53 protein-coding genes and 2 pseudogenes (1 of these 55 cut by a window edge) are annotated in these 56,506 nt (G+C 72.9%); 36 read left to right on the top strand and 19 right to left on the bottom strand.

Features of this window, described 5'->3' with window-relative positions; genetic code table 11:
• On the bottom strand, nucleotides 1-708 hold the 5' portion of the coding sequence (locus OTB19_RS25910) for a DUF2252 domain-containing protein (protein ID WP_267800873.1). It extends 618 nt beyond the left edge of the window; the window shows 708 of its 1,326 coding nt (coding positions 1-708); the start codon lies at nucleotides 706-708; its stop codon lies beyond the left edge, outside the window.
• A 169-nt stretch (nucleotides 709-877) separates the two neighbouring features.
• Between OTB19_RS25910 and dnaE the strand changes: the two genes are divergently transcribed.
• Nucleotides 878-4,420, top strand: a complete 3,543-nt coding sequence (dnaE, locus tag OTB19_RS25905) for a DNA polymerase III subunit alpha (RefSeq protein ID WP_267800872.1) — start codon at nucleotides 878-880, stop codon at nucleotides 4,418-4,420.
• A gap of 156 nt (nucleotides 4,421-4,576) precedes the next feature.
• On the opposite strand, the gene OTB19_RS25900 is transcribed toward dnaE, so the two are convergent.
• Nucleotides 4,577-4,744 (bottom strand): hypothetical protein, encoded by a 168-nt coding sequence (locus tag OTB19_RS25900; protein WP_267800870.1) that lies wholly within the window; start codon nucleotides 4,742-4,744, stop codon nucleotides 4,577-4,579.
• Between the two features lie 222 nt (nucleotides 4,745-4,966).
• Between OTB19_RS25900 and OTB19_RS25895 the strand changes: the two genes are divergently transcribed.
• Genes OTB19_RS25895 through OTB19_RS25880 form a run of 4 tightly spaced genes read left to right on the top strand, consistent with a single transcriptional unit; the run spans nucleotide 4,967 to nucleotide 8,776 of the window.
• A complete protein-coding gene (locus OTB19_RS25895; protein WP_420716908.1) occupies nucleotides 4,967-6,250 on the top strand; it encodes an NYN domain-containing protein in 1,284 nt (427 codons plus the stop codon).
• A gap of 27 nt (nucleotides 6,251-6,277) precedes the next feature.
• Nucleotides 6,278-7,318, top strand: coding sequence for an ABC transporter ATP-binding protein (locus tag OTB19_RS25890; protein WP_420716907.1), 1,041 nt, complete (start codon nucleotides 6,278-6,280; stop codon nucleotides 7,316-7,318).
• Nucleotides 7,294-8,085 (top strand): ABC transporter permease, encoded by a 792-nt coding sequence (locus OTB19_RS25885; protein ID WP_267828273.1) that lies wholly within the window; start codon nucleotides 7,294-7,296, stop codon nucleotides 8,083-8,085. The genes OTB19_RS25890 and OTB19_RS25885 overlap by 25 nt, the downstream gene beginning before the upstream one ends.
• A gap of 34 nt (nucleotides 8,086-8,119) precedes the next feature.
• Nucleotides 8,120-8,776: a hypothetical protein gene (locus OTB19_RS25880; RefSeq protein WP_267800862.1), complete on the top strand. Its 657-nt coding sequence runs from the start codon at nucleotides 8,120-8,122 to the stop codon at nucleotides 8,774-8,776.
• A 40-nt stretch (nucleotides 8,777-8,816) separates the two neighbouring features.
• On the opposite strand, the gene ybaK is transcribed toward OTB19_RS25880, so the two are convergent.
• From ybaK to OTB19_RS25865, 3 genes are read right to left on the bottom strand one after another with little or no spacing between them, the layout of a single operon-like run.
• On the bottom strand, nucleotides 8,817-9,308 hold the full coding sequence (ybaK, locus tag OTB19_RS25875; RefSeq protein ID WP_267800860.1) for a Cys-tRNA(Pro) deacylase: 492 nt from the start codon (nucleotides 9,306-9,308) through the stop codon (nucleotides 8,817-8,819).
• Nucleotides 9,308-10,045 carry an LON peptidase substrate-binding domain-containing protein gene (locus tag OTB19_RS25870; protein ID WP_267800858.1) on the bottom strand — a complete coding sequence of 246 codons (738 nt, stop codon included), beginning with the start codon at nucleotides 10,043-10,045 and terminating at the stop codon, nucleotides 9,308-9,310. Before OTB19_RS25870 ends, ybaK begins: the two co-directional genes overlap by 1 nt.
• A gap of 34 nt (nucleotides 10,046-10,079) precedes the next feature.
• The gene (locus OTB19_RS25865; protein ID WP_267800856.1) at nucleotides 10,080-11,678 is read right to left on the bottom strand and encodes an oxidoreductase; all 1,599 of its coding nucleotides are present in this window, start codon (nucleotides 11,676-11,678) and stop codon (nucleotides 10,080-10,082) included.
• A 126-nt stretch (nucleotides 11,679-11,804) separates the two neighbouring features.
• Between OTB19_RS25865 and hisD the strand changes: the two genes are divergently transcribed.
• The 9 genes from hisD to OTB19_RS25820 are packed head-to-tail and all read left to right on the top strand — an operon-like array spanning nucleotide 11,805 to nucleotide 18,771.
• A complete protein-coding gene (hisD, locus tag OTB19_RS25860; RefSeq protein ID WP_267800855.1) occupies nucleotides 11,805-13,145 on the top strand; it encodes a histidinol dehydrogenase in 1,341 nt (446 codons plus the stop codon).
• Entirely contained in the window at nucleotides 13,142-14,263 is a 1,122-nt protein-coding gene (locus tag OTB19_RS25855) for a histidinol-phosphate transaminase (RefSeq protein ID WP_267800853.1), read from the top strand. The genes hisD and OTB19_RS25855 overlap by 4 nt, the downstream gene beginning before the upstream one ends.
• Entirely contained in the window at nucleotides 14,260-14,853 is a 594-nt protein-coding gene (hisB, locus tag OTB19_RS25850) for an imidazoleglycerol-phosphate dehydratase HisB (protein WP_267800852.1), read from the top strand. The genes OTB19_RS25855 and hisB overlap by 4 nt, the downstream gene beginning before the upstream one ends.
• Nucleotides 14,854-14,855: 2 nt before the next feature.
• Nucleotides 14,856-15,023: a hypothetical protein gene (locus tag OTB19_RS25845; RefSeq protein WP_267800850.1), complete on the top strand. Its 168-nt coding sequence runs from the start codon at nucleotides 14,856-14,858 to the stop codon at nucleotides 15,021-15,023.
• The gene (gene hisH, locus OTB19_RS25840) at nucleotides 15,020-15,670 is read left to right on the top strand and encodes an imidazole glycerol phosphate synthase subunit HisH (RefSeq protein ID WP_267800849.1); all 651 of its coding nucleotides are present in this window, start codon (nucleotides 15,020-15,022) and stop codon (nucleotides 15,668-15,670) included. Before OTB19_RS25845 ends, hisH begins: the two co-directional genes overlap by 4 nt.
• Nucleotides 15,670-16,407, top strand: coding sequence for a bifunctional 1-(5-phosphoribosyl)-5-((5-phosphoribosylamino)methylideneamino)imidazole-4-carboxamide isomerase/phosphoribosylanthranilate isomerase PriA (gene priA / locus OTB19_RS25835; RefSeq protein WP_267800847.1), 738 nt, complete (start codon nucleotides 15,670-15,672; stop codon nucleotides 16,405-16,407). Before hisH ends, priA begins: the two co-directional genes overlap by 1 nt.
• Entirely contained in the window at nucleotides 16,404-16,799 is a 396-nt protein-coding gene (locus OTB19_RS25830; RefSeq protein ID WP_267800845.1) for a RidA family protein, read from the top strand. The genes priA and OTB19_RS25830 overlap by 4 nt, the downstream gene beginning before the upstream one ends.
• Nucleotides 16,796-17,551, top strand: a complete 756-nt coding sequence (gene hisF / locus OTB19_RS25825) for an imidazole glycerol phosphate synthase subunit HisF (protein ID WP_267800844.1) — start codon at nucleotides 16,796-16,798, stop codon at nucleotides 17,549-17,551. Before OTB19_RS25830 ends, hisF begins: the two co-directional genes overlap by 4 nt.
• A gap of 17 nt (nucleotides 17,552-17,568) precedes the next feature.
• Nucleotides 17,569-18,771, top strand: coding sequence for an MFS transporter (locus tag OTB19_RS25820; RefSeq protein WP_267800842.1), 1,203 nt, complete (start codon nucleotides 17,569-17,571; stop codon nucleotides 18,769-18,771).
• Nucleotides 18,772-18,823: 52 nt separating this feature from the next.
• Here OTB19_RS25820 and OTB19_RS25815 read toward each other — a convergent pair whose 3' ends face one another.
• Nucleotides 18,824-19,456, bottom strand: a complete 633-nt coding sequence (locus OTB19_RS25815) for a TIGR03085 family metal-binding protein (RefSeq protein WP_267800840.1) — start codon at nucleotides 19,454-19,456, stop codon at nucleotides 18,824-18,826.
• 92 nt (nucleotides 19,457-19,548) lie between these two features.
• Here OTB19_RS25815 and hisI point away from each other — a divergent pair, with 92 nt between their 5' ends.
• From hisI to lgt, 11 genes and pseudogenes are all read left to right on the top strand, one after another.
• Entirely contained in the window at nucleotides 19,549-19,905 is a 357-nt protein-coding gene (hisI, locus tag OTB19_RS25810; RefSeq protein WP_267800838.1) for a phosphoribosyl-AMP cyclohydrolase, read from the top strand.
• Between the two features lie 14 nt (nucleotides 19,906-19,919).
• A pseudogene (locus tag OTB19_RS25805) lies at nucleotides 19,920-21,406 on the top strand (anthranilate synthase component I).
• Nucleotides 21,407-21,420: 14 nt separating this feature from the next.
• Nucleotides 21,421-22,086 (top strand): TIGR02234 family membrane protein, encoded by a 666-nt coding sequence (locus tag OTB19_RS25800; RefSeq protein ID WP_385644061.1) that lies wholly within the window; start codon nucleotides 21,421-21,423, stop codon nucleotides 22,084-22,086.
• A 100-nt stretch (nucleotides 22,087-22,186) separates the two neighbouring features.
• Nucleotides 22,187-22,438, top strand: coding sequence for an HGxxPAAW family protein (locus tag OTB19_RS25795; RefSeq protein WP_267800883.1), 252 nt, complete (start codon nucleotides 22,187-22,189; stop codon nucleotides 22,436-22,438).
• 56 nt (nucleotides 22,439-22,494) lie between these two features.
• Complete coding sequence (locus OTB19_RS25790; protein WP_267800836.1) at nucleotides 22,495-23,001, top strand: DUF2752 domain-containing protein; 507 nt, start codon at nucleotides 22,495-22,497, stop codon at nucleotides 22,999-23,001.
• Between the two features lie 172 nt (nucleotides 23,002-23,173).
• A complete protein-coding gene (gene trpC / locus OTB19_RS25785) occupies nucleotides 23,174-23,983 on the top strand; it encodes an indole-3-glycerol phosphate synthase TrpC (protein WP_053682201.1) in 810 nt (269 codons plus the stop codon).
• Nucleotides 23,984-23,990: 7 nt separating this feature from the next.
• Nucleotides 23,991-24,200, top strand: coding sequence for a tryptophan biosynthesis modulator TrpM (trpM, locus tag OTB19_RS25780; protein ID WP_053682200.1), 210 nt, complete (start codon nucleotides 23,991-23,993; stop codon nucleotides 24,198-24,200).
• A gap of 192 nt (nucleotides 24,201-24,392) precedes the next feature.
• The gene (trpB, locus tag OTB19_RS25775; RefSeq protein ID WP_267800834.1) at nucleotides 24,393-25,667 is read left to right on the top strand and encodes a tryptophan synthase subunit beta; all 1,275 of its coding nucleotides are present in this window, start codon (nucleotides 24,393-24,395) and stop codon (nucleotides 25,665-25,667) included.
• Entirely contained in the window at nucleotides 25,664-26,503 is an 840-nt protein-coding gene (gene trpA, locus OTB19_RS25770; RefSeq protein WP_267800833.1) for a tryptophan synthase subunit alpha, read from the top strand. The genes trpB and trpA overlap by 4 nt, the downstream gene beginning before the upstream one ends.
• Nucleotides 26,504-26,598: 95 nt before the next feature.
• Nucleotides 26,599-27,390, top strand: a pseudogene (locus OTB19_RS25765) (DsbA family protein); the annotation flags it as partial.
• A 337-nt stretch (nucleotides 27,391-27,727) separates the two neighbouring features.
• Entirely contained in the window at nucleotides 27,728-28,765 is a 1,038-nt protein-coding gene (gene lgt, locus OTB19_RS25760) for a prolipoprotein diacylglyceryl transferase (RefSeq protein WP_267800830.1), read from the top strand.
• Nucleotides 28,766-28,852: 87 nt separating this feature from the next.
• Here the strand turns inward: lgt and OTB19_RS25755 are convergent, their stop codons facing one another.
• Genes OTB19_RS25755 through OTB19_RS25725 form a run of 7 tightly spaced genes read right to left on the bottom strand, consistent with a single transcriptional unit; the run spans nucleotide 28,853 to nucleotide 37,048 of the window.
• The gene (locus OTB19_RS25755; RefSeq protein WP_267800828.1) at nucleotides 28,853-29,668 is read right to left on the bottom strand and encodes an HpcH/HpaI aldolase/citrate lyase family protein; all 816 of its coding nucleotides are present in this window, start codon (nucleotides 29,666-29,668) and stop codon (nucleotides 28,853-28,855) included.
• The gene (locus OTB19_RS25750; RefSeq protein WP_267800827.1) at nucleotides 29,665-30,927 is read right to left on the bottom strand and encodes a CaiB/BaiF CoA transferase family protein; all 1,263 of its coding nucleotides are present in this window, start codon (nucleotides 30,925-30,927) and stop codon (nucleotides 29,665-29,667) included. Before OTB19_RS25750 ends, OTB19_RS25755 begins: the two co-directional genes overlap by 4 nt.
• Nucleotides 30,924-31,901, bottom strand: a complete 978-nt coding sequence (rbsK, locus tag OTB19_RS25745) for a ribokinase (protein ID WP_267800826.1) — start codon at nucleotides 31,899-31,901, stop codon at nucleotides 30,924-30,926. The genes OTB19_RS25750 and rbsK overlap by 4 nt, the downstream gene beginning before the upstream one ends.
• Entirely contained in the window at nucleotides 31,898-33,346 is a 1,449-nt protein-coding gene (locus tag OTB19_RS25740; RefSeq protein WP_267800824.1) for an ADP-ribosylglycohydrolase family protein, read from the bottom strand. Before OTB19_RS25740 ends, rbsK begins: the two co-directional genes overlap by 4 nt.
• Entirely contained in the window at nucleotides 33,343-34,497 is a 1,155-nt protein-coding gene (locus tag OTB19_RS25735) for an ADP-ribosylglycohydrolase family protein (RefSeq protein WP_267800822.1), read from the bottom strand. The genes OTB19_RS25740 and OTB19_RS25735 overlap by 4 nt, the downstream gene beginning before the upstream one ends.
• Nucleotides 34,494-36,065 (bottom strand): ADP-ribosylglycohydrolase family protein, encoded by a 1,572-nt coding sequence (locus OTB19_RS25730; protein ID WP_267800821.1) that lies wholly within the window; start codon nucleotides 36,063-36,065, stop codon nucleotides 34,494-34,496. Before OTB19_RS25730 ends, OTB19_RS25735 begins: the two co-directional genes overlap by 4 nt.
• Entirely contained in the window at nucleotides 36,062-37,048 is a 987-nt protein-coding gene (locus OTB19_RS25725) for an ADP-ribosylglycohydrolase family protein (protein WP_053680037.1), read from the bottom strand. The genes OTB19_RS25730 and OTB19_RS25725 overlap by 4 nt, the downstream gene beginning before the upstream one ends.
• 258 nt (nucleotides 37,049-37,306) lie before the next feature.
• Here OTB19_RS25725 and OTB19_RS25720 point away from each other — a divergent pair, with 258 nt between their 5' ends.
• The 5 genes from OTB19_RS25720 (at nucleotide 37,307) to OTB19_RS25700 (ending at nucleotide 46,661) form a co-directional block, all read left to right on the top strand.
• The gene (locus tag OTB19_RS25720) at nucleotides 37,307-38,038 is read left to right on the top strand and encodes a VIT1/CCC1 transporter family protein (RefSeq protein WP_267800819.1); all 732 of its coding nucleotides are present in this window, start codon (nucleotides 37,307-37,309) and stop codon (nucleotides 38,036-38,038) included.
• Between the two features lie 336 nt (nucleotides 38,039-38,374).
• Entirely contained in the window at nucleotides 38,375-42,985 is a 4,611-nt protein-coding gene (gltB, locus tag OTB19_RS25715) for a glutamate synthase large subunit (protein ID WP_267800818.1), read from the top strand.
• Nucleotides 42,978-44,438 (top strand): glutamate synthase subunit beta, encoded by a 1,461-nt coding sequence (locus OTB19_RS25710; protein ID WP_267800817.1) that lies wholly within the window; start codon nucleotides 42,978-42,980, stop codon nucleotides 44,436-44,438. Before gltB ends, OTB19_RS25710 begins: the two co-directional genes overlap by 8 nt.
• Before the next feature lie 165 nt (nucleotides 44,439-44,603).
• On the top strand, nucleotides 44,604-45,110 hold the full coding sequence (locus OTB19_RS25705; RefSeq protein WP_267800815.1) for a hypothetical protein: 507 nt from the start codon (nucleotides 44,604-44,606) through the stop codon (nucleotides 45,108-45,110).
• A 258-nt stretch (nucleotides 45,111-45,368) separates the two neighbouring features.
• A complete protein-coding gene (locus OTB19_RS25700; protein WP_267800813.1) occupies nucleotides 45,369-46,661 on the top strand; it encodes a DUF1906 domain-containing protein in 1,293 nt (430 codons plus the stop codon).
• An 8-nt stretch (nucleotides 46,662-46,669) separates the two neighbouring features.
• Here the strand turns inward: OTB19_RS25700 and OTB19_RS25695 are convergent, their stop codons facing one another.
• The 4 genes from OTB19_RS25695 to OTB19_RS25680 are packed head-to-tail and all read right to left on the bottom strand — an operon-like array spanning nucleotide 46,670 to nucleotide 48,726.
• Entirely contained in the window at nucleotides 46,670-47,197 is a 528-nt protein-coding gene (locus OTB19_RS25695) for a pyridoxamine 5'-phosphate oxidase family protein (protein WP_267800811.1), read from the bottom strand.
• Nucleotides 47,198-47,233: 36 nt separating this feature from the next.
• Nucleotides 47,234-47,962 carry a vWA domain-containing protein gene (locus OTB19_RS25690; protein WP_267800809.1) on the bottom strand — a complete coding sequence of 243 codons (729 nt, stop codon included), beginning with the start codon at nucleotides 47,960-47,962 and terminating at the stop codon, nucleotides 47,234-47,236.
• Nucleotides 47,963-47,977: 15 nt separating this feature from the next.
• Nucleotides 47,978-48,103, bottom strand: coding sequence for a hypothetical protein (locus tag OTB19_RS25685; RefSeq protein WP_267800808.1), 126 nt, complete (start codon nucleotides 48,101-48,103; stop codon nucleotides 47,978-47,980).
• A gap of 35 nt (nucleotides 48,104-48,138) precedes the next feature.
• Nucleotides 48,139-48,726 (bottom strand): PadR family transcriptional regulator, encoded by a 588-nt coding sequence (locus tag OTB19_RS25680; RefSeq protein ID WP_267800806.1) that lies wholly within the window; start codon nucleotides 48,724-48,726, stop codon nucleotides 48,139-48,141.
• Between the two features lie 174 nt (nucleotides 48,727-48,900).
• Here OTB19_RS25680 and OTB19_RS25675 point away from each other — a divergent pair, with 174 nt between their 5' ends.
• The 3 genes from OTB19_RS25675 to OTB19_RS25665 all read left to right on the top strand — a co-directional run bounded on the left by OTB19_RS25675 (nucleotide 48,901) and on the right by OTB19_RS25665 (nucleotide 51,359).
• Complete coding sequence (locus OTB19_RS25675) at nucleotides 48,901-49,626, top strand: SDR family NAD(P)-dependent oxidoreductase (RefSeq protein ID WP_267800804.1); 726 nt, start codon at nucleotides 48,901-48,903, stop codon at nucleotides 49,624-49,626.
• A complete protein-coding gene (locus OTB19_RS25670) occupies nucleotides 49,623-50,498 on the top strand; it encodes an alpha/beta hydrolase (RefSeq protein WP_267800802.1) in 876 nt (291 codons plus the stop codon). The genes OTB19_RS25675 and OTB19_RS25670 overlap by 4 nt, the downstream gene beginning before the upstream one ends.
• 126 nt (nucleotides 50,499-50,624) lie before the next feature.
• Entirely contained in the window at nucleotides 50,625-51,359 is a 735-nt protein-coding gene (locus tag OTB19_RS25665) for a class I SAM-dependent methyltransferase (protein ID WP_267800801.1), read from the top strand.
• Between the two features lie 31 nt (nucleotides 51,360-51,390).
• On the opposite strand, the gene OTB19_RS25660 is transcribed toward OTB19_RS25665, so the two are convergent.
• Together OTB19_RS25660 and OTB19_RS25655 are read right to left on the bottom strand one after the other, a co-directional pair.
• On the bottom strand, nucleotides 51,391-52,380 hold the full coding sequence (locus OTB19_RS25660) for an acyl-CoA dehydrogenase family protein (protein WP_267800800.1): 990 nt from the start codon (nucleotides 52,378-52,380) through the stop codon (nucleotides 51,391-51,393).
• Complete coding sequence (locus OTB19_RS25655) at nucleotides 52,380-53,525, bottom strand: acyl-CoA dehydrogenase family protein (protein ID WP_267800798.1); 1,146 nt, start codon at nucleotides 53,523-53,525, stop codon at nucleotides 52,380-52,382. Before OTB19_RS25655 ends, OTB19_RS25660 begins: the two co-directional genes overlap by 1 nt.
• A gap of 260 nt (nucleotides 53,526-53,785) precedes the next feature.
• On the opposite strand from OTB19_RS25655, the gene OTB19_RS25650 reads away from it, so the two are divergent.
• From OTB19_RS25650 to OTB19_RS25640, 3 genes are read left to right on the top strand one after another with little or no spacing between them, the layout of a single operon-like run.
• Nucleotides 53,786-54,571 carry an SDR family oxidoreductase gene (locus OTB19_RS25650; protein WP_267800797.1) on the top strand — a complete coding sequence of 262 codons (786 nt, stop codon included), beginning with the start codon at nucleotides 53,786-53,788 and terminating at the stop codon, nucleotides 54,569-54,571.
• Nucleotides 54,572-54,586: 15 nt separating this feature from the next.
• A complete protein-coding gene (locus OTB19_RS25645; RefSeq protein ID WP_267800796.1) occupies nucleotides 54,587-55,201 on the top strand; it encodes a TetR/AcrR family transcriptional regulator in 615 nt (204 codons plus the stop codon).
• Nucleotides 55,202-55,220: 19 nt separating this feature from the next.
• Nucleotides 55,221-56,378, top strand: coding sequence for an acetyl-CoA C-acetyltransferase (locus OTB19_RS25640; RefSeq protein ID WP_267800794.1), 1,158 nt, complete (start codon nucleotides 55,221-55,223; stop codon nucleotides 56,376-56,378).
• The last annotated feature ends 128 nt before the right edge of the window (nucleotides 56,379-56,506 follow it).

Here is a 56,506-nt window from a genome sequence, read left to right as displayed (position 1 = left end):
CTCCGGCAGGGTCTCCAGGTACCCGTCGAAGGCGGCCAGCACCTTGTACCGGGTGGCGGCGTCCAGCTCGATGGTGCCGGGGCCCGCCGTGAAGCGGCGCTCGTAGTCCCGGATCTCCGTCATCGAGTCGAGGAGCGAGAAGCGGGTCCGCGCGCGGGCGGCGCGCAGGGCGGCCAGCAGCGGGCCGTCGGCGGTGTCCAGGGTGAAGGAGGGGACCTCCTCGTGCTTGGCGCCGGTGGCCAGGGCGTGGATCCGCTCCCGGTAGGCGGCCGCGTAGATCCGCACGAGCCCGCCGATCTGCTCGTCGCTGAGCGCCTTGGTGTAGCCGATCAGGGCGATGGAGGCGGCGAAGCGCTTCAGGTCCCAGGTGAAGGGGCCGACGTAGGCCTCGTCGAAGTCGTTGACGTTGAAGACGAGGCGGCCGTTGGAATCCATGTACGTGCCGAAGTTCTCGGCGTGCAGATCGCCGTGGATCCACACCCGGCCGGTCCGCTCGTCCAGGTACGGGCCGCCGTGCCGGTCGCGCTCCAGGTCGGCGTAGAAGAGGCAGGCCGTCCCCCGGTAGAAGGCGAACGCGGACGCCGCCATCTTGCGGAACTTCACCTGGAAGGCAGCGGGGTCGGCGGCGAGGAGCTCACCGAAGGCGGTGTCGAACACATCGAGTATCTGCTCGGCGCGCTGCTCGTTCGTCGTCTCGGGAACCGCCATGGCGGGTGCCTCCTGGTGGCGCTGGATCGATCGCGTGCGGAAGGTGTGGAATCGGACACCGTCCCTGGGTCTGCAACGGATGACCGTACCCGTCGGTGCCCGTTTTCTGTCACTCGGGAGACGTAGACTTCGAGGCTGCCCCCCTCACTCCCGCCCGGAGGACTCCACCGTGACCAAGGCGCCGTTCACGCACCTGCACGTCCACACCCAGTATTCGCTGCTGGACGGTGCCGCGCGGCTGAAGGACATGTTCAACGCGTGCAACGAGATGGGCATGTCGCACATCGCCATGTCCGATCACGGCAACCTGCACGGCGCCTATGACTTCTTCCACACCGCGAAGAAGGCCGGGGTCACCCCGATCATCGGCATCGAGGCGTACGTCGCGCCGGAGTCCCGCCGCAACAAGCGCAGGATCCAGTGGGGGCAACCGCACCAGAAGCGCGACGACGTGTCCGGTTCGGGTGGATACACGCACAAGACGATCTGGGCGGCGAACGCGACCGGCCTGAACAACCTCTTCCGGCTGTCCTCCGACGCGTACGCCGAGGGCTGGCTCACGAAGTGGCCCCGTATGGACAAGGAGACCATCTCCAAGTGGTCCGAGGGGCTGATCGCCTCCACCGGCTGCCCCTCCGGCGAGCTCCAGACCCGACTGCGCCTCGGCCAGTTCGACGAGGCCCTCAAGGCCGCCTCCGAATACCAGGACATCTTCGGCAAGGAGCGGTACTTCCTGGAGCTGATGGACCACGGCATCGAGATCGAGCGCCGGGTCCGCGACGGACTCCTGGAGATCGGCAAGAAGCTCGGCATCCCGCCGCTGGTCACGAACGACTCGCACTACACCTACGCCGCCGAGGCCACCGCCCACGACGCGCTGCTGTGCATCCAGACCGGCAAGAACCTCTCCGACCCGGACCGCTTCCGCTTCGACGGCACCGGTTACTACCTGAAGTCCACGGAGGAGATGTACGCCATCGACTCCTCGGACGCCTGGCAGGAAGGCTGCGCCAACACCCGGCTGGTCGCGGAGCAGGTCGACACCGAGGGCATGTTCCAGTTCCGGAACCTGATGCCGAAGTTCGACATCCCGGACGGCTACACCGAGGTCACCTGGTTCCGCGAGGAGACCATGCGCGGCATGGACCGCCGCTACCCCGGGGGCATTCCGGACGACCGGATGAAGCAGGCCGAGTACGAGATGGACACGATCATCTCGATGGGCTTCCCCGGCTACTTCCTCGTGGTCGCCGACTTCATCATGTGGGCCAAGAACCAGGGCATCGCGGTCGGCCCGGGACGAGGCTCCGCGGCCGGCTCGATCGTCGCGTACGCCATGGGCATCACCGACCTCGACCCGCTCACCCACGGTCTGATCTTCGAGCGCTTCCTGAACCCCGAGCGCGTCTCCATGCCCGATGTCGACATCGACTTCGACGAGCGCAGGCGCGTCGAGGTGATCCGGTACGTGACCGAGAAGTACGGCGCCGACAAGGTCGCCATGATCGGCACCTACGGCACCATCAAGGCCAAGAACGCGATCAAGGACTCCGCCCGCGTCCTCGGCTACCCGTACGCCATGGGCGACCGGCTCACCAAGGCCATGCCCGCCGACGTCCTCGGCAAGGGCATCCCGCTCTCCGGCATCCTCGACCCCAAGCACCCGCGCTACGGCGAGGCCGGCGAGATCCGCGGGATGTACGAGAACGAGCCCGACGTGAAGAAGGTCATCGACACCGCCATGGGCGTCGAGGGCCTGGTCCGGCAGATGGGCGTGCACGCCGCCGGCGTGATCATGTCCAGCGAGACGATCACCGACCACGTGCCCGTCTGGGTACGGCACACCGACGGCGTCACCATCACCCAGTGGGACTATCCGAGCTGCGAGTCGCTCGGCCTGCTGAAGATGGACTTCCTCGGCCTGCGCAACCTCACGATCATGGACGACGCCGTCAAGATGGTGAAGGCCAACAAGGGGATCGACATCGATCTCCTCGGTCTCCCGCTCGACGACCCCAAGACCTTCGAACTGCTCGGCCGCGGTGACACCCTCGGCGTCTTCCAGTTCGACGGCGGCCCCATGCGCTCCCTGCTGCGCCTGATGAAGCCCGACAACTTCGAGGACATCTCCGCCGTCTCGGCCCTGTACCGGCCGGGCCCGATGGGCATGAACTCGCACACGAACTACGCCCTGCGCAAGAACAAGCAGCAGGAGATCACCCCGATCCACCCGGAGCTGGAAGGGCCCCTCGAAGAGGTCCTCGCGGTCACCTACGGCCTGATCGTGTACCAGGAGCAGGTGCAGAAGGCCGCGCAGATCATCGCCGGCTACTCGCTCGGCGAGGCCGACATCCTGCGCCGCGTGATGGGCAAGAAGAAGCCCGAGGAGCTGGCGAAGAACTTCGTCATCTTCGAGGAGGGGGCCAAGAAGAAGGGCTTCAGCGACCAGGCGATCAAGGCGCTGTGGGACGTGCTGGTGCCCTTCGCCGGCTACGCCTTCAACAAGGCGCACTCGGCCGCGTACGGGCTGGTTTCCTACTGGACCGCCTACCTCAAGGCGAACTTCCCCGCCGAGTACATGGCGGGCCTGCTCACGTCGGTCAAGGACGACAAGGACAAGTCCGCGATCTACCTGAACGAGTGCCGGCGCATGGGCATCAAGGTGCTCCCGCCGAACGTGAACGAGTCCGAGCCGAACTTCGCCGCCCAGGGCGACGACGTGATCCTCTTCGGCCTCACCGCCGTCCGCAACGTCGGCAACAACGTGGTCGACTCGATCATCAAGACGAGGAAGGCCAAGGGGAAGTACTCGACCTTCCCCGACTTCCTGGACAAGGTCGAGGCCGTCGTCTGCAACAAGCGGACGGTCGAGTCGCTGATCAAGGCCGGCGCCTTCGACGAGATGGGCCACACACGCAAGGGCCTGGTCGCCCACCACGAACCGATGATCGACAACGTGGTCGCGGTGAAGCGCAAGGAGGCCGAGGGACAGTTCGACCTCTTCGGCGGGATGGGTGACGAGGGCGCGAGCGACGAGCCGGGCTTCGGCCTCGACGTCGAGTTCTCCGACGTGGAGTGGGAGAAGTCGTACCTGCTCGCCCAGGAGCGCGAGATGCTCGGCCTCTACGTCTCCGACCACCCGCTCTTCGGCCTGGAACACGTCCTCTCCGACAAGACGGACGCGGGCATCTCCCAGCTCACCGGCGGCGAGCACTCCGACGGCGCGGTCGTCACCATCGGCGGCATCATCTCGGGCCTCCAGCGCAAGATGACCAAGCAGGGCAACGCCTGGGCCATCGCCACCGTCGAGGACCTGGCCGGCTCCATCGAGTGCATGTTCTTCCCGGCCACCTACCAGCTCGTCTCCACCCAGCTGGTCGAGGACACGGTCGTCTTCGTCAAGGGCCGCCTGGACAAGCGCGAGGACGTCCCGCGGCTGGTGGCGATGGAGATGATGGTTCCCGACCTCTCCTCGGCCGGCACCAACGCGCCCGTCGTCCTCACCATCCCGACCGTCAAGGTGACCCCGCCGATGGTGACCCGTCTGGGCGAGATCCTGCGCCACCACCACGGCAACACCGAGGTGCGGATCAAGCTCCAGGGGCCGCGCACCACCACCGTGCTCCGCCTCGACAAGCACCGGGTCAAGCCCGACCCGGCGCTGTTCGGCGACCTGAAGGTGCTGCTCGGCCCGGCCTGCCTGGCCGGCTAGCCGCCGCCGGCGGCGCCACGCCGCGCACGAGCGGCGCCACGCCGCGCACGAGACGAGGAAGGGCGCGCCCGGGGAACCGGGCGCGCCCTTCGTCCTGTCCGACCGATCAGCCGCGGGTGGTGCCGGCCGTCGGTCGGGTCGGTGCTGTCGGCCGGGTCAGTTGTGGCCGAACTTCTTTTCCTTGCGCTTGCCGGCCATGTGCATCGGACTCGGCGCCGACGGCGAGGGCTCGGGCGTGGATTCCATCGAGCTCTTGCCCGGATCCTGCGCCGACGAGCGTTCCTGGGACTTGGCGGGCTGCTGGCGGTTCTTGTTCTTGGCCATGGGAAGCCTCCGTGGGGGGTGTAGGGGCCAGGGCCGCCTTCACACTCACACAGCACCATAAACCGCGCATTTTGGATCATTACTGCGCGTAGCCGGTGCCCCGTCCGCCGGTAGTCGGGAGATACGCCACGCCGATGATCGAGTTCCGGCCGTCAACGTCCTTGCGGTCGGGCAGACTCGGGGAAAACTTATCGAGGACCCCCAGGGAAGAGGGTGGAACGCGTGGACCGCTGCGTCGTCCTGGTGGACGCCGGCTATCTGCTGGGCGCCGCCGCGAGCCTTCTCGCAGGGGAGCCCTCCCGCTCCCGCATCACCGTCGACCACGCCGCCCTCATCCAGGGCCTGCGCGAACGGGCGGAGGCGGACACCGAACAGCCCCTGCTGCGGATCTACTGGTTCGACGGCGCGCCCGACCGGGTGCCCCAGCCCGAACACCGCAGGCTGCGCGTGATGCCCCGCGTCACCGTCCGGCTCGGCGCGCTGACCCGCAGCGACGGCCGCTGGGCCCAGAAGGGCGTGGACGCGGCCATGCACGCCGAGCTGACCGAGCTGGCCCGCAACCGCGCCTGTTCCGACGTGGTCCTGGTGACCGGGGACGGCGACCTGCTGCCCGGTCTGATGTCCGCCAAGGAACACGGGGTCGCCGTCCACCTGTGGGCCGTCCAGGCCGCCGACGGGGACTACAACCAGTCCGAGGACCTCGTCGCCGAGGCCGACGAACGCCGGGTCCTGGACCGCGCCTGGATCACCCGGGCCGTCCGCGCCAAGGACCTCGCCGGCCTGTGCTCCCCGGCCCCCGCGCCGCGCCCGGAGATCGCCGCGATCCTTTCCGCGCCGCTGCCCGAGGCGGCCCTGGCCGAGGCCGCCCGCAACGGCGCCTCCACCACCGCGGCGGACGCCGCCGAGCGCGGCGCGCCCGTACCGCCGCCCGTCACCGAAGGCGCCCGGCCCGTCCCCACGCCCAAGGACCTCGCCGCCCTGCGCGCCCCCGGGGCCGCCGCACCCACCCACAACGGCCAGTCGGCCGCCCCCGCCGGGAGCGCCCTGCGCTGGTCCTCCGACAAGGGCTGGGTCGACCGGGCCGGACCGCTCGGGGAACCCGCCGAGACCGCCTCGCTGCCCACCCTCGCCCAACTCACCTCCGCCGAACAGCGCTGGGCCGACCGCGAGGAGGACATCACCACCGTCGGCGGCGATCCCTTCGAGGTCGGCCAGGTCTTCGCGCGCCGCTGGATGGAACGGCTCCCCGAGAGCGTCCACCTCCAGAAACTGGCCACCATGTACCCCCGGATCCCGCACCGCATCGACGGTGAGCTGCTGCGCTACGCCGCCCGCTTCGGACTCCTCGCGCACAAGGACGACCAGATCGACGAGCACGACCGGTACGCCATCCGGGCCGGCTTCTGGCGGGAGATCGACGTCCGGGCGGCCGCCGAACACGTGGCCGGTCCGCCCGCCGCGGTGCCCGCGCCGCCGGGGACGCCGACGCCCCCGGCGGCCGAGTGAGGGCGGAGCCGCGTAGGCTGCTCCCTCGTGAGTACGGGCACAGCATCAGCGAGACAGGGCACGGCAGCAGCCGCGGAAGCGGCCTCCGACGTGGTTTGCGCGGTGCGTGACCTGGTCAAGACGTACCCCGCCGTACGCGGCCGGCGCGGCGCGCCCGCCCTGCCCGAGACCCGCGCCACCGACGGGATCTCCCTGGACGTGGGACGCGGCGAGATCTTCGGCCTCCTCGGGCCCAACGGCGCCGGCAAGTCCACGCTCGTCCGCCAGTTGACCGGCCTCATGAAGCCCGACGCGGGCTCCGTCACCCTGCTCGGCCACGACCTCGTGCGCCACCCCGAGCGCGCCTCGCGACTGCTCGCCTACCTCGGGCAGGAATCCACCGCCCTGGACGAGCTCACGGTGTCCCTGGCCGCCGAGACCACGGGCCGGCTGCGCGGGCTCCACGCGCGGGCCGCACGGGCCGCACGCGACGAGGTCCTGGAGGAACTCGGCCTGACCGGGATCGCCGGCCGGGCCCTGAAGAAGCTCTCCGGCGGACAACGCCGGCTGGCCTGCTTCGCCGCCGCCCTCGTCGGCGAACGGGCCCTCCTGGTCCTCGACGAACCCACCACCGGCATGGACCCGGTCGCCCGACGGGCCGTCTGGGCCGCCGTGGACCGGCGCCGCGCCCAACACGGCGCCACCGTCCTGCTCGTCACCCACAACGTCATAGAGGCCGAGACCGTGCTGGACCGGGTCGCCGTCATCGACCAGGGCAAGGTCATCGCCTGCGACACCCCGGCCGGGCTCAAGGCCAAGGTCTCCGGCGAGGTCAGGCTGGAACTGGTGTGGCGGACCACCGCGCCGCTGGAGGTGCCGGAGGTCGCGGCGCTGGCCCCGCGGGCCGCCGAATCGGGAAGGCGGTGGGTGCTCAGGCTGGGCCCCGACGAGGCGCGCGCCGCGGTCGCCGCCATGACCGGCAGCCCCGCCTTCGCCGCGCTCGACGACTTCACTCTGGCCACGCCGAGCCTGGAGGACGTCTACCTGGCCCTGGGCGGGCGCGTATCGAAGGGGCTGGTCAAGTCGTGAGTGCCGCTGCTGTCGGAGTGCTGGCTCCCCGAGCCCGCTTCTTCCCGGCGCTGGCCGCCGTGTACCGGGCGCAGTTGTCCCGGGCGCGCGTGGCGCGGATCCCGCTGCTGTTCGTGGCGACCTTCCAGTCCGTCGGGATCATGATCCTGATGCGGGGCGTGGTCGACGGGGGCTCCGAGGCCCGCGCCGTCGTCGCCGGCTCGTCCGTCCTGGTCGTCGCCTTCGTCGCGTTGAACCTGCTCGCCCAGTACTTCGGCCAGCTCCGGGCCAGCGGCGGGCTCGACCACTACGCGACCCTGCCGGTGCCGCCCGCGTCCGTCGTGCTCGGCGCGGCCGCCGCGTACGCCTCCTTCACCCTGCCGGGAACCCTGGTCACGGCCCTCTTCGGCTGCCTCCTGTTCGGGCTGCCGATGGGGGGGCTGTGGATCCTGGCCGCCGTGGTGCCGCTCGCCGGTGCCGCGCTCGCCGGACTCGGCGCCGCGCTGGGCCTGCTCGCCCCCCGGCAGGAACTGGCCACGCTGGCCGGACAGCTCGGCATGTCGGCCGCGCTGCTGCTGGGCGTCCTGCCGCCCGAGCGGATGCCCGAGGTCGTCGTCTGGGCGCGGGACCTGCTGCCGTCCACGTACGGCGTCGAGGCCTTCGCCCGCACCTTCGAGCCGCACCCCGACTGGGCGGCGGTCCTCCTCGACCTCGGGGTGTGCGCGGTGGTCGGCACGCTGTCCCTCGCCGTCGCCACCTGGGCGTACCGCCGTGCGGCGGTCCGCTGAGGCCGGTGCCCGCCGCACCTGGCACGATGTGGGGGTGACCGAAGCCGTGACCCCGCCGCCGTCCCCGTTCGACCCGCCGGCGCTCCCGCCCGAGAAGCCGCGCGACGCCGCCGGGGGGATCACCCCCGCCGACGTCCGAGACGGGGCCGGCGTCGCCCTCGTGGTGGCGGTGGCGGGCGTCCTGCTCGGGGTGTTGTGGGTCTGGCTCGCGCCCAGGGTCCAGTACGTGTCCAACGGGGAGGCCGTCTTCCTGCGGGACACCGAGAGCGAGTCCCGGATCGGGTCCGACGCCACCTTCCTGCTGCTCGCCGCCGGATTCGGGCTGCTGAGCGGGGTGGGGACCTTCCTGTGGCGGCGCCGGGGCGGCGTGCCGCTCGTCGTCGGTCTCGCGGTGGGGTCCTGCTTCGCCGCGCTGGTGGGGTGGCGGCTGGGCCTGTGGCTCGGCCCCACGTCCGACCTGGCGGCGGCCGCGCTGAAGGCGGGCAAGGGCGTCCCCTTCGACGCGCCGCTCCAGCTGCTGGCCCACGGGGTGCTGCTGGCGTGGCCGATGGTCGCGGTGGCCGCCCACCTGGGCCTGACGGCCGCGTTCACGCCGAAGGACCCCGAGCCGGACTTCGAGTGGTACGGCGCGCCCTACCCGCCCGCGCACGCCCACGCCAACGACCCGTCGCCCGAGCCGCCCCGCCCCTGACCACACCGGCGCCCGACCCCGAAGGGTCGGGCCGAACGGGCTACGGGCGGGAGATGGGGGCCAGCACGGCCCCCAGGAGCTCCGTCAACGTCGCCGGCGGGAGTTCGACCTCCAGGCCGCGACGGCCCGCCGAGACACAGATCGTCGGGTGGGCGGTCGCCGAGGCGTCGAGCACCGTCCGCAGCCGCTTGCGCTGACCCAGCGGCGAGATGCCGCCCAGGACGTAGCCCGTGGTGCGCTCCGCCAGGGCCGGCTCGGCCATCGAGGCCCGCTTGGCGCCCACGGCCACCGCCAGGGCCTTCAGGTCCAGCGATCCCGACACCGGGACCACCGCCACCGTGAGCACTCCGTCCACGTCCGTGACGAGCGTCTTGAACACCTGCGTGGGGGATACCCCCATCGCCTCCGCGGCCTCCTGGCCGTACGAGGGGTGCGCGGGGTCGTGCTCGTAGGAGTGCACAGTGAACTCCGCCGCCGCCGCGGTGAGGGCCGCTATCGCCGGGGTCGCCGCCCCGGACTTCTTCTTCGCCATCAGTTCGGGCTCGTCGGCGCGCGCGTCAGGTCCACCGCGGGCAGCGACGGCAGATGGCGGATCACGGCCGTCTCGGCGCGCAGCAGTTTCAGTTCCTCCGCGAGCCGGGTCGCGGTGTCCGGCGCCTGGAGCAGCCGCTGCTTCGCGGGGATGTCGAGCACCGCCGCCGCGGCGACCAGGTAGGAGACCACCGACGGCTCGTCCGGCAGCTCGGCGCCCGTCAGCGACCGCTCACGGGCCCCCGCCAGCCGCTTCTGGTAGTTCCGGAACGCCCGCAACACGCCCTCGGCGAGCGCCCCCGCCCCCTCGCCCGAGTCCTCGGGGAGTTCCTCCAGCTCCGCGACCAGGAACGGCCCCGACGCGTCGACCGACAGCAGGCGGACCCGGGAGGTCCCGGTGGCCAGCACCTCGAAACTGCCGTCCTCCCGCTCCCGGATCGTCGCGGCGTCCGCGACGCAACCCACCCGGTGGAACGCCTGGATCGGGTCCGCGCCGAAACCGGCCGTCGGACCCCGCTCGGGCAACGCCGTCGGATCGGGCAGGCCGGGCGCGGTCGGCGCGACCTCCCGGCCGTCGCGGATCGCGACGACCGCGAAGCGCCGCGGCTCGTCCTCGCCCGTCTTCAGCAGCTCGCGCATCATGGCGCGATAGCGCTCCTCGAAGATGTTCAGCGGCAACACGAGGCCGGGGAACAGCACCGAGTTCAGCGGGAAGAGTGGCAGGCGAACGGTGGTCACGAGGCACAGGGTAGTGGTCGCGGGGCCGCGGCGGTCACCCCCGCCGCAGCAGCCGTGACGCGCCCGCCGCAACCGTCGTGGCCAGGATCCACCCCAGCACGACCAGGGCCGCCGCTCCCCACTGCCAACCACCCCGCAGATCCCACTGCCCCTCCTGCCCGAAATCGACGACCGGGAGCAGCAGATCGAGCGCGTACAGGGCGGCGTTCCAGTGCGGATGCTCGTCCGTCTTGATCGCCGGCGGGTCGAGCCGGGAGAACAGCAGCGAGCCCGCCGCCCACAGCACCGCCATCCACAGGGCCGCCCGGCCCGGCCGGTAGCCGTACACCACCGTCCAGTCCTGGAGGTACCCCCAGGCCTTCGCCGCAGGCGGCAGCGTGGCCCGGCGCCGGCGCTGCTTGGCCAGCAGCACCATCCGGGCGTCCGCGTCCTCGCCGCTCGCCCGCAGGACCGCCGCGAGCCGCTCGTACGGCTCCGGCGAGTAGTCGGGCGTGGCGGCCTCCACCCAGGCCAGCCGGCGGGCCAGCGGGAAGTGACCCCGGGGCGCGAGCAGCTCGTACGAGCACCCCTCCATCGACAGCCGGCCAGGTCCCGGCCAGCTGGTCGACATGTCGACCAGCTTGACCACCTTGGCCCCGGACAGCACCACCCTGCCCCGCTCCGGCTGCTCGCCGACGAACCGCAGCTCGGGCGTCTGGATCCGCCGCAGGGACAGCTCCTGCTCCGCCGACAGCAGGAACCGGGCCCCGTAGAAGTCGATCGCGTCGCCGAACCGCCCGTCGTCCAGCCGCATCCCGCCCTCGCACTCGAAGGCCTGCGCCCGCCGGCCGCCGAGCGGGGTCTCGCCCAGCCCGTACGGAGGCGTGTGGGTCCCCGAATCGCCGGGGGAGTGGTCCAGGGCCACCGAGGTCAGGTACAGGGTCCGCTCCACGGTGAGCTGCGGGGCGTTCAACGCGCGCCGCCCCGACGGGTTGCGCAGCCGGGCCCCGCGCAGGCTCATCGACACGCCGACCTTGGCGCCGCGCAGACTGACCTCCCCGTACGCCTCCAGCATCTCGCCCTGGAAGTCCTGCGCCACCGCCATCCCGTCGGCGGCGATCGCCCGACCCTTGTTGTCGCGCTGCACCACCGCCTGGCTGATCAGCAGGTCGGTGCCGATCTGCGCGTCCGTCAGCCGTATGCCCCGCGCCACGCGGCAGCGCGGCAGGTGCAGATCACCCTCGGTGTGCAGCCGGGCCGCCTCCAGCCGCGGTATCGCGCAGTTGACCAGGCGCAACGTGCCGAACCGGGCCTCGGACAGCTGGATCTCGCTGTCGAAGCGGCAGGACTGGAACTCCACGTACGGCTCGACGGTGCCCCCGGACAGGTCCAGCCGCCCGCTGATCCGCACCCCGCGCAGCTTCAACGAGGCGACCCGGCCCGGCACCGGCGGCGGGCCGTGGAGCAGCAGCAGGGCGACCGTCCGGGCCCGGACGGTGCGCTCCGGACCCCACACCCGGTCGGAATGCGGGTCGTCCCGGCCGGCGGCGCGCGCACTGAGGTCGCAGACACCGCCCGTCCGGTACGCCTGCCACATCCGCAGCTCGGCGGCGGTCGCGTCGGCGGGCTCCCCGCCCGCGCGCGCCTCGGTCATCGCGGTCCCCCTCCGCTCGTCCTTCACACCCAGGGGAACGCTAAGGGGCGGCGGTGACGTCCGGGGCGTGTATCAGCCAGTGATACGGGCGAACGGCGCCGGGAGACGGTCTGAGAGAATTGGCAGGTGATCTCTCGTATCGACCTGCGCGGCAACACCCTCCCCGAGGGTGGCGCCCTGCGCGATCTGCTGCCCCGTGCCGAGTTCGACGTGGAAGCCGCCCTGGACAAGGTGCGGCCCATCTGCGAGGACGTCCATCATCGTGGCACGGCGGCGCTGATCGAGTACGCGCGGAAGTTCGACGGGGTCGAGCTCTCGCAGGTCCGGGTGCCCGAGCAGGCCGTCAAGGCCGCCCTGGAGCAGTTGGACCCGGCCGTGCGCGCCGCCCTGGAGGAGTCCATCCGGCGCGCCCGGATCGTGCACCGCAACCAGCGCCGCGGCGAGCACACCACCCAGGTGGTCCCCGGCGGAACCGTGACCGAGAAGTGGGTTCCGGTCGAGCGGGTGGGCCTGTACGCGCCCGGCGGCCGCTCGGTGTACCCGTCCTCCGTCGTGATGAACGTGGTGCCGGCCCAGGAGGCGGGCGTGGAGTCCATCGCGCTCGCGTCCCCGCCGCAGAAGCCCGCTTTCCCGGGAGACCCTGCCGGCGGTCTGCCGCACCCCACGATCCTCGCCGCCTGCGCGCTGCTCGGCGTGGACGAGGTGTACGCGGTCGGCGGCGCCCAGGCCGTCGCGATGTTCGCGTACGGCACGGACGAGTGCGCCCCGGCGAACATGGTGACCGGCCCCGGCAACATCTGGGTCGCCGCCGCCAAGCGCTATTTCACCGGGAAGATCGGCATCGACACCGAGGCCGGCCCCACCGAGATCGCCGTCCTCGCGGACTCCACGGCCGACCCGGTGCACGTCGCCGCCGACCTGATCAGCCAGGCCGAGCACGACCCGCTGGCCGCCGCCGTCCTCGTCACCGACTCCGTCGAGCTCGCGGACGCCGTGGAGCGGGAGCTGGAGCCGCAGGTCGCCGCGACCAAGCACGTCGAGGACCGGATCAAGCCCGCGCTCGCCGGCCGGCAGTCCGCGATCGTGCTGGTGGACAGCCTGGAGGACGGCCTCAAGGTGGTCGACGCGTACGGCGCCGAGCACCTGGAGGTGCAGACCGTCGACGCCGCCGCCTGGGCCGCCCGGGTCCGCAACGCCGGCGCGATCTTCGTCGGCCCCTGGGCCCCGGTCTCCCTCGGCGACTACTGCGCGGGCTCGAACCACGTGCTGCCCACCGGCGGCTGCGCCTGCCACTCCTCCGGCCTGTCCGTGCAGTCCTTCCTGCGCGGCATCCACATCGTCGACTACACGCGGGACGCCCTGGCCGAGGTCACCCACCACGTGGTGACGCTGGCGGAGGCCGAGGACCTGCCCGCGCACGGCGCGGCCCTCAAGGCGCGCTTCGGATGGAAGGTCCCCCAGGCATGACCGGCATCGACGACCTCCCCATCCGGGACGAGCTGCGCGGCAAGTCCCCCTACGGCGCCCCGCAGCTCGACGTGCCCGTCCAGCTGAACACCAACGAGAACCCGTACGAGCTCCCCGAGGAGCTGGTGCGGCGCATCGCCGAGCGCGTGGCCGAGGCCGCCCGCACCCTCAACCGCTACCCCGACCGGGACGCGATCGAGCTGCGGACCGAGCTGGCCGCCTACCTCACCCGTACCGGCAAGCACCCGGTCGCGCGCGAGAACGTCTGGGCCGCCAACGGATCCAACGAGGTCCTCCAGCAGCTCCTCCAGACCTTCGGCGGCCCCGGCCGCACCGCGATGGGTTTCGAGCCCTCGTACTCGATGCACGCGCTGATCGCCCGCGGCACCGGCACCGGCTGGATCTCCGGCCCGCGCCGGGACGACTTCACCATCGACGCGGAGGCGGCCGAGCGGGCCATCGCCGAGCACGCGCCGGACGTCGTCTTCATCACCTCGCCCAACAACCCCACGGGCACCGCCGTCGGGGCGGAGACCGTCCTCGCGCTCTACGAGGCCGCGCAGGCGGCGCGCGCCGATCGAGGTGCGGCCTCCCTCGTCGTCGTGGACGAGGCGTACGTGGAGTTCAGCCACCACGACTCGCTCCTGCCGCTGATCGAGGGCCGCCCGTGCCTGGTGGTCTCCCGGACCATGTCCAAGGCCTTCGGCGCCGCCGGGCTGCGCCTGGGCTACCTGGCCGCGCACCCCGCCGTGGTCGACGCCGTGCAGCTCGTACGCCTGCCGTACCACCTGTCGGCCGTCACCCAGGCGACCGCGCTGGCTGCGCTGGAGCACACCGACACCCTCCTCGGCTACGTGGAGCAGCTCAAGGCCGAGCGCGACCGCCTCGTCGAGGAGCTGCGGGCCATCGGCTTCGAGGTCACCGAGTCCGACGCGAACTTCATCCAGTTCGGGAAGTTCGACGACTCCCACACCGCTTGGGAAAAGATCCTCGACCAGGGCGTCCTGGTCCGGGACAACGGCGTGCCGGGATGGCTGCGGGTCACCGCGGGCACCCCGGCCGAGAACGACGCGTTCCTGGAAGCGGTTCGCGCACTGAAGAAGGAGCAGCACGCATGAGCCGCATCGGACGGGTCGAACGGACCACGAAGGAGACCTCGGTCGTCGTCGAGATAAACCTCGACGGCACCGGCAAGGTCGACGTCTCGACGGGCGTGGGCTTCTACGACCACATGCTCGACCAGCTCGGCCGCCACGGCCTCTTCGACCTCACCGTGAAGACCGAGGGCGACCTGCACATCGACAGCCACCACACCATCGAGGACAGCGCCCTCGCGCTCGGCGCCGCCTTCAAGCAGGCCCTCGGCGACAAGGTGGGCATCTACCGCTTCGGCAACTGCACCGTCCCGTTGGACGAGTCGCTCGCCCAGGTGACCGTCGACCTGTCCGGCCGCCCCTACCTCGTGCACACCGAGCCCGAGAATATGGCGCCGATGATCGGCAGCTACGACACGACGATGACCCGACACATCTTCGAGTCCTTCGTCGCGCAGGCCCAGATCGCCCTGCACATCCACGTCCCGTACGGGCGCAACGCCCACCACATCGTGGAGTGCCAGTTCAAGGCGCTGGCCCGCGCCCTGCGCTACGCCGCCGAGTTCGACCCGCGCGCCGCCGGGATCCTGCCCTCCACGAAGGGCGCCCTCTAACCGTGACCGGCCTCAACACCATCCTGATCGTCGTCGGCCTCTTCCTCGCCGGCGGCGTCTACTCCTTCCACAAGCAGAAGATGCCCCTGTCGCTGGTCGTCCTGCTCGCCATCGGCTCCGCGATGTGTCTCGCCGCCGGAGTCCTGCGGATCCAAGGAATCTGGGAATGAGCGCAACCCGCCCGACCAAGAAGGTCGTCGTCTTCGACTACGGCTTCGGCAACGTCCGCTCCGCCGAACGCGCCCTCGCACGCGTCGGCGCCGACGTCGAGATCACCCGCGACTACGACAAGGCCATGGACGCCGACGGACTCCTCGTCCCCGGTGTCGGCGCCTTCGCCGCCTGCATGCGGGGCCTCAAGGACGCCCGCGGCGACTGGATCATCGGCCGCCGGCTCTCCGGCGGCCGCCCCGTCATGGGCATCTGCGTGGGCATGCAGATCCTCTTCGAGCGCGGCATCGAACACGGCGTGGAGACCGAGGGCCTCGACGAGTGGCCCGGTACGGTCGGACCGCTCAAGGCCCCCGTCGTCCCGCACATGGGGTGGAACACCGTCGACGCGCCGGCCGACAGCCAGGCCTTCGCCGGCCTGGACGCGGACGCCCGCTTCTACTTCGTCCACTCGTACGCGGCGCGCGACTGGAGCCTGGAAGTCACCAACCCGCTGATCCGCGCCCCCAAGGTCACCTGGGCCATGCACGGCGAGCCCTTCGTCGCGGCGGTGGAGAACGGGGCCCTGTGGGCCACCCAGTTCCACCCCGAGAAGTCCGGCGACGCCGGGGCCCGGCTCCTCACCAACTGGATCGAGACCCTCTGATGACCGTGTCCTCAGCGAAGCTGGAACTCCTCCCCGCGGTCGACGTCCGCGACGGCCAGGCCGTCCGCCTCGTCCACGGGGTGTCCGGCAGCGAGACCTCCTACGGCTCCCCGCTGGAGGCGGCCCTCGCCTGGCAGGCCTCCGGCGCCGAATGGCTCCACCTGGTCGACCTCGACGCCGCCTTCGGCACGGGCGACAACCGCGCCCTGGTCGCCGAGATCACCGGCGCCATGGACATCAAGGTCGAACTGTCCGGCGGCATCCGCGACGACGCCTCGCTCGCCGCGGCCCTCGCCACCGGCTGCACCCGCGTCAACCTGGGCACCGCCGCCCTGGAGACCCCCGAGTGGGCCGCCAGGGCCATCGCCGAGCACGGCGACAGGATCGCGGTCGGCCTCGACGTGCGCGGCACCACCCTCAAAGGCCGCGGCTGGACCAGCGAGGGCGGCGACCTCTACGAGACCCTCGCCCGCCTGGACGCCGAGGGCTGCGCCCGCTACGTCGTCACCGACATCGGCAAGGACGGCACGCTGACCGGCCCCAACCTGGAGCTGCTGAAGAACGTCTGCGCCGCCACCGACCGGCCCGTCGTGGCGTCCGGCGGCATCTCCTCGCTGGACGACCTGCGGGCCCTGTCCGCGCTCGTCCCGCAGGGCGTCGAGGGCGCCATCGTCGGAAAGGCCCTGTACGCCAAGGCCTTCACCCTGGAAGAAGCCCTGAAGGTGGTCTCCGCATGAGCTCTCCCGACCAGGTACGACGCATCTCCTCCGGTGGCGCCTACGAGGACGTCATCGGCTACTCCCGCGCCGTACAGCTCCCCAACGGCCTGGTCCTCGTCTCCGGCTGCACCGCCGCCGACGGGGGCGGCCCGTACGACCAGGCCATCACGGCCTTCGGCGTCGCCTTCAAGGCCCTGGAGCAGGCCGGGCTCGGCCCCGAGCACGTGGTGCGCACCCGCATGTACCTCACGCACGCCCGCGACGTGGAGGACGTCGGCCGCGCCCACAAGGAGCTGTTCGACGCGGTGCGGCCCGCCGCATCCATGATCATCGTCTCCGGTTTCGTCGACCCCTCCATGGTCGTCGAAGTGGAGGTCGAAGCCTTCGGTCCCTCAGGAGCCACCGCATGACCCTCGCCGTACGGGTGATCCCCTGCCTGGACGTGGACAACGGCCGCGTGGTCAAGGGAGTCAACTTCCAGAACCTGCGCGACGCCGGCGACCCGGTGGAGATGGCCAAGCTGTACGACGCCGAGGGCGCCGACGAGCTGACGTTCCTCGACATCACCGCCTCCTCCGGCAACCGCGAGACCACCTACGACGTGGTGCGCCGCACCGCCGAACAGGTCTTCATCCCGCTGACCGTCGGCGGCGGCGTACGCACCGCCGACGACGTCGACAAGCTGCTGCGCGCGGGCGCCGACAAGGTGGGCGTCAACACGGCCGCCATCGCCCGCCCCGAGCTGATCCGGGAGATCGCCGAGCGGTTCGGACGACAGGTCCTCGTGCTGTCCGTGGACGCCCGCCGCACCGCCTCCGGCTCCTTCGAGGTCACCACCCACGGCGGCCGGCAGAGTGCCGGCATCGACGCCGTCGAATGGGCCCACCGGGCGGCCGAACTCGGCGCCGGGGAAATCCTGTTGAACTCGATGGACGCGGACGGTACGAAGGACGGCTACGACACGGAGATGATCGCGGCCGTGCGCAGGCACGTCACGGTGCCGGTGATCGCCTCCGGCGGCGCCGGCAGGCTGGAGCACTTCCCGCCGGCCATCGAGGCCGGCGCGGACGCGGTACTCGCCGCGTCGGTGTTCCACTTCGGCGACCTGCGCATCGGCCAGGTCAAGGACGCGCTGCGGGGGGCCGGCCACCCGGTGCGCTGACGCCCCGGGGGGCTGCGTTGAACCGGAACACATGGCGCTGGCTGGCCGCCTACGCCGCCTCACTGATCGGCGACGCGATCTACTTCCTCGCCCTCGGCTGGACCGCCGCGCACGTGGCCGGCCCGGCCGAGGTCGGGCTGGTCATGGCGGCCGGCGCCGTCCCCAGGGCCCTGCTCATGCTGGGCGGCGGGGTGGTCGCCGACCGTTTCGGGCCCCGGCTCGTGGTCGTCTCCTCCGATGCCGTGCGCTGCGCGGTCATCCTCGCGCTCGCCCTGATCGTCGCGCTCGCCTCACCGGGGCTGTGGGTCCTGGTGACGGTGGCCCTCGTCTTCGGGGCCGTGGACGCGCTGTTCATGCCGGCGGTCGGCGCGCTGCCGCCCCGCATCGCCGGCCCCGGGCAACTGGTGCGGGTCCAGGGGCTGCGCAGCCTCGCCGAACGCGTCGGGCACACCGCGGGGCCGCCGGTGGCGGGCCTCGCGATCGGCCTGGGCGGGGTGGGGGCCGCCTTCGGCGTGGCCGCCGCGCTGTTCGGGCTCTCCCTGGTGCTGCTGCTGGCCGTACGGATCGCCCCAGCGGTGCGGGACTCCGAGGACCCCGGGGCGGGGCAGACCCCCTGGCGGCAGTTGCTGTCCGGGCTCGCCTACATCCGGCGGCACCCGGTGATCGGCCCGCTGACGGTGTCCGGCGCCCTGAGCCAGCTCGGCACCTCCGCCCCGCTCACCCTGGGACTGATCCTGCTGGCCGAGGAACGGGGCTGGGGCGCCGGCGGGGTCGGCTGGATCATCGGTGCCTTCGGGGCCGGCGCGGCGTCCAGCGCCCTGGTCCTGACCCTGGTGCCCCGGTTCCCCCGCGCGGGGGCGGTGCAGAACCTCACCCTGATCGTCGGCTCGGCCGGCATCGGCAGCGTCGCCCTGGCCCCCGGCCTGCCCACCGCGGTCGTCGTCTCGCTGGTGACCGGCCTGGTCTGCGGCATCTGCGGAGGCCTGGCCGTCGCCCTGATCCAGACCTCCACCGACCCCGCGTACCTGGGCCGGGTCAGCTCGGTCATGGCCTTCACGGCGGTGGGCCTGGCCCCGCTGTCCTACCCCGTCTTCGGCCTGGCGGTGGACCTGTGGGGCATCACCCCGGTGTTCCTGGCCGGCGGCCTGCTGAGCATGGCGGGAGCGGTGGTCGGGACCTCGGCCCGGGAGGTCCGCCGGGCGGAACTCGCCTTCGCCTGACCACAGCCCGGGCTCTGTGCCGACCCGGCGGCCCCGCACACGCTCCCGCGCGCTACAGGCCCAGCTGCGCCGTCGTCAGCTTCGCGACGGCCTCCGCCGGGCCGTCCAGCTCCACCGCCGCCGAGGACTGGCGGCCGAAGCAGAACAGCGTGAGTTCGCCCGGCTCGCCCGTGACCGTGACCACCGGGGTGCCCTTGTGCGCCACCGTCGTCTGGCCGTTCGGGCGGCGCAGGACCAGCCCCACCGGGGAGCGGCGGCCCGTCAGCCGGGCCAGCTTCTCCAGGCGGGACCACAGGGAGTCCGAGAACACGGGGTCCAGCGCCCGCGGCGACCAGTCGGGCTGGGCCCGCCGGACGTCCTCCGCGTGGACGTAGAACTCCACCGCGTTGGCCGCCTCGTCGATCTGCTTCAGGGAGTAGAGGGACATCCTCGGCGGGCCGGTACGGATCAACTGGATCAGTTCCTCGTACGGCTTGGCCTTGTACTCCTCCATGACCTTGTCCAGCCGGGTCTTCAGCACGTCCAGCAGGAGGCCGCCCGCCGCGTCCGGGCGGCGCTCGCGGACGACCACGTGCGCCGCGAGTTCCCGGGCGCGCCAGCCGTCGCACAGTGTCGGCGCCTCCGGCCCCGCCGACTCCAACAGGTCGGCCAGGAGCAGTCGTTCACGCTTCGCATGGGTAGACATGCGGGCCAGCCTACGGCCGCGACCCGCCGCGCGCCCGCCCATCAGGTGGACGGCGCTCCGTGATCGTCGCCTCCGCCCGGCACAATGGCCTCATGAGTACGACCTCCCTCGACCCCGCCATCGCCGCTCGTCTCAAGCGCTCCGCGGACGGTCTGGTTCCGGCCATCGCCCAGCAGTACGACACCGGTGAGGTGCTCATGCTCGGCTGGATGGACGACGAGGCCCTGCACCGGACGCTGACCACCGGGCGCTGCACGTACTGGTCCCGCAGCCGCCGGGAGTACTGGGTCAAGGGAGACACCTCCGGCCACTTCCAGCACGTGAAGTCCGTCGCCCTCGACTGCGACGCCGACACCCTGCTCGTGAAGGTCGACCAGGTCGGGGCCGCCTGTCACACCGGCGCCCGTACGTGCTTCGACGCCGATGTCCTTCTCAGCGACGCCGAATAGGTAGGTCCCACGTCATGGATCTTGAGACGTTCCGCAAGCTCGCGGTCGACCGCCGCGTCATCCCCGTCAGCCGCAAGCTGCTGGCCGACGGCGACACGCCCGTGGGTCTCTACCGCAAGCTGGCCGCCGAACGCCCCGGAACCTTCCTCCTGGAGTCCGCCGAGAACGGCCGCTCCTGGTCCCGCTACTCCTTCGTCGGCGTCCGCAGCGACTCCACCCTCACCGTCCGCGACGGCCGGGCCCACTGGATCGGCACCCCTCCCGTCGGCGTCCCCACGGACGGCGACCCGCTGGAGGCCCTGCGCGCCACCGTCGAGGCCCTGCACACCCCCCGCGACATCGCCGGCGGCATGCCGCCCTTCACCGGCGGCATGGTCGGCTACCTGGGCTACGACATCGTGCGCCGCCTGGAGCGCATCGGAGAGCACACCGAGGACGACCTGAAGCTCCCCGAGCTGACCATGCTGCTCACCTCCGACCTGGCCGTCATGGACCACTGGGACGGCACGGTCCAGCTCATCGCCAACGCCATCAACCACAACCACCTCGACACCGGCGTGGACGAGGCGTACACGAACGCGGTCGCCCGGCTCGACGCGATGGAGGCCGACCTCGCGCGGCCCGCCCCGTACGTACCCACCCCGCTGCCCGCCTCCGAGCTGCCGGAGTACTCCGCCCTGTGGGGCGGCGAGAAGTACCAGGCGGCCGTGGAGGACGTGAGCGCATCCGGGCCGGCGAGGCCTTCCAGGTGGTGCCCTCGCAGCGGTTCGAGACGCCCTGCGAGGCCTCCGCGCTCGACGTCTACCGGGTGCTGCGGGCCACCAACCCGTCCCCGTACATGTACCTCTTCCGCTTCGAGAACGGCTTCGACGTGGTCGGGTCCAGCCCCGAGGCGCTGGTCAAGGTCGAGGACGGCCGGGCCATGGTCCACCCCATCGCCGGCACCCGGCACCGCGGGGCCACCCCGCAGCGGGACAACGACCTCGCCGAAGAGCTGATGGCGGACCCCAAGGAACGCGCCGAGCACCTGATGCTCGTCGACCTCGGCCGCAACGACCTGGGCCGGGTCTGCGCCCCGGGATCGGTGGAGGTCGTGGACTTCATGTCGATCGAGCGCTACTCCCACGTGATGCACATCGTCTCCACCGTCACCGGCCGGCTCGCCGAGGGCAAGACCGCCTTCGACGTGCTCACCGCCTGCTTCCCCGCCGGCACCCTCTCGGGCGCGCCCAAGCCGCGCGCCATGCAGATCATCGAGGAACTGGAACCCTCCCGCCGCGGGCTGTACGGCGGGTGCGTCGGCTACCTCGACTTCGCCGGGGACTCCGACACGGCCATCGCCATCCGCACGGCGCTGCTGCGCGACGGGACGGCGTACGTCCAGGCCGGCGCCGGGGTCGTGGCGGATTCGGTGCCCGAGCTGGAGGACCTCGAATGTCGCAACAAGGCCGCCGCGGTGCTGCGCGCGGTGGGAGCGGCGAACCGCCTCCACCGCGGTTGAGGGCGTAGGGGATAGTGGGGTGCGTGAGTGCCGTACCCCCGCCCCGAAACGATGCCGCCGCCCCCGTGACCGAAGAGGTCCCGCCGGGCCCCGAGAGCGGCGCCGGCCGCCGCAGCGTGGCCGTCGCCCTGCTGCTCGGCGCGCTCGGCGCCACCGTCGTCCTGCTCGCCTCCGGCCGCGTCTGGGCCCAGGGCCGGGCGGCCGTCGGCGGCGGTTCGCTGCCGCTGAGCGCCGACGGGCGGGCCGTCACCGGCCTGCCCGCCGCCCTGGCCATCGTCGCCCTCGCCGCCCTGGTCGCCGTCTTCGCCGTCCGCGGCAGGAGCCGGCGGCTGGTGTCCGCGCTGCTCGCGCTGAGCGGCCTGGGCGCCGCCCTGGCGGCCGTGTTCGCCGCCGACGACCACCGGGCCCTGGACGAACAGGCCGCCAGGACCACCGCGGACACCGCGGCGCAGGTGGTCGGGCTCACCCATACGGCGTGGCCGTACGTCACCGCCGCCGGCGGGGTCCTGATCCTGCTGGCCGGCCTCCTGGCCCTGCGCTTCGGCCGGAGTTGGCCCGCGATGGGCGGCCGCTACGAACGCGACGGCAGCCCCCGCACCCGTACTCCCGCGCCCGTGGACCCGGACCGGCCCGAGGACCTGTGGAAGGCTCTGGACCGAGGCGAGGACCCCACCCGCTGACGGGACCCCCCGTGAGCGGGCGCCGCGCGCGGTGCGGGACAATGGGCACCGAGCGTTCGACACAGCACGTGACGTGCGACAGAGCAACGAGGAGCAACTCATGGCGGGCACGAGCCACGGACACACCCCGGCCGCCTGGACCGGTGTCATCATCGCCTTCATCGGTTTCTGCGTCTCCGGCGCCTTCATGGTGCTCGCGAACCCGCTCGGGTTCTACGCCGGCCTGGTCGTCGTCGTCCTCGGCGGTGTCGTCGGAATGGCGATGAAGGCCGCCGGCATGGGCGCTCCGAAGGCCGCCCACAAGGACCTCGCCGAGGTCATCGCCGCCTCCAAGGTCCCCGCGGGCGTCTGACGCACGAGGACCGGAAGAAGCGGAAGGCGCGGCCCTGTCGGGCTGCGCCTTTTGTCATGACCGGAGAGAATCGGCGCGTGGACGCCTCCCGCACCCCTCCCGCCCCGCACCCGGCCCCCGGGCCCCCGGCCCCCGCGTACCCCCCGCCCGCCCCGGCGCGGGCCTCCCGGGCGCGGAACCTGGCCGCCCCCGTCCTCACCCTGGCCGGGGTCGCGGCCGCCTTCGCGTACGTGGGCGCGGTCGACCCCAACGAACCCGGGCACTACCCGGTCTGCCCGCTGTTCCGACTCACCGGCATCCTGTGCCCGGGCTGCGGCGGGCTGCGCAGCGCCCACGCCTTCGCGCGGGGCGACCTGCTCACCGCCCTCGGCGCGAACGCGGCGGCGGTCGTCGGCTACGTCCTGTTCGCGGCGTTCACCGCCGTCTGGCTGGCGCGGGCCTGGCGCGGCGCCCCGGCCCCGCGGATCGCCCTGAAACCGGCGTACTGGTGGGTTTTCGGTGCTCTCATGCTGACTTTCGCGATTGTCCGCAATCTTCCCTTCGGGTCCGCCCTGGCCCCCTGAGGCCCGGGCGAGCGCCGGAGGAAGCCCGCATTCCGACTGTCCAGTCCCTGGGAAACGGCGATGTCCGTGCGGAGGCCGCGGCGACCTGCGGATACCATTTGAGTGCTGACCTTGCAGTGATACGTGTCTGCAAGGCGGCCGACCGTCATCGACCCGGAAGGGGGCCGCTCGCGTGAGTGTGCTCGACGAGATCATCGAAGGGGTCCGCGAAGACCTTGCCGAACGGCAGGCCCGCGTGAGCCTCGACGAGCTCAAGGAGCGTGCCGCCAAGGCGCCCCAGGCCAAGGACGGTGTCGCGGCCCTGCGCGGCGACAGCGTCAAGGTGATCTGCGAGGTCAAGCGCTCCAGTCCCTCCAAGGGCGCGCTGGCCGCGATCGCCGACCCGGCCGCGCTCGCCGCCGACTACGAGGCGGGCGGTGCGGCGGTCATCTCCGTCCTCACCGAGCAGCGCCGTTTCGGCGGCTCGCTGGCCGACCTGGAGGCCGTCCGCGCCCGCGTGGACATCCCGATCCTGCGCAAGGACTTCATCGTCACGGCGTACCAGCTCTGGGAGGCCCGCGCCTACGGCGCCGACCTCGCCCTGCTGATCGTCGCGGCCCTCGAACAGGAGGCCCTGGTCTCCCTCATCGAGCGTGCCCAGACCATCGGTCTGACCCCCCTCGTCGAGGTCCACGACGAGGAGGAGGTCGAGCGCGCCGTCGCCGCCGGAGCCAAGATCATCGGCGTCAACGCGCGCAACCTCAAGGACCTCAAGGTCGACCGCTCCACCTTCGAGCGCGTCGTCCAGGAGATCCCCGACCACATCGTGAAGATCGCCGAGTCCGGCATCCGCGGACCGCACGACCTGATCGCCTACGCCAACGAGGGCGCCGACGCCGTCCTCGTCGGGGAGTCCCTGGTCACCGGACGCGACCCGAAGGCGGCCGTGGCCGACCTCGTCGCCGCCGGCGCCCACCCCGCCCTGCGCCACGGGCGGAGCTGACCCCTCCGTGCCGCCCTTCCGCTCCTTCGTCCGCACCCGACCGGGCCCCGGCCCGGCCGCCGTGCCGACGACGCACGCGCCGCTGGCGCGCGGCTGCCGCCCCCGCGGCTGCCGCGCCCCGGCCCGGCGCGTGCACGGGCGACGGGTGCGCTACGTGATCGGCTCCGAGCCCGGCCAGGTCAACGGCATGCGATGGCGCGGCGCCTCGGCGCCGTAACGAGGACCACGCCCGTCCGGTACCCCGCGTACCCGCCGGGTGGTCCCGTACGGCCCGTCGTCCCGAGCCGCCGGCTCCGGGCGCGGGCCGCTCCGTCCGTACCCTCCCCACCCCTCAGCGGGGTGCGCGTGGTGCGGGCAGGCGGCGCAATACGGTGAAGTCCTCCCGTCGCACCCCGTAGGAGTAGTGGCCATGTCCACCAGCTCGTTCTTCATCCCGGACCCCGAGGGTCACGTCCCCAACGCCGAGGGCTACTTCGGCGACTTCGGCGGCAAGTTCATCCCGGAGGCCCTCGTCGCCGCCGTGGACGAGGTCGCCGTCGAGTACGAGAAGGCCAAGTGCGACCCGGCCTTCGCGGCCGAGCTCGACGAGCTCATGGTCAACTACACCGGCCGGCCCAGCTCCCTCACCGAGGTGCCCCGGTTCGCCGAGCACGCGGGCGGCGCCCGGATCTTCCTCAAGCGCGAGGACCTCAACCACACCGGCTCGCACAAGATCAACAACGTGCTGGGTCAGGCCCTGCTCACCAAGCGCATGGGCAAGACCCGCGTCATCGCCGAGACCGGAGCCGGCCAGCACGGCGTGGCCACCGCCACCGCCTGCGCCCTCTTCGGCCTCGACTGCACCATCTACATGGGCGAGATCGACACCCGGCGCCAGGCCCTGAACGTGGCCCGGATGCGCATGCTGGGCGCCGAGGTCATCGCGGTGAAGTCCGGCTCCCGGACCCTCAAGGACGCCATCAACGAGGCCTTCCGCGACTGGGTCGCCAACGTCGACCGCACCCACTACCTCTTCGGCACGGTCGCCGGCCCCCACCCCTTCCCCGCGATGGTCCGCGACTTCCACCGGGTCATCGGCGTCGAGGCCCGCCGCCAGATCCTGGAACGCGTCGGACGACTGCCCGACGCCGTCGCAGCCTGCGTCGGCGGCGGCTCCAACGCCATCGGCCTGTTCCACGCCTTCATCCCCGACGCCGGCGTCCGCCTGGTCGGCTTCGAGCCCGCCGGACACGGCGTCGAGACCGGTGAGCACGCCGCCACGCTGACCGCGGGCGAGCCCGGCATCCTGCACGGCTCCCGCTCCTACGTCCTCCAGGACGAGGAGGGCCAGATCACCGAGCCGTACTCGATCTCGGCGGGCCTGGACTACCCGGGCATCGGCCCGGAGCACTCCTACCTCAAGGACACCGGCCGCGGCGAGTACCGGGCGGTCACCGACGACGCCGCGATGCAGGCCCTGCGCCTGCTCTCCCGCACGGAGGGCATCATCCCGGCGATCGAGTCCGCGCACGCCCTCGCGGGCGCCCTCGACCTGGGCCGGGAACTGGGCCCGGACGGTCTGATCGTCGTCAACCTGTCCGGTCGCGGCGACAAGGACATGGACACCGCCGCGCGGTACTTCGACCTGTACGACACCGACGGCGAAGTCGCCGAGAACGAGTTCTCCGAGGGGGACGACAAGTGAGCGCCACGCACGGCACCGGCAACATCGAACTGCTGACCGCGACCCTCGCGAAGGCGAAGTCCGAGGACCGTGCCGCCCTCGTCGCCTACCTCCCGGCCGGCTTCCCGACCGTCGACGGCGGCATCGAGGCCGTCAAGGCCGTCATCGCGGGCGGCGCGGACGTCGTCGAGATCGGCCTGCCGCACAGCGACCCCGTCCTGGACGGCCCGGTCATCCAGACCGCCGACGACATCGCCCTGCGCGGCGGAGTCAAGATCGCCGACGTGATGCGGACCGTGCGCGAGGCCCACGAGGCCACCGGGGTCCCGATCCTGGTGATGACGTACTGGAACCCCATCGACCGCTACGGCGTCGAGCGGTTCACCGCCGAGCTCGCCGCGGCGGGCGGCGCGGGCTGCATCCTGCCCGACCTGCCGGTCCAGGAGTCCGAGCTGTGGCGCGAGCACGCGGCGAAGCACGGTCTGGCGACCGTCTTCGTCGTGGCCCCCAGCAGCCGGGACGCCCGCCTGGCCACCATCACCGAGGCCGGCTCGGGCTTCGTCTACGCGGCCTCCCTGATGGGCGTCACCGGCACCCGCGAGTCCGTCGGCAACGAGGCGCAGGCCCTCGTCGAGCGGACCCGCGCCACCCCCGGCGCCCGCCGCGGCCTCCCGGTCTGCGTCGGCCTTGGCGTCTCCAACGCCGCGCAGGCGAAGGAGGTCGCCGCCTTCGCCGACGGGGTGATCGTCGGCTCGGCCTTCGTGAAGGTGCTGCTGGACGCGCCGGACCCGCAGAGCGGGCTCGCCGGAGTGCGGGCGCTGGCGGCCGAGCTTGCGGAAGGCGTACGCAGGTCCTGACGCCGGGCGGGCCCCGAGCGGGGTTCTGTAGCCCGATCGGGTGGAAGTGGGAGCGGGGAGGCACGAGAGTGCCTCCCCGCTTCGTTTGGCCGAACGTGAGCGACAAGAACGACGGTGCGAACCGCGATGCGACGAAACGATCGGCCCGGGAGCGACTCCTCGTGGAGCGCGAGCGGCAGAAGACCCGGGACAAGCGCCGGCGGACCCTGATCGTGTCGGCGGCGGTGGTCGGCGTACTCGGTCTGGCCGCCGTCGTCGGCCTGATCGCGGCCAACACCGGGAAATCGGGCGACTCCGCGAAGGGCCCGGTGGTCGCCCCGTCCGGGGCCGTGGGCAAGGACGCGCTCGCGATCCGGACGGGCAAGGACGCGGCCACGTCCACGCTGACCGTCTGGGAGGACTTCCGCTGCCCGGCCTGCAAGGCCTTCGAGGACAACTATCGGGCGACCGTCCACGAGCTGGAGGCGAAGGGGCAGCTCAAGGTCGACTACCACCTGGTCACGCTGATCGACGGGAACATGGGCGGCACCGGCTCCGTCAAGGCAGCCAACGCCGCCGCGTGCGCCCAGGACGCCGGGAAGTTCCCCGCGTACCACGACGTCCTCTTCCAGAACCAGCCGGAGGAGGTCGACGACGCCTACGGCAAGAACGCCAAGCTGCTGGAGCTGGCCGGGAAGGTGGAGGGGCTGGACACCCCCGTGTTCCGCGCCTGCGTCGAGAAGGGCACGCACAACGCCTGGGTCGGCAAGTCGCAGGAGGCCTTCCGCGCCGGGAAGTTCCGGGGCACCCCGACGATCCTCCTCGACGGGAAGGACATCTTCGCCGACCAGGCGAATCCGCTGACCCCGCAGAAGCTGAAGGCGCAGGTGGAGGCCGCGGCGAAGGGCACCGGGTCGGCCGCCCCGAGCCCGAAGGCCTCCGGCACGGGCAAGAACGGGTCGAAGGCCTCGTCCTCTTCGTCCTCCTCCTCTTCTTCGTCCGGGCTGTCGTCCTCGAAGTCGACGGGGTCCGCCTCCGCGGGGTCCTCCTCGAACGGGTCCTCGTCGAGGTCGGGCTCGACGGCGGGGAGCCAGGCCGGTTCCGGCGGTTCCGCTTCCGTCTCCCGGGGGGCCGGCGAGGACTGAGAGGCCTGCGGGGGAGGCGTGGCGTCCCTGTATCGATTCAGCCGAGGTTGCCGGGCGGGTTGCGGTCTGCACCGCCCGGCAGGGTAGCGTCGGTCCTGCCATGGAACTTGCCTATATCCCCAGCCCGTCGACCGGCGTGATCCATCTCGGACCGATCCCGCTCCGCGGCTACGCGTTCTGCATCATCATCGGCGTCTTCGTCGCCGTCTGGCTCGGCAACAGGCGCTGGGTCGCGCGCGGCGGAAAGCCGGGCACGGTCGCGGACATCGCCGTGTGGGCGGTGCCGTTCGGCCTTGTCGGCGGTCGCCTCTACCACGTCATCACCGACTACCAGCTCTACTTCGGCGAGGGCCGCAACTGGGTCGACGCCTTCAAGATCTGGGAAGGCGGCCTCGGCATCTGGGGCGCGATCGCGCTGGGCGCCGTGGGCGCCTGGATCGGCTGTCGACTCCGCGGCATCCCGCTGCCGGCCTGGGCCGACGCCCTGGCCCCCGGCATCGCGCTGGCCCAGGCCTTCGGACGCTGGGGCAACTGGTTCAACCAGGAGCTCTACGGCCGCGCCACCGACCTGCCGTGGGCGGTGAAGATCAGCGAGGGCCCGAACCGGGTCGCCGGGACCTATCACCCCACCTTCCTGTACGAGTCCCTGTGGTGCATCGGCGTCGCCGCGCTGGTGATCTGGGCCGACCGTCGCTTCAAGCTGGGACACGGCCGGGCGTTCGCCCTGTACGTCGCCGCCTACTGCGTCGGCCGCAGCTGGATCGAGTACATGCGCGTCGACGAGGCGCACCACATCCTCGGCCTCCGGCTGAACGTCTGGACCTCGATCGTGGTCTTCGTGCTGGCCGTGGTCTACCTGGTGCTGTCCGCGAAGCTGCGGCCGGGCCGCGAGGAGATCGTCGAGCCGGACCGCGGTCCCGCCGCCGGGGACGCGAAGACCCCGACCGACGCCGCGGACGCGAAGGACGCCGAGGCGAAGGGCGAGGCCGGGGACAAGGCGCCGAGCCTGATCAAGGCCGAGGACGCGCCGAAGGACACCGCGCCGAAGGATGCCGAGCCGAAGGACGCCGAGCGGGCGGACGCGGAGTCGGCCCCCGGCACGGCTTCCGAGACGGCCTCCGAGGCCAAGAAGGTCTGACCGGTCCGGACCGAGGGTCCGTGATCAACGGAGAAGGGTGCCGCGCCTCGCGCGGCACCCTTCTCCGTTGACGAGGACCTTGACGTCCTAGACCCGGTCGCCGCGGCGGGAGAGGGTCAGGGTGCGGTGGGCCGCCGCGACCACGGCCGGGTCCACGAACCTGCCGTCGGGGAGGGCCAGCGCGCCCGGAGTGGCCCGGGCCGCGGTGACGATCTCCTCGGCGGCGCTGACCTCTTCGGGGCCGGGCACGTAGGCCCGTTCGATCACCGGGAGCTGGCGCGGGTGGATCGCGGCGCGGCCGAGGAACCCGAGGGCCCGGCCGCGCGCGCAGGAGACGGCCAGCGCCTCCAGGTTCCGGATGTCGGGGAACACCGACTGCGCGGGCGCCACCAGTCCCGCGGCCCGCGCCGCGACCACCACGCGTGAGCGCGGCCAGTCCAGGCCCGCCTCGGCGCTGACGTTCAGGTCGGCCCGGAGGTCCGCTTCGCCGAGGGAGAGCCCGTGCAGGGCCGGGTGGGCGCGGGCGATCTCGTACGCCCGCTCCACGCCCAGGGCCGATTCCAGCAGCGCGTACAGGGCCACGCCGCCGGTGCGGTTCGCGACGGCGGTGATCTGCTCGGGGGCGGCGATCTTCGGCAGCCGCAGCGCCGACAGCCCCCGGAGCCCGGTCAGGGCGCTGAGGTCGGCGCCGGCCCAGGGCGAGTCCAGGGCGTTGACCCGGACCTGCACGGGCACCGGCGGCCGGTCGGCGAGCAGTTCGGCCGTCGCGGCCCGCGCGTACTCCTTGCGGGAGGCCGAGACCCCGTCCTCCAGGTCGACGATGACGGAGTCGGCCCCCGAGTGCAGGGCCTTCCAGACCACCTCGGGGCGGTCGCCGGGGGCGTACAGCCATGTCAGGATCACAGGACTCCGTCCTTCGCGAGTGCGGTGATCTCGGCCTCGGTCAGGCCGAGTTCGGTGAGGACGGCCTCGGTGTCCGCGCCGTGGGGGCGGCCCGCCCAGCGGATGGCACCCGGGGTGCCGGACAGCCGGAAGAGCACGTTCTGCATGCGGAGCGGCCCGAGTTCCGGGTCCTCCACCTCGGTGATCGTGTCGAGCGCGGCGTACTGCGGATCGGCCATCACCTCCCGTACGTCGTAGACCGGCGCGACCGCCGCCTGGGCGTCCTCGAACGCGGCGATCACCTCTTTTGCCTTGTACCGGGCGATCCAACCGCCGACCGCCTCGTCGAGCACCTGCGCGTGGGCGGCCCGGCCGGAGCCCGTCGCGAACCAGGGCTCCGCGATCAACTCCGGTCGACCGACCAGCCGCATCACGCGCTCCGCGATGGACTGCGCCGAGGTGGACACGGCCAGCCACCGCCCGTCCGCGCTGCGGTAGGTGTTGCGGGGCGCGTTGTTCGTGGAGCGGTTGCCCGTGCGCGGCTGTACGAAACCGAGCTGGTCGTACCAGAGCGGGTGCGGGCCCAGCACCGTCAGGATCGGCTCGATGATGGCCAGGTCCACCACCTGCCCCTGCCCGGTGCGGTCCCGGCCGGCCAACGCCGTCATCACGGCGTACGCGGTGGTCAGCGCGGCGACGGAGTCGGCGAGCCCGAACGGGGGCAGGGTCGGGGGACCGTCCGGGTCCCCGGTGATCGCGGCGAACCCGCTCATGGCCTCGGCGAGGGTGCCGAAGCCGGGGCGGTGGGCGTACGGGCCGTGCTGGCCGAAGGCCGTCACGCGGGCCAGCACCAGCCGCGGGTTGGCGGCGGACAGCTCCGGCCAGCCCAGGCCCCACTTCTCCAGGGTTCCGGGGCGGAAGTTCTCGATGATCACGTCGGCGCCGGCGGCGAGGCGCAGCAGGGTGTCCCGACCGCCGGGGGTGGACAGGTCGAGGGTCATCGTCCGCTTGTTCCGCCCGAGCAGCTTCCACCAGAGGCCGACCCCGTCCTTGGCGGGACCGTGTCCGCGCGAGGGATCGGGGCGGACCGGGTGCTCGATCTTGACGACCTCCGCGCCGAAGTCCCCGAGCAGGGTGGCCGCCAGCGGGCCGGCGAAGAGGGTGGCGAGGTCCAGGACGCGCAGCCCGGCGAGGGGACCGGCGGCCCGGCCGGCGTCCGGGCCGGGGCCCGGGGCGGTGGCGGGCGCGGGCGTGGGCGCGGAGTGGGGGGTCCGGGTCACGAGGCGCTCCCGGTGGTTCGGCCGGCCGTCGCGGCGGTCCCGTTGCCGGGCTCCGGGCCGGGGCCGGGGGCGGTGTCGGGTGCGGTCGCGGCGAAGGCGTCGGTCTCGGACCGGGTCGGCATCGAGTCCTGGGCGCCGGGCCGTTGCACGGACAGCGCGGCCGCCGCCGAGGCCCAGCGCAGCGCCTCGGGCATCGGGCGGCCCTCCCCGACGGCCACGGCGAGCGCCCCGACGAAGGTGTCGCCGGCGGCGGTGGTGTCCACGGCCCGGACCCGGATCGCCGGCAGGGCCAGCGGCTCGCGCCCCCGCGCGGCGAACAGCACCCCTGCCCCACCCAGGGTGATCACCACCTGCGGCACGCTGCGCAGGAGTGCCTCGGCGGCCCGGTGCGGGTCGGTGAGCCCGGTGAGGGCCGCCGCCTCGTGCTCGTTGGGCACCAGGAGGTCGGTGACGTCGAGGAGTTCGGCGGGCAGGGGCCGGGCGGGCGCGGGGGTGAGGATCGTACGGACGCCGTGGGCGCGGGCGGCGCGGGCGCCGGCGATCACGGCCCCCAGGGGGAGTTCGAGTTGCAGGAGCAGGGAGTCGGCGGAGCCGATCCGGGAGTCGTCGCCCGCCTCCAGCCCGGTGACGCGGGCGTTGGCGCCGGGGATGACGACGATGCTGTTCGCGCCCTCGTCGTCGACGGTGATGTGGGCGGTGCCGCTGGCCCCCTCCACCGTGCGCAGGGCGGCCGTCTCCACGCCGGCCGCGGCGAGCGCGGAGCGCAACCGTACGCCGAACTCGTCCGCGCCGACCGCGCCGATCATCACCACCTCGCCGCCGAGGCGGGCGGCGGCCACGGCCTGGTTGGCGCCCTTTCCGCCGGGGACCGTGTGGAACGCGCGGCCGGTGACGGTCTCCCCGAGGCGAGGCGCCTTGGAGACGTAGGCGACGAGATCCATGTTCGTACTGCCGAGCACGGCGATGGCCGTCATGAGCGGGCTGCCTCCTGAGCGGTGAGGTGGGCGAGGGTGTCGAAGCCGACGCCGTCGAAACCGGGCACGCTGGTGGCGAGACGGTTGCCCAGCGGCGCGGTCCAACGTCGCGGGAGCCGCTCGGGCGATCCGGCGAGGAGCCCGGCGAGGGAGCCGGCGGTGGCGCCGTTGGAGTCGGTGTCCCAGCCGCCGCACACGGCGTTGCAGACGGACCGGGTGAAGTCGCCGTCGGCGTGGGTGAGTGCCGCCGCGATCAGGGCCGTGTTCGGGACGGCGTGGACCCAGTGGTGGTGGTCGTGGCGGGCGTGGAGGGCGTCCACGACCCGGTCGAAGTCGCGGAGCCGGCCCGCCGCGTCGATGCCGAAGCGGACGGCGTCGGCGAGGCGCGAACGGGGCGGTACGACGGCCAGCCCGGCCCGCAGCGCGCCGTGCACGTCACACCGGCCGCCGGCCGCCTCGGCGATCGCGGCGGCGGTGAAGAGCGCCGCGTAGACGCCGTTGCCGGTGTGGGTGAGGGCGGCGTCCCGGTGGGCCTGGGCGGCGGCGGCCACCGGGTCGCCGGGGTTGGTCCAGCCGTGGACGTCGGCCCGGATGAGGGCGCCGATCCACTCGCGGAACGGGTTGTGGTGGGTGGCGCACGCCGGGGGCTCCAGGCCCTGGAGGAGGTTGCGGTAGGCGACGCGCTCGGCGGTGAAGGTCCGGCCGGCGGGGAGTTCGTCGAGCCAGAGCCGCGCGACGTCGGCGGTGGTGAACGACCTGCCGTGGCGCTGGAGCAGCAGCAGGTTCAGCAGCGGGTAGTTGAGGTCGTCGTCCTCGGGCATGCCGTCGATGTTCTCGGCGAGGGAGGTCGGGGCCGACCTGCGGTTCCAGGGATGCGCGGCCAGCAGCTCCGGCGGGACGCCGCGGGCGGTGAACCAGTCGGACAGCGGCCAGTTGCCGGTGGCGCGGGCGAGGGCCCGGATCCCGTCCAGGGGGAGCTTCTCGACGGGCTTGCCGAGCAGGCACCCGACGGCCCGGCCGAGCCAGGCGGCCTCCAGCCGGGCCACGTCGGGGCGGGGCGACGACGGCGACGGCGACGGCGCCGCGGTGCGGGCGGCGGGCCCGGGCTCGGGCGGGGGCCGGTCGGCGGGGCGGGTCGGCGGGGAAGCCGGCGGCCAGGTGGAGCGGATGGCGGCCCAGGTCTCCGGCTCGTCGACGGCCAGTGGCGAGGGCAGGGCGGCGAGTTCGGCCAGCAGACGGCCGGCGAGGGCGCGGAGCTCCGGCGGCGCGGGGGTGGCCGAGGCGCCGGCGCGCACCGGGGCCACGTGGCCCCCCGCGGCGAGCCAGGCGCGCAGCAGCGGCCGCGCCTCGCGCCCGTCCTCCGCCGCCTGACGGAACTCGTGCCCGACCAGGTCCTCCGGCTGGACCCAGGTCAGGCGCACCGCGCTCGCCGCGGGCCCGGTCACCGCGGCGTCGCGATCTCGGCGAAGGCCGCCTCGTGGGCGCGGCGCCGCTCCCGGTCGCGGTCGAAGACCTCCCGGGCCACCGCCGTCAGCGCGGCCGCCGGCGCGTGCAGGTCCAGCCGGCTGGCCTCCGCCACCTGCTTCGCCCAGCCGGCGGGGACCACGGCCTCGCCGCCGAGGGCGCCGGCGATCGCCCCCGCCATGGTGGCGATGGAGTCGCAGTCCCGCCCGTAGTTGACCGCCCCGAGGACGGACGCCTCGTACGCCCCGTCGGCCACCAGCAACATGCCCAGCGCGACGGGGAGTTCCTCGATCGAGTGCAGCCGCGAGGGCCGCCGCGCGCCGAGCGAGGGCTCGCGGTAGTCCGGGCCCACCGAGTCGTACGGGGCCACCGCCGTCCGCAGCGGGACCAGTGCCGACTCGAAGTCCCGGTGACGCGCGGCCACTTCGCACACCGCCGCGATCGCCTCCCGGGTACCGTCCTTCGCCAGCGACAGGGCCGCCCCGACGACCGAGGCCGCCGTCGCGCCCGGTACGCACGCCGCCGCCACCGCGGCCGCGAACACGCCCGCCGCCTCCCTGCCGTACGAGGACTGGTGCGCGCCCGCGACGTCCAGCGCCTCCGCGTACGCGGCCGCCGGATGGCCCGCGTTGACCAGCCCGACCGGGGCCATGTACATCGCGGCGCCACAGTTGACGATGTTGCCGGTGCCTGCCTCGCGGGGGTCCGCGTGGGCGTAGTGGAGCCGGGTCACGATCCACTTCTCGGCCAGGAAGATCCGCTGGAGGGGCAGCGCCTCGGCTTCGAGTTCCGGGATCCAGCGGGGGTTCGTCATGAGGTCCGGGACGAGGTGGTCGGCGACCGCGTACGCGTCCAGGTGGTCCCGCACGCTCTCGTAGACCCGGACCAGCGCGTGCGTCATCAGGGTGTCGTCGGTGACGTGCCCGTCGCCCTTGTGGTACGGCGCGATGGGGCGGGCGGTGCGCCAGTCCTCGTACCAGGGGCCGACGATGCCGTGCACCCGGCCGCCGTGCCGTTCGACGATCCGGTCCGGGGACCAGCCCTCCACCGGACCTCCCAGGGCGTCGCCGACGGCGGCGCCGATCAGGGAGCCGGCCACTCGGTCGTCGAGCGAGAGGGGAGCGTGCGTCATGTCCGAATCATCCCTTGGGCGTTGGGGTTTTTGGGGGAGGTGAGCTCCGTACGGGTGAGGAGCGCGGCGAGTTCGACGAGATCGGTGCCGGCCAGGCGGGGCAGTGCGCAGCCGGACAGGGTGCGGCAGGCCTCGCGCCAGGCGGGCGGGAGGGAGTCGCCGCCCCCGAGGGCGCCGGCGAGGGCGCCGGCCAGGGCGGGCGCGGAGTCGGCGACGCGGGAGAGGCAGGCGGCCGCCGGGACGGCCTCGGAGACCTTGCCGCGGGCCGCGGTGGCCAGGGCGAGGGCGACCGGGACGGTTTCGGCGGCGGCGATGCCGTAGCTGTACACGTGGTCGACGATCTGGTGTTCCAACAACGGGACGATGGCGAAGGCGCCTCCGTCCGGATCGGCGCGGGCGAGCTTGACGGCGTGGCGGGCGTTGCGGCCGATCTCGGTGGAGGCGGGCAACTGTTCGAGAGCGGCGTCCACGGCGGCGTCGGTGTCCGCGCCGCCGAGGGCGGTGGCGATGGCGGCGGCCATGGCGCGGGCGCCGTGCACCCCGTCGCCGTCCTGGGTGTACCGGGCGTCGAACTCCGCGAGGTCGGCCGCGGCGCGGGGGTCCCCGGGATGGACGACGGCCAGGACGCAGGCGCGGACACAGGCGGCGTCGTCGAAGTAGTGCGGGTTGTCGTGGCCGGTGGCGGGCGGGCGCAGACCGGCGGCGAGGTTGCCGAGGCCGGCGCGGACGGAGATCCGGGCGCGCAGGGGCAGTACGGCCGACTCGACCTCGGGGGCGCGCTCGGCCGCCGCCGCTACCTCGGAGGCCAGGGCGTTCCACGCCAGGTCGATGGCGGCGCGCATCCTGCGGGACCGGCTGAGGTCGCTGAGCAGCACCCCGGCGGCCGTCAGCACGGACTCGGCGGCGAAGGCGGCCCACTCGGCGTCGTCGGACGGGCCCAGGCGCAGCGGCTCCGGGGGCTGGTTGAGGGCGATCGGGACGGGGAGGGTGGTGGTGGCGTTCTGCTCGGCGAAGGTGTCGAGCTCGCGGGTGAGGCGGCGGGTCCACTCGGGCATCCGGCTGGCCCGGTGCCGGGCGGCGGGCCAGCCGGCCGCGTCGCCCGCGGCGAGACCGAGGAGGAGCCCCTCGATACGGCGCGGCCCGCTCGGCCCCGCCGTGACGGAGGCGGCGCCGGGCGCCGCGGCGGGGAAAAGGGCCGCGAGGGCGGCGGTGCGCGGCCCGGGGGGCGGCACCTCGGCCGGGCGCTGCCCGCCGCCCCGGGGGCCCCGGCCCGCGACCGCACCCGGCGTGGGCGGCCCTCCGGGCCCCGCGGGCGAAGCCGCGGCGCCCGGGACGGGGACGGGAACGAGAACGGGAACGAGGGCGGGGTGGGGACCGAGAACGGGGGCGGAGGGGGGGGCGAGGGCGGGGGCCGGCGGCGTGGCCTCGGCGGGCCGGTCCGGCGCGGGCGGGCCGGCGCAGGGGCGGGGGAGGTCCGGTTCCGCGGGGGAGGGGGGCGGGGGCGTCGGGCCGGAGCCGGGCGTCCCGGTGGGCTCGGCCGAGTCCGGGGTGTAGGGGGAAGGGCTCATCGGGGGGTCTCGGCTTCCGGGGTGAGGAGGTCCGCGATGTCCAGGACGTGGTAGCCCCGCATCGAGGGGAGGCAACTGCCCCGGACCGGGCCGATCGCCGCCGCCCAGTCGGCGGGGATGGAGGGGATGCCGGACATGGCGCCGGCCAGGGCGCCCGCCACGGCGGCCGTGGTGTCGGCGTCACGGCCCATGTTCACGGCCGTCAGGACGGAGCCGGGGAAGTCACCGCGGCAGGCGGCGAAGGCGCCGAACGCGAGCCCCACCGCCTCGGGGGCCAGGTCCGTCCACGGGTAGCCGCCGATGACCACCGCGGAGCGCACCGCCCGCTCGCCGCGCGGGGCGGCGGTGACGGCCCGGCGCAGGGAGCGGGCCGTCCAGGAGTCGGACGGGATGACGGACAGGGCCGCCGAGACCACGGAGGCGGGCGAGCCGCCGGCCATGGCCGCCGCGACGCCCGCGGCGACGGCCTGGCCGCCGTAGATGCCCTCCCCGTCGTGGCTCACGGAGCCGTCGATGGCCACCAGCCGGGCGGCCTCGGCGGGCCGGCCCGCGGCGAAAACGCCGAACGGGGCGGCACGCATGGCCAGCCCGTCCGACCAGGCGTGGCGGTGCTGCGCCGAGATGGGGGCCGCGAGCCCCCGGCGGAGGTTCTCCAGCGTGCCGCGTTCGGAGAAGCCGGCTCCCCGGAACGGGCCCTCGTCCAGGTCGGCGATCCAGTGGTGCCACGCCCGTTCGACGTGGGCCACGGTCAGTGCGGAGCCGTGCCGGGCCAGCAGCAGGCCCGAGAAGATCGCGTACTCGGTGTCGTCCGTGCCCGCCGGGTCCTCGGACACGAAGCCCTCGATCCGACCCCACTTCGCCCGGATCTGCGAAGGCTTCATGTTCTCCGCCGGGGCTCCCAGCGCGTCACCCACCGCAAGCCCCAGAAGAGCGCCCCTGGCTCGTTCGAGGAGGACCTGCGGATTGCATGCAATCAGCTCCATGGCGCGCCTCTCCACTTGATGGGACTCATGATGAGCCCTTGGGGGATTTGTGCCATGGCATGTGGTTTGTCGCTCGCTGCGAAACACCACCCGAACGCTCCCGTCACCCGGTCGCCGACTCACGAAACCGCAGGTAAGTACGGCCTTCCTTGCCGGCGGAGAGCGAAAATCGTGCGTAGTTTCGAGGTGTTCAGGGGGAGTGGGTTTCTGCGCGTCGCCTTCGCGCGCCCATTCACAGGAAAAGGGGAGATACACCGCATGTCCATCATCGATACCGAAGCACCGCTGCACACCGCCCACCGCGACAACCACACCCACCGTGACGTCAACGGCGGATGGCTGCGGCCGGCCGTGTTCGGGGCGATGGACGGACTGGTCTCCAACATCGCCCTGATGACCGGAGTGGCGGGCGGCGCGGTCGCGCCGCAGACGATCGTCATCACCGGCCTCGCCGGTCTGGCCGCCGGCGCCTTCTCGATGGCCGCCGGCGAATACACCTCGGTCGCCTCGCAGCGCGAGCTGGTCCTGGCGGAGCTCGACGTGGAGCGTCAGCAGCTGCGCAAGCACCCGATCGACGAGATGGAGGAGCTGGCCGAGCTCTACGTCTCGCGCGGCGTCGACCCCGCCCTGGCCCGCGAGGTGGCGATGCAGCTGTCCCGCGACCCGGAGCAGGCGCTGGAGATACACGCCCGCGAGGAGCTGGGCATCGACCCCGACGACCTGCCGTCGCCGCTGGTCGCGGCCGTGTCGTCGTTCGGTTCGTTCGCGCTGGGCGCGCTGCTTCCCGTACTGCCCTACCTGCTCGGCGCGACCGCCCTGTGGCCGGCCGTCCTGCTGGCGCTGATCGGGCTCTTCGCCTGCGGCGCGATCGTCGCCCGGGTCACCGCCCGCTCCTGGTGGTACAGCGGATTGCGACAGCTCGTCCTGGGTGGCGCGGCCGCGGGTGTGACGTACGTCCTGGGAACCTGGATCGGCGGCGCCGTAGGCTAACCGGCGCGGGAGTGAGACACTATGCGGTACGCAACATAAGTAGTCCGTTACCCGGCGGTTTCGATTCCGTGTCCGCGGGGCATCCGGACAGGGCGTCGGGCAATGGTGCCCGCTCCGTGCCGGGACAGCCGCGGCCCGCGACGCGTCCGCAGACGTTCATGAGATCCAAGGGACCTCCCGGCAGGCCCCTTCTCCCCCTTCGGGCATGTCCGCATGTTGGAATGCGATATCCGCTTCTCGGGATTGCCGTCATCATGTAACCTGCACGAAATTTTGCAGAGGGCCAACGTCGTCCCTCGGCCATGCACATATGCCACGACGACGACGGGAGAGCCGATGCGTTCCGCATCCACGCACTCCGCGACCGGCCTCAGCACCACCGCCTGGTCGCCCATGGACGGTCGCCCCGCCCAGCAGGGCATGTACGACCCGCGCAACGAGCACGACGCCTGCGGCGTCGGCTTTGTGGCCAACCTCAGCGGCGAGGCCGGCCACACGCTGGTCGAGCAGGCGCTGACCGTATTGCGGAACCTCGAACACCGCGGCGCGACCGGCTCCGAGCCCGACTCGGGCGACGGCGCCGGAATCCTGTCCCAGGTGCCGGACGCCTTCCTGCGCGAGGTGGCCGGTTTCGAGCTCCCCGAGGCCGGCGCGTACGCCGTCGGCATCGCCTTCCTCCCCGCCGACGGCACCGCACAGGCCGTCGCCGTGGAACGCATCGAGGCCATCGCCGTCGAGGAGAACCTCACGGTCCTCGGCTGGCGCGAGGTCCCGGTCACCCCGGACCTGCTCGGCAACGGCGCCCGCGCCACCATGCCCGCCTTCTCGCAGCTGTTCGTCAGCAACGGGGCGAGCGGCATCGAGCTGGACCGCAAGGCGTTCGTGCTGCGCAAGCGCGCCGAGCGCGAGGCCGGCGTGTACTTCCCGTCGCTCTCCGCCCGCACCATTGTCTACAAGGGCATGCTGACCACCGGCCAGCTGGAGCCCTTCTTCCCCGACCTGTCCGACCGTCGCTTCGCGTCGACGCTCGCCCTGGTCCACTCCCGGTTCTCGACGAACACCTTCCCGTCCTGGCCGCTCGCCCACCCGTACCGCTTCGTCGCGCACAACGGCGAGATCAACACGGTCAAGGGCAACCGGAACTGGATGAAGGCCCGCGAGTCCCAGCTCGCCTCGGACGTCTTCGGCGAGGGCAACCTCGACCGGATCTTCCCGATCTGCACCCCCGACGCCTCCGACTCGGCCTCCTTCGACGAGGTCCTGGAGCTGCTCCACCTCGGCGGCCGGTCGCTCCCGCACAGCGTGCTGATGATGATCCCGGAGGCGTGGGAGAACCACGCGTCCATGGACCCGGACCGCCGCGCGTTCTACCAGTACCACTCCACGATGATGGAGCCCTGGGACGGCCCGGCCTGCGTCACCTTCACCGACGGCACCCAGGTCGGCGCGGTCCTCGACCGCAACGGTCTGCGCCCCGGCCGCTACTGGGTCACCGACGACGGCCTCGTCGTCCTCGGCTCCGAGGTCGGCGTGCTCGACATCGACCCGGCCAAGGTCGTCCGCAAGGGCCGCCTGCAGCCCGGCAAGATGTTCCTCGTCGACACCGCCCAGAAGCGGATCATCGAGGACGACGAGATCAAGGCCGAACTGGCCGGCGCCGCCCCCTACGCCGAATGGCTGGAAACCGGCGAGATCGAGCTCGAAGACCTTCCCGAGCGCGAGCACATCGTCCACACCCACGCCTCGGTGACCCGCCGCCAGCAGACCTTCGGCTACACCGAGGAAGAGCTGCGCATCATCCTCGCGCCGATGGCCCGCACCGCCGGCGAGCCGCTCGGCTCCATGGGCACCGACTCCCCGATCGCGGCCCTGTCCGAGCGCCCCCGGCTGCTCTTCGACTACTTCACGCAGCTCTTCGCGCAGGTCACCAACCCGCCGCTGGACGCCATCCGCGAGGAGCTCGTCACCTCGCTGCTGTCCTCGGTGGGCCCGCAGGGCAACCTGCTGGAGCCGACCGCCGCCTCCTGTCGCAGCGTCACCCTGCCCTTCCCGGTGATCGACAACGACGAGCTGGCCAAGCTGATACACGTCAACGCCGACGGCGACATGCCGGGCATGAAGGCCGCCACGCTCTCCGGCCTCTACCGGGTCTCCGGCGGTGGCGAGGCACTCGCCGCCCGCCTGGAGGAGATCCGCGGCGAGGTCGACGCGGCCATCGAGAACGGCGCCCACCTGATCGTCCTGTCGGACCGTCACTCGGACGCCGAGCACGCGCCGATCCCGTCGCTGCTGCTCACCGCCGCCGTGCACCACCACCTCATCGCCACCAAGCAGCGCACCCAGGTGGGTCTGCTGGTCGAGGCCGGCGACGTCCGCGAGGTGCACCACGTCGCGCTGCTCATCGGCTACGGCGCCGCCGCGGTCAACCCGTACCTCGCCATGGAGTCCGTCGAGGACCTGCTGCGCGCCGGTACCTTCCTGTCCGGCCTGGAGCCGGAGCAGGCCATCAAGAACCTGATCTACGCGCTCGGCAAGGGCGTCCTGAAGGTCATGTCCAAGATGGGCATCTCCACGGTCGCCTCGTACCGCGGCGCCCAGGTCTTCGAGGCCGTCGGCCTCGACCAGGAGTTCGTCGACACCTACTTCGGCGGCACCGCCACCAAGATCGGCGGCGCCGGCCTGGACGTCGTCGCCAAGGAGGTGGCCGCGCGCCACGCCAAGGCGTACCCGGTCTCCGGCATCGCCGCCACGCACCGCGCGCTGGACATCGGCGGCGAGTACCAGTGGCGCCGCGAGGGCGAGCCGCACCTGTTCGACCCGGACACGGTCTTCCGCCTCCAGCACGCCACGCGCAACCGCCGGTACGACATCTTCAAGCAGTACACCGAGCGGGTGAACGAGCAGTCCGAGCGGCTGATGACGCTCCGCGGACTCTTCGGGTTCAAGACCGGCGAGGCGGGTGACCGGCCGTCGATCCCCGTCGAGGAGGTCGAGTCCGTCGCCGACATCGTCAAGCGCTTCTCCACCGGCGCCATGTCGTACGGCTCCATCTCCAAGGAGGCGCACGAGACCCTCGCCATCGCCATGAACCAGTTGGGCGGCAAGTCCAACACCGGTGAGGGCGGCGAGGACCCGGACCGCCTGTACGACCCGGCGCGCCGCTCGTCCATCAAGCAGGTCGCCTCCGGCCGCTTCGGCGTCACCAGCGAGTACCTGGTCAACGCGGACGACATCCAGATCAAGATGGCGCAGGGCGCCAAGCCCGGCGAGGGCGGCCAGCTGCCCGGCCACAAGGTCTACCCGTGGGTCGCCAAGACCCGGCACTCCACCCCGGGCGTCGGCCTGATCTCCCCGCCCCCGCACCACGACATCTACTCCATCGAGGACCTGGCTCAGCTGATCCACGACCTCAAGAACGCCAACCCGGCGGCCCGCATCCACGTGAAGCTGGTCTCCGAGGTCGGCGTCGGAACGGTTGCCGCGGGCGTCTCCAAGGCCCACGCGGACGTCGTCCTCATCTCCGGCCACGACGGCGGAACGGGCGCCTCCCCGCTCACCTCGCTCAAGCACGCGGGCGGCCCCTGGGAGCTCGGCCTCGCCGAGACCCAGCAGACCCTGCTGCTCAACGGGCTGCGCGACCGCATCGTGGTCCAGACGGACGGCCAGCTCAAGACCGGCCGCGACGTGGTCATCGCCGCGCTGCTCGGCGCCGAGGAGTTCGGTTTCGCGACCGCGCCGCTCGTCGTCTCCGGCTGCGTCATGATGCGCGTCTGCCACCTGGACACCTGCCCCGTCGGCATCGCCACCCAGAACCCGGTCCTGCGCGACCGCTTCTCCGGCAAGCCCGAGTTCGTCGTCAACTTCTTCGAGTTCATCGCGGAGGAGGTGCGCGAGATCCTCGCCGAGCTGGGCTTCCGCACCATCGAGGAGGCCGTCGGCCACGCCGAACTCCTCGACACCAGCAAGGCCGTCACGCACTGGAAGGCCCAGGGCCTCGACCTGGAGCCCCTCTTCCACGTGCCCGAGCTCCCCGAGGGCGCGGTCCGCCACGCCCTGATCGAGCAGGACCACGGCCTGGAGAAGGCGCTCGACAACGAGCTGATCAAGCTCGCCGGCGACGCGCTGAACGCCGCCACGGCCGAAGCGGCCCAGCCGGTCCGCGCCCAGGTCGCGATCCGCAACATCAACCGGACCGTCGGCACCATGCTCGGCCACGAGGTCACCAAGAAGTTCGGTGGAGCGGGCCTGCCCGACAACACCATCGACCTGACCTTCACCGGTTCGGCCGGCCAGTCCTTCGGCGCCTTCCTTCCGAGCGGCGTGACGCTGCGCCTGGAGGGCGACGCCAACGACTACGTCGGCAAGGGCCTCTCCGGCGGCCGTGTCGTGGTCCGCCCGGACCGCCGCGCCGACCACCTCGCCGAGTACTCCACCATCGCCGGCAACACCATCGGCTACGGGGCCACCGGCGGCGAGATGTTCCTGCGCGGCCGTACCGGCGAACGCTTCTGCGTCCGCAACTCCGGCGCCCTCGTCGTCTCGGAGGGCGTGGGCGACCACGGCTGCGAGTACATGACGGGCGGCCAGGCCGTCGTCCTGGGCGAGACGGGCCGCAACTTCGCGGCCGGCATGTCGGGCGGTGTCGCGTACGTCATCGACCTCGACCCGAACAACGTCAACGTCGGCAACGTCGGCGCCGTCGAGACCACCCTCTCCGACACCGACAAGCAGTGGCTGCACGACGTGGTGCGTCGCCACGAGGAGGAGACCGGCTCGACCGTGGCCGCGAAGCTCCTCGCCGACTGGTCCGTCGCGGTGGACCGCTTCAGCAAGATCATCCCGACCACGTACAAGGCAGTGCTCGCCGCCAAGGACGCCGCCGAGCTGGCCGGACTCTCGGAGTCCGAGACCACCGAGAAGATGATGGAGGCGGCGATCAATGGCTGACCCGAAGGGCTTCCTCACCACCCCGCGCGAGACCGCCTGTTCCCGTCCCGTGGCCGACCGGCTCAAGGACTGGAACGAGGTCTACGTTCCGGGCTCGCTGCTCCCGATCATCAGCAAGCAGGCCGGCCGCTGCATGGACTGCGGCATCCCGTTCTGCCACAACGGCTGCCCGCTCGGGAACCTGATCCCGGAGTGGAACGACTTCGCGTACCGCGAGGACTGGTCGGCGGCGTCCGAGCGCCTGCACGCCACGAACAACTTCCCGGAGTTCACCGGGCGCCTGTGCCCGGCCCCGTGCGAGTCGGCGTGCGTCCTCGGCATCAACCAGCCCGCCGTCACGATCAAGAACGTCGAAGTCTCGATCATCGACAAGGCCTGGGACAACGGCAACGTCACCCCCCAGCCGCCCGAGCGGCTGTCCGGCAAGACGGCCGCCGTCATCGGCTCCGGCCCGGCGGGTCTCGCCGCGGCCCAGCAGCTGACCCGGGCCGGGCACACCGTGGTCGTGTACGAGCGCGCCGACCGCGTCGGCGGCCTGCTGCGCTACGGCATCCCCGAGTTCAAGATGGAGAAGGTGCACATCAACCGCCGCATCGAGCAGATGCGCGCGGAGGGCACCAAGTTCCGCACGGGCATCGAGGTCGGCCGCGACATCACGGCCACCGACCTGCGCAAGCGGTTCGACGCGGTCGTCATCGCGGCCGGTGCCACCGTCTCCCGCGACCTGCCGGTCCCCGGGCGCGAGCTCAAGGGCATCCACTTCGCGATGGAGTACCTGCCGCTCTCCAACAAGGTGCAGGAGGGCGACTTCGTCACCCCTCCGATCACCGCCGAGGGCAAGCACGTCGTCGTCATCGGCGGCGGCGACACCGGCGCGGACTGCGTGGGCACCGCCCACCGCCAAGGCGCGGCCTCGGTCACGCAGCTGGAGATCATGCCCAAGCCGGGCGAGGAGCGGAACGCCAACCAGCCCTGGCCGACCTTCCCGATGCTGTACAAGGTCACCTCGGCCCACGAGGAGGGCGGCGAGCGGGTCTACTCCGTCTCCACCACCCACTTCGAGGGCGACGAGGACGGCAACGTCCAGTCCCTGCACCTCGTCGAGGTCGCCTTCGAGGACGGCAAGCTCGTCCAGAAGGCGGGCACCGAGCGCGTCCTCCCGGCGCAACTGGTCACCCTCGCCATGGGCTTCACCGGCACCGACCAGGAGAACGGTCTGGTCCAGCAGTTCGGCCTGGACCTCGACGCGCGCGGCAACATCGAGCGCGACGCCTCGTACGCGACCAACGTGGGCGGCGTCTTCGTCGCCGGCGACGCGGGCCGCGGCCAGTCGCTCATCGTCTGGGCCATCGCGGAGGGCCGCTCGGCCGCCCGCGGCGTGGACCGCTTCCTGACGGGCGCCAGCGCCCTGCCGTACCCGGTCAAGCCGACGGACCGTTCCATCACCGTGTAACACCCACGGTGCCCCTCCCTCCGGGCTTGCGGCGGGAGGACCCCTCATACGGCCCGTACAACGACGTACGGAAACCCGACACCGCGCCCGCCATGTCCCCGACCAGGGATGGCGGGCGCGGTGGCGTTCGGGTTCCGGGGGTCCGGGGAGGGGCGTCAGCCGACGGTGAACTCGTACAGGAGCTCGTTCCCACAGGGTGGCGCCCGACCGCGCCGCCTCCTCGGCGGCCCGTACGAACGACCGCGCCGCCCCGGCCGCGTCGCCCCGGGCCGCCAGGACCTGGCCCTCGCCGCGCAGCGCCGCGGCCCGCTGGGCGGGCAGGTCGAGCAGCCCCGCGTCCCGGCGGGCCCGGGCGGCCCACGTCTCGGCTGCGGGCAGGTCGCCGTCGGCGACGGCGGCGGTGACCAGGGCCTCCAGGAACAGGGGCCGCATCGACGGCTGGAGTGCGGTCAGGTCCGGTCCGCCGCCGGCCCGCAGCATCGCGGACCGGGCCCGCCGTGGATCGCCGCCGTGCAGTGCGGCGTAACTCAGGACGCACCACGCGAGGGAGGCCCACCAACTGGTCCGGGGGCCGGCCGCGGCCACGGCCTCCTCGGCGACGGTCAGCGAGGTCCGGTCGCCGGGCGGCAGCGCGGCGATCAACACCTGCGCGGCGGTGACGGGGTGTCGTAGCAGCCGCGGTGACGGGGCGTCGTACCAGCCGCCGTGACGGGGCCGGGCCCGGTTCGCTCGTGCGGGTGACGCGTCGGGGGAGCGGCGGGTGCGCCGGTCCCGCCCGACGGGGGCCGGACACCGCTCCGGGGTTCGGCGGGCCGGAACCGGGAGGGTCGGGGACCGCTGCCCGCGCGGATCCGAGCGTAGGCCGTACGGCCCATGTGCGGCCGATCTCGGCGCAGTTGAGGGCGCCCGCCGTCTGGTACCTCTGGCCCCATGCCCTCCCGAATGCTGCTGCTGCGCTGCCTGCTGGGCGCCGCCCTGCTCATGCCCGCCCAGGCCGCGGTCGCCGTCACCGCCACCGGCGGCGAAGGACGCACCGTCGACTACCGCGGGCTGCGGCTCACCGTCCCCGCCGACTGGCGGGTCGTCGACCTCGACCGGACCCCCGACGCCTGCCTGCGCCTCGACCGGCCCACGCTGTACCTCGGCCACGCCGGGACCCAGGCCGAATGCACCGGCCGGGCCGCCGTCACCCGCGCCGACACCCTGCACCTGGAGCCCCTCGACGGGGCCCCGCCGCGCGCCGACGTCCCCACCCTGAAGGCGAACCCCGGGGCCCCGCTCCCGCGGACCGGGAGCGACAGCAACGAGCTGCGGTACGCCCTGCGCGGCTCCGGGGTGATGGCCACCGTCTCGTACGGCACCGGACCCGAGGTGGTACGCGGCCTCCTGGAGCGGGCCCGCCGCACGCCCGCCGGCGCCCCCGGGACGGTGGCGGACACGGTGACCGCCGCCCTGCCGGCGCCCCGCAGCGCCCAGGAACCGTTCACCGGCCTCGGCTTCGACGCCTGTACCGCCCCGACCCAGTCGGCGATGACCGCCTGGCGGCAGGGCTCGCCCTTCGGCGCCGTCGGCGTGTACATCGGCGGCCCGGCCCGGGCCTGCGCCCAGCCCCGACTGACCGCCGGCTGGGTCGGCAAGCAGACCGAGGCGGGCTGGCACCTGATGCCGATCTGGGTGGGCCCGCAGCCCTGGCGCAGCAACACCACCGGGCTGTCCACCGACCCCTCCCGGGCCAACGAGCAGGGCATCGCGGCCGGCGAGGGCGCCGCCGACGCCGCGCGGTCACTGGGCCTGGGCCCGGGCACGCTCCTCTACAACGACCTGGAGCACTACACCGACCGGGCCACCTGGGACGCCCCGGTCGTGGCCTACCTCACCGCCTGGACGGTGCGGCTGCACGAGCTGGGCTACAAGTCGGCGGCCTACGTGCACGCGGCCTCCGGGGTGCCGGCGCTGAGCGCGCACCACCACCAGGCGCCGCAGGCCATGCCGGACGTGCTGTGGGTGGCGCGGTGGAACCTGTCGGCGACCGTCTCGGACGCCGACATGGGCCTGCCCACCGGGACGACCAAGTGGGCGGGCCCGCGCCGGGCCCACCAGTTCCGCGGCGGGCACGACGCCACGTACGGCGGGGTGACGATCAACATCGACCGCAGTTGGATCGACGTCGATCCCCGTCTCCTCGTCGTCCCCGGGGCGATCGGGCTCGGCCCCCTGGCCTGAGGGTCGTCTCAGCCGGCGGGGGAGTCCCCGGCCGGGTCCTCGCGCGGCGGCTCGTCGTCGTTGCCCCGGCGCAGGGTGTGGACGCCGCGCTCCGGGGTCCACGTCCGCACCACCAGGTCGTCGCCCTCGACGGTGATCCGCACGATCTCCGTCAGGTCGGCGTGGAAGAGGTGGAAGGGGTGCGGGGTCTCGGTCTCCTCCGCGTACCGGTGGAGTTCCGGCGGGTCCACCAGCTCCAGCGCCCGCCCGGAGATCCGGACGTCCCCGCCCTCCATCTCCTCACCGGGGCCCGGATTGCAGTGCAGCGCGAAACGGGGATCGCGCTGGAGGTCCCTGGCCTTCATGGAGCCGGCCATCATGCCGAGCCACAGCTCCCCGCCGCGGATGTCCACGTTCAGCCCGGCCAGTCGGGGCGAGCCGTCCTTGCGGAGGGTGCCGAGGACGTGGTGCGGATACCGCGCGAAGCGGGCCCGGACGGCCGCCGCGAACTCCGGCTCCGCCGTCTCGAACACGGCCCAGTTGTTCGTCGTCGTCATCCCCCCATCCAAGCGCGGATCGCACGCCGCCGCCGCTCAGACGCGCACGATGCCGGCCTCCCGGGCCGCCGCCAGCCAGGACGGGAACTCCGCGACCAGCCGGTCGTACAGCACGTCGTCCGGAACCCGGCGCGGGTCCTCGCCGGCGTGGAAGTAGCCCGCGTTGTCGACGACCCGCTTCGCCGGGACGGGGAGTTCGTCGAGGCGGCGCAGGAAGTCGAACTGGGTGCTGCGGGTGTTGCCGAAACCGACGAACTGCCAGAACAGCGGGAGCCGGGCGGCCTTGCAGAGGTACCGCTCCGCCGCGAGCTTGTTGATCGGGCCGCCGTCCGTCTGGAAGACCACCAGGGCCGGCGCCGAGGACCCCGAGTCGAGGTAGTGGTCGATGACCGCGTCCATCGCCAGGTGGTAGGCCGTCTTGCCCATGTGGCCCAGGCCGGCGGCGATCTCGGTGACCCGACCGGCGTGGTCGGCCAGGGAGACCTCCGCGACCGCGTCCACCTCCGTGGAGAAGAACACGACGGGCACCCGGCCGTCGGTGTCCAGGTGGGCTGAGAGCCCCAGCACCCGGTCGGCCAGGGACTGCACGCTGCCGTCCCGGTAGTACGGGCGCATCGACCCCGAGTAGTCCAGGACCAGGTACACGCAGGCCCGGCCGCCCTCCATGCCGTGTTTGCGCAGCGACACCCCGGCGCTCTTGTACAGGTTCACCAACGCCGGAGCGGCATCTTCCAGCTTGCGGAGGTCTATCGCACTACCCGTCATGGCGCCGAGGTTACGTCAGCCCGCGGCGGCGAAACCCAGCCGTTCGGTGAACAGCACGCGGGCGCCGCTGCGGCGGATGACGTGTTGGACGGCGGCGACCACGCCATCGCGTTCGGCCGCGTCACCGCCCTGACGGCCCACCGGGACGGCAGGCCGCCGCTCTGCTTCCGGTGGGCCTACGGTCGTGTGCCGCGCTCCGCCGCAAGTGCCTCGATGTCGTCGAGCATCGCGTCCGCCAGGTCGCGCTCGGAGGCGTAGTACCGCTCCGCCCACTTGAGGGTCAGCGTCGGATAGGCCCAGGAGGCCTCCTCCTTGGCGCCTTCCACGTCCGCCGCCGCCCGGCGGCGCATCTTCGCCGCGAACTCCCGCTGCTGGACCAGGACTTCGCGCATCTGCTCCGGCTCCAGCAGATGGCCGAGCCACAGCCGGAGCATCGGTCCGTGCTTGAGCACCGGCGGATCGACCGGCGCCTCGCGCGCCCAATGCCGTACGGCCGTCATGCCCTCGTCGGTGATCCGGTACACGCGCTTGTCGCGGGTGCCGGTCTCCTGGGCGACCAGGCGGGAGGAGGCGTAACCGGCCTTCTCCAGCCGCTTGAGTTCGCTGTAGATCTGGCTGAAGGACGGGCTCCAGTAGAAGAAGCGCAGCGACCCGTCCGACCACTTCTTCAGGTCGTAGCCGGAGAGCTCCTCGCCGAAGGAGAGCAGCCCGAGCACTGCCCAGCCGGTCGCGGGGAGGGTGCGCTTGTTCGTCTCGTCTGCCACGCGGCGCAGTCTACGACCGGTCCGCGCGGGCTCCCTTCCCTCGATAGAGCGTGACTGCTAGAAGTATTCCTCATAGGCATACCTGGCCCTGTCCCCCCGGGAGGCGTGCGTGAAGACCATCCGCCGGGGGGCCGGAACGTCATCCCGCGCTCACGCGCCCTGGAGGGCTGAACCGTGATCCCACTGGACGGCAAGGTCGTCGTCATCACCGGCGCCGGGCGCGGGCAGGGCGCCGCCGAGGCCCGCCTGTGCGCGGAGGCGGGAGCCCGCGTCGTCGTCACCGACATCCGGGAGGAGGAGGGCCGGGAGGTCGCCGCGACCCTGGGGGGCCAGGGGCTGTACGTCCACCACGACGTGACCGACGCCGACGGCTGGGCCCGGGTCGCACGGGAGGCCGTGGCCGCCTTCGGGACGATCTCGGCGCTCGTCAACAACGCGGCCCTGTGGCGCACCGCCCACGTGGAGCGACAGTCCCTCGCCGACTTCGAGACGCTGCTGCGGGTCAACCTGCTCGGCCCCTTCCTCGGCATCCAGGCCGTCGCCCCCGTGCTGCGCGCCGGCGGGGGCGGCTCGATCGTCAACGTCTCCTCCACCGCCGGACTGGTCGGCATACCGGGCCACGCCGCCTACGGCTCCACCAAGTTCGCCCTGCGCGGGCTGACCCGGTCGGCCGCCCTGGACCTGGCGGGCGACGGGATCCGGGTCAACTCCGTGCACCCGGGCGCCATCGACACCCCGATGATCTCCGCCGTGTCGGACAAGGACTGGTCCCACGTGCCGCTGGGCCGCATGGGCCGCCCCGAGGAGGTCGGGGAACTGGTCCGCTTCCTCTGCTCCGACGCCTCCTCGTACGTCACCGGCGGCGAGTTCACCGTGGACGGGGGGACGACGGCCCGATGAGCGACTCCCTCTCGCCCGCCGCCCGGCGGCTGTGCGACCTCATGACCGCGGCCTTCCCCGGCCCCGGCGACCCGGACGCCCTGCGGGCGGCGGTCGCCGCCGGCGGGCGCGCCCCCGGACCCGCCGTGGCCGACGTGCACGACGACGACGCCTGCGGGGTCCCGGTCCGCGTGTACGACCCCGACCCCGGGGCCTCGGGGCGCCCGCTCGTCGTCCACTTCCACGGCGGCGGCTGGGTGATGTGCGGCCTGGACACCCACGACGCCGGCTGCCGCAGACTCGCCGCCGCCTCGGGCGCGGTCGTCGTCTCCGTCGACTACCGGCTCGCCCCGGAACACCCCTGGCCCGCCGCGCCCGACGACGCGCTGACCGCACTGCTGTGGGCCCGCTCCCGAGCCGCCGCACTCGGCTGCGATCCCGACCGGACGATCGTCGCCGGGGACTCCAGCGGGGGCACCCTGGCGGCCGTGACCGCGCTGCGGGCCCCCGAACTCGTCGCGGGACAACTGCTGTTCTACCCGCCCCTGGACGCGGCCATGGACACCCCTTCCGTGGAGACGTACGCGCGGGGGTACTTCCACACCGCCGCCCACATGGCCTGGTACTGGGACCAGTACGGCGGGGACCCCGCCCACCCGCACGTCTCGCCGCTGCGCGCCCCCGACCTGACCGGACTGCCGCGCACCCTGATCGTCCTCGCCGACTGCGACGTGCTGCGGGACGAGGGGCTGGCGTACGCCCGCCGGCTGGGCGAGGCGGGCGTGGACTGCGGCGTCCAGCTGTACCCGGGCGTCTTCCACGGCTTCCTGGGCTCACCGCTGCCGGCCGCCGACGCGGCGTACGCGGCGGCCGCCGCGTGGATCAGGGGCTGAGGGGCCGGGGAGGTCGGCGCGGCCCCGCTGGTGGAAGCCGTGCGGTGATCCCCGGGCGGCGCCCGCGGCGCGCCGGGCACCGGCGAACCGCTGTCGAAGATCGGCGGCGGCGCGAAGAATGGGCCCATGACGACGCCCTCCCGCGCCCGCTCCTTCGACGCCGCCGCCGCGCTGTACGCCGCGCACCGGCCCGCCTATCCCGACGCCCTCCTCGACGCCCTGGAGGAGCTGAGCGGCCGCCCGCTCGCCGGCTCCCGCGTCGCCGACGTGGGGGCCGGGACCGGCATCGCGACGGCCCTGCTGCACGCCTGCGGGGCGCACGTCGTCGCCGTCGAACCCGGCGACGGGATGGCCGCCGAACTGCGCCGCGCGCACCCCGGGATACCGCTGGTGCGCGGGGACGGCGACCGGCTGCCGCTGGCCGGCGACGCCTTCGACCTGCTCACCTACGCGCAGGCCTGGCACTGGACCGACCCCGCCCGCTCCGTCCCCGAGGCCCGCCGCGTGCTGCGGCCCGGCGGCGCGCTCGCGATCTGGTGGAACGACATGGACGAGTCGGTGCCGTGGGTCGCCGGCCAGGCCGCGCGGATCCGGGCCCTCTTCGGCGCCGACGGCGCGTCCTTCCGCACGCTGCCCGCCGGCCTCGACTCCGGCTTCCGCACCCGCACCGTGCCCTGGTCCCGCCGGATCACCCTGGACGAGCACCTCGCGAACATCGCCAGCCACTCGGCGTTTCTCCTCCTCGGCGAGGCCGGCACCCGGGAGTTCACGGACCGGGAGCGGTCGGTGCTGGGCGCCCTCTTCCCGGACGGGACGGTGGAGGAGCCGTACGTGGTCAGCCTCCACGTGAGCGTCCTGTGACGGGGGCGCCCCAAGACCACCACCGCCACCGCTACCGCCGGGCGGCCCCGAGCACCGCCGCCCGGCACGCCGACGGCGTCCCCCACGCGTCCCGCAGCGGGCGCGCCTTGCGCAGCCACAGCGACAGGTCCAGCTCCTCGGTGTAGCCGACCGCCCCGTGGAGCTGGAGCGCCGTCATCGCCGCCGCGTACGCGGCCTCGCCCGCCGCCAGCTTCGCCGCCGCGACCTCGCCCGGATCGAGGGACAGCCCGGCCGCCCACACCAGCGGCCGGGCGAACTCCAGGCCCAGCAGGGTGTCCGCCAGCCGGTGCTTGACCGCCTGGAACCCGCCGATCGGCGTGCCGAACTGCGTGCGCTGCTTCGCGTACTCCACCGTCCGCGCCAGCAGGGCCTCCCCGACGCCCAGGCACTGCGCCGCCGTGAGCAGCCGCGCCCACCCCAGGGCGCTTCCCGCCGCCGCCGTCACCGCCGGCCCGCGGGCGAGCAGTTCACCGCCCCCGGCCGGGGGGCGCAGCAGCCTGCGCGTCGGGTCCGTCGAGCGCAGGACCGGCCCGCCGTCCGGGTCCGCCAGCCGCAGTTCGCCGGCCCGCGACACCGTGAAGCAGTACGTGGCCGCGTCCGCGTCCAGGGCGTACGGGGCCGCGTCCGGCAGGGTCAGCGAGGCCGAGGCGCCGCCCGAGAGCAGCCCCGGCAGGAAACGCTTCGCCGGCCCCTCGTCCCCCAACCCCGCCAGCAGCACCGCGGCCGCGACCGTCTCCACCACCGGCCCCGGCACCCCGGCCCGCCCCAACTCCACGAAACCGAGGGCCGCTTCCAGTGGCAGCGGCCCGAGCCCGTCGTGTTCCCCGCCCGCGGCGAGCGCGAACAGGCCCGTGTCGGCGAGGCGGGACCACAGGGCCCGCCCCGGCGCGTGGTCCCCCGCGCCCCAGGCCCGTACGGCCGCCGGGACCTCGGACGCGTCGAGCAGTCGGCGCAGCGTCCGCACGAAGTCGCGCTGCTCGTCGGTCGGCAGGAAGCGCATCAGCGGCGGCCCTTCGGAAGGCCGAGCAGCCGCTCGGCGATGATGTCGCGCTGGATCTCGTTCGTCCCGGCGTAGATCGGCCCGGCCAGGGAGAAGAGCCACGGTTCGGCCCACGCGCCGTCCGCGAGTTCCGCGTCCGCGCCCAGCAGGTCGAGCGCCGTCTCGTGCAGGGCGATGTCGTAGCGGGACCAGAACACCTTGTTCAGGCTGGACTCGGCGCCGATGGTCTCGCCCGCCGCGAAGCGCGAGGCGTTCCCCCAGGTGAACAGCTCGTACGCGCGCGCCCCGACCAGCGCGTCCGCGACCCGGTCCGACAGCGCGGTGTCGGCGGGATCCCCGACCTCCCGCCACAGCCCGAGCAGTCGGTCCGCCGCCGCCAGGAACCGGCCGGGGGAGCGCAGGGTCAGCCCCCGCTCGTTGCCGGTCGTGGACATCGCGATCCGCCAGCCCTGCCCCGGCTCCCCGATGACGTCCTCGTCCGGGACGAACACCCCGTCCAGGAAGAGTTCGGCGAACGCCGGTTTGCCGTCCAGCCGGCCGATCGGCCGCACGGTCACCCCCGGCGCCCGCAGGTCGAACATCAGGTACGTCAGTCCCTGGTGAGGCTTCGGGGCCTGGGGGTCGGTCCGGAAGATGCCGAACGCCCGGTCCGCGAACGCCGCCCGCGAGGACCAGGTCTTCTGCCCGGACAGCAGCCAACCCCCCTCCGTGCGGACCGCCCTCGACGTCAGGGAGGCCAGGTCGGAGCCCGACTCGGGCTCCGACCAGGCCTGCGCCCAGATCACCTCGCCGCTCGCCATGGACGGCAGCACCCGCGCCCGCTGCTCGGCCGTCGCGTGGTCGAACAGGGTGGGGGCCAGCAGGTTGATGCCGTTCTGGGAGACCCGGCCGGGCGCGCCCGCCGCCCAGTACTCCTCCTCGAACACCAGCCACCGCTCGATGTCCACGCCCCGGCCGCCGTACTCCTCGGGCCAGGACACCACCGCCCAACGGTCGGCGTGCAGCCGGGCCTCCCACTCCCGGTGCGCGGCGAACCCCTCGGCCGTCTCCAGCGAGGGGAGGGGGGCGGTCGGGACGTGTCCGGCCAGCCAGGCCCGGGCCTCCTCGCGGAAGGCCTCTACCTGCGGGGTGTGGGTGAGGTCCATCAGTCGGTCGCCCCCTTCGCGGTGGCGCCCTTCGGGGCCGCGTGGAGTACCGGCGGTCCGTCGGTCTCGGGGGTGCGGGCAGCGGACATCGACACATCCTTCCCTAACAAGTGTTTGGTAGGTTAACGTACGGACAGGAGAGCCGTCGAGGAGAGCGGCGCCACCTCTTCTCCGTGCCGACACCGTCCATGCGGCTCGGGCGGGATCCAGCGCGACACCATCGCCGAGCGGATCCTCGGCCTTCCCAAGGAGGTACGGGCGTGAACGCACCCGAGTACGTCACCGGGCACGGGCTGCTCGCCGGCCGGACCGCCGTGATCACCGCCGCCGCCGGGGCCGGCATCGGCGGCGCCACCGCCCGCCGCTTCCTGGAGGAGGGCGCCCGCGTCCTGATCGGCGACGCCCACGCCCGCCGCCTCAAGGAGACCGAGGGCGCGCTGGCCGCCGAGTTCGGGGCGGACCGGATCGACTCCCTGCCGTGCGACGTCACCGACGAGGACCAGGTCCGGGCCCTGTTCGCGCGCGCCGAACAGACCCACGGCGGCCTCGACGTCGTCGTCAACAACGCCGGACTCGGCGGCACCGCGACCCTGGTCGACATGACCGACGACCAGTGGGGCCGGGTCCTCGACGTCACCCTCAACGGCACTTTCCGCTGCACCCGCGCCGCCCTGCGCTCCTTCAGGGCCGCGGGCACCGGCGGCGGGGTCGTCGTCAACAACGCCTCCGTCGTCGGCTGGCGCGCCCAGACCGGCCAGGCCCACTACGCCGCCGCGAAGGCCGGGGTGATGGCGCTCACCCGCTGCGCCGCCCTGGAGGCCGCCGAGTTCGGCGTACGGATCAACGCGGTCGCACCCAGCCTCGCCATGCACCCGCACCTGGTGAAGGTCACGAGCGAGGAACTCCTCGCCGAACTCACCGCCCGCGAGGCCTTCGGCCGCTACGCCGAACCCTGGGAGGTCGCCAACGTCATCGTGTTCCTGGCCAGCGGCTACTCGTCGTACATGACCGGCGAGACCGTGTCGGTCAGCAGCCAGCACGCGTAGGTCGAGAATGGGCGCGTGCCGACGAACAAGAAGAAGCCACAGGTGACCGCGTCCCCCGAGCGCAGACGGGAGCTCCTCGACACCGCCGCCGAGGTCTTCGCCGCGCAGGGCTACAACGCCACCACCGTGCGCAAGATCGCCGATGCCGCCGGGATGCTCGCCGGCAGCCTCTACTACCACTTCGATTCCAAGGAATCGATGCTCGACGAGATCCTCTCGGCCTTCCTGAACGAGCTGTGGGCGGGGTACGACACCGTCCTCGCCGCCGGTCTCGGCCCCAGGGAGACCATCGAGGCCCTCGTCACCGAGTCCTTCCGGGAGATCGACCGGCACCGCGCCGCCGTCGCGATCTACCAGAAGGAATCCCGCCACCTCTCCGCGCAACCCCGCTTCCACTACCTCTCCGACTCGCAGCAGAAGTTCGAGAAGGCCTGGCTGGGGACGCTGGAGCGCGGAGTGGCCGCCAAGGTCTTCCGGGCCGACCTGGACATCCGCCTCACCTACCGCTTCGTGCGCGACACGGTGTGGGTCGCGGCCTCCTGGTACCGGCCGGGCGGACAGCACAGCCCCGACGAGATCGCCCGCCAGTACCTGTCGATGGTGCTGGACGGGATCGCCCTGCGCGCCTGACCGAACCAGAGGAGTCCCGATGCCCGAGGCCTACATAGTCGACGCCGTACGCACCCCCGTGGGGCGACGCAAGGGAGGCCTGGCCGGGGTGCACCCCGCCGACCTCGGCGCCCACGTCCTGCGGGCCCTGATGGAACGCTCCGGGGTGGACCCCGCCGCCGTCGAGGACGTGGTCTTCGGCTGCCTCGACACCGTCGGACCGCAGGCCGGCGACATCGCACGGACCGCCTGGCTCGCCGCCGGCCTCCCCGAGGAGGTCCCGGGGGTGACGGTGGACCGCCAGTGCGGCTCCTCCCAGCAGGCCGTCCACTTCGCGGCGCAGGGCGTGCTGTCCGGCACCCAGGACCTGGTCGTCGCCGGCGGCACCCAGAACATGTCGATGATCCCGATCGCCTTCGCCTCGCGGCAGGCCGCCGAGCCGCTGGGCCTCACCGACGGCCCGTACGCCGGATCGCATGGCTGGCGCGCCCGGTACGGCGACGCGCCCGTCAACCAGTTCCACGGCGCACAGCTGATCGCCGAGAAGTGGGGGATCTCGCGCCTCGACATGGAGGAGTTCGCGCTGCGCTCCCACCGGCGGGCCCTGCGCGCCATCGACGAGGGACGCTTCGAACGGGAGATCGTGCCGTACGGGGACGTCCGCACGGACGAGGGCCCGCGCCGGGACACCACCCTGGAGAAGATGGCCGGCCTGAAGCCCGTCGTCGAGGGCGGCACCATCACGGCGGCCGTCTCCTCCCAGGTCTCCGACGGCGCCGCGGCCATGCTGATCGCCTCCGAGCGGGCGGTCGCCGAACACGGCCTGCGCCCCCGGGCCCGCGTCCACCACCTGTCCGTCCGGGGCGAGGACCCGATCCGGATGCTGTCCGCCCCGATCCCGGCGACGGCGCACGCCCTGAAGAAGACGGGGCTGTCGCTCGACGAGATCGACCTCGTGGAGATCAACGAGGCCTTCGCCCCCGTCGTGCTGGCCTGGCTGAAGGAGACCGGCGCGGACCCGGCGCGGGTCAACGTCAACGGCGGGGCCATCGCGCTCGGCCACCCCCTGGGCGCGACCGGCGTCAAGCTCATGACCACCCTGCTGCACGAGCTGGAACGCACCGGGGGCCGCTACGGCCTCCAGACCATGTGCGAGGGCGGCGGACAGGCCAATGTGACGATCATCGAGCGGCTCTGAGCCTCGATCCACCGTGTAGTGGTCGGGCTGTGGACGGAGAAACCAGAAGAGGTGCCTGCTGACCTGGGATGATGGGAGTTCTGACGCTTCCACCAGTACCAACCAGCAAGGCACCTCTGAAGTGAAAT

This window comes from Streptomyces sp. H27-H5 (genome assembly GCF_026627505.1).
In the GTDB taxonomy this organism is placed as follows: Bacteria; Actinomycetota; Actinomycetes; order Streptomycetales; family Streptomycetaceae; genus Streptomyces.
Note: the sequence above shows the minus strand (reverse complement) of the source record. Positions and strands in the feature narration are given on the sequence as shown.

Bases quoted from the DNA above. Each gene is read 5' to 3' on its own strand.
- OTB19_RS25900 (WP_267800870.1), bottom strand. From the start codon at position 4,744: ATGGCCAAGAACAAGAACCGCCAGCAGCCCGCCAAGTCCCAGGAACGC.
- ybaK (WP_267800860.1), bottom strand. From the start codon at position 9,308: ATGGCGAAGAAGAAGTCCGGGGCGGCGACCCCGGCGATAGCGGCCCTC.
- OTB19_RS25865 (WP_267800856.1), bottom strand. From the start codon at position 11,678: ATGACCGAGGCGCGCGCGGGCGGGGAGCCCGCCGACGCGACCGCCGCC.
- OTB19_RS25855 (WP_267800853.1), top strand. From the start codon at position 13,142: ATGACCGGCATCGACGACCTCCCCATCCGGGACGAGCTGCGCGGCAAG.
- hisB (WP_267800852.1), top strand. From the start codon at position 14,260: ATGAGCCGCATCGGACGGGTCGAACGGACCACGAAGGAGACCTCGGTC.
- hisH (WP_267800849.1), top strand. From the start codon at position 15,020: ATGAGCGCAACCCGCCCGACCAAGAAGGTCGTCGTCTTCGACTACGGC.
- priA (WP_267800847.1), top strand. From the start codon at position 15,670: ATGACCGTGTCCTCAGCGAAGCTGGAACTCCTCCCCGCGGTCGACGTC.
- OTB19_RS25830 (WP_267800845.1), top strand. From the start codon at position 16,404: ATGAGCTCTCCCGACCAGGTACGACGCATCTCCTCCGGTGGCGCCTAC.
- hisF (WP_267800844.1), top strand. From the start codon at position 16,796: ATGACCCTCGCCGTACGGGTGATCCCCTGCCTGGACGTGGACAACGGC.
- OTB19_RS25815 (WP_267800840.1), bottom strand. From the start codon at position 19,456: ATGTCTACCCATGCGAAGCGTGAACGACTGCTCCTGGCCGACCTGTTG.
- hisI (WP_267800838.1), top strand. From the start codon at position 19,549: ATGAGTACGACCTCCCTCGACCCCGCCATCGCCGCTCGTCTCAAGCGC.
- OTB19_RS25795 (WP_267800883.1), top strand. From the start codon at position 22,187: ATGGCGGGCACGAGCCACGGACACACCCCGGCCGCCTGGACCGGTGTC.
- OTB19_RS25790 (WP_267800836.1), top strand. From the start codon at position 22,495: ATGACCGGAGAGAATCGGCGCGTGGACGCCTCCCGCACCCCTCCCGCC.
- trpB (WP_267800834.1), top strand. From the start codon at position 24,393: ATGTCCACCAGCTCGTTCTTCATCCCGGACCCCGAGGGTCACGTCCCC.
- lgt (WP_267800830.1), top strand. From the start codon at position 27,728: ATGGAACTTGCCTATATCCCCAGCCCGTCGACCGGCGTGATCCATCTC.
- rbsK (WP_267800826.1), bottom strand. From the start codon at position 31,901: ATGACGGCCATCGCCGTGCTCGGCAGTACGAACATGGATCTCGTCGCC.
- OTB19_RS25735 (WP_267800822.1), bottom strand. From the start codon at position 34,497: ATGACGCACGCTCCCCTCTCGCTCGACGACCGAGTGGCCGGCTCCCTG.
- OTB19_RS25730 (WP_267800821.1), bottom strand. From the start codon at position 36,065: ATGAGCCCTTCCCCCTACACCCCGGACTCGGCCGAGCCCACCGGGACG.
- OTB19_RS25725 (WP_053680037.1), bottom strand. From the start codon at position 37,048: ATGGAGCTGATTGCATGCAATCCGCAGGTCCTCCTCGAACGAGCCAGG.
- OTB19_RS25720 (WP_267800819.1), top strand. From the start codon at position 37,307: ATGTCCATCATCGATACCGAAGCACCGCTGCACACCGCCCACCGCGAC.
- gltB (WP_267800818.1), top strand. From the start codon at position 38,375: ATGCGTTCCGCATCCACGCACTCCGCGACCGGCCTCAGCACCACCGCC.
- OTB19_RS25710 (WP_267800817.1), top strand. From the start codon at position 42,978: ATGGCTGACCCGAAGGGCTTCCTCACCACCCCGCGCGAGACCGCCTGT.
- OTB19_RS25700 (WP_267800813.1), top strand. From the start codon at position 45,369: ATGCCCTCCCGAATGCTGCTGCTGCGCTGCCTGCTGGGCGCCGCCCTG.
- OTB19_RS25695 (WP_267800811.1), bottom strand. From the start codon at position 47,197: ATGACGACGACGAACAACTGGGCCGTGTTCGAGACGGCGGAGCCGGAG.
- OTB19_RS25690 (WP_267800809.1), bottom strand. From the start codon at position 47,962: ATGACGGGTAGTGCGATAGACCTCCGCAAGCTGGAAGATGCCGCTCCG.
- OTB19_RS25670 (WP_267800802.1), top strand. From the start codon at position 49,623: ATGAGCGACTCCCTCTCGCCCGCCGCCCGGCGGCTGTGCGACCTCATG.
- OTB19_RS25665 (WP_267800801.1), top strand. From the start codon at position 50,625: ATGACGACGCCCTCCCGCGCCCGCTCCTTCGACGCCGCCGCCGCGCTG.
- OTB19_RS25660 (WP_267800800.1), bottom strand. From the start codon at position 52,380: ATGCGCTTCCTGCCGACCGACGAGCAGCGCGACTTCGTGCGGACGCTG.
- OTB19_RS25655 (WP_267800798.1), bottom strand. From the start codon at position 53,525: ATGGACCTCACCCACACCCCGCAGGTAGAGGCCTTCCGCGAGGAGGCC.
- OTB19_RS25640 (WP_267800794.1), top strand. From the start codon at position 55,221: ATGCCCGAGGCCTACATAGTCGACGCCGTACGCACCCCCGTGGGGCGA.